Source organism: Streptomyces sp. NPDC058092 (genome assembly GCF_042884935.1).
Lineage (GTDB): Bacteria > Actinomycetota > Actinomycetes > Streptomycetales > Streptomycetaceae > Streptomyces.
Window position 1 is genome coordinate 371,889 of sequence record NZ_JBHVSY010000001.1, and the last position, 56,503, is coordinate 428,391.

Here is a 56,503-nt window from a genome sequence, read left to right on the forward strand (position 1 = left end):
GTTACCAAGGTGGTGGCAAGGAGGGCCACGGCGGCGGTGGCCATGGTGGTGGCAAGGAGTGCCACGGTGGCGGTGGCCATGGTGGTGGCAAGGAGGGCCACGAGGACGGTTACCAAGGTGGTGGCAAGGAGGGCCACGGCGGCGGTGGCGGTTACCAAGGTGGTGGGAAGGAGGGGCACGGCGGCGGTGGCGGTTACCAAGGTGGTGGCAAGGAGGGCCACGGCGGCGGTGGCCATGGTGGTGGCAAGGAGTGCCACGGTGGCGGTGGCCATGGTGGTGGCAAGGAGTGCCACGAGGGCGGTTACCAAGGTGGTGGCAAGGAGGGCCACGGCGGCGGTGGCGGTTACCAAGGTGGTGGGAAGGAGGGGCACGGCGGCGGTGGCGGTTACCAAGGTGGTGGCAAGGAGGGCCACGGCGGCGGTGGCCATGGTGGTGGCAAGGAGTGCCACGGTGGCGGTGGCCATGGTGGTGGCAAGGAGTGCCACGAGGGCGGTTACCAAGGTGGTGGCAAGGAGGGTGCCGGCTACCACGGTGGCGGTTACCAAGGTGGTGGGAAGGAGGGTGCCGGTTACCACGGTGGCGGCTACCAGGGCGGCAAGGGCCGCGAACAGCTGGCCAAAACGGGAACGAAGACGGAACTCGCCGTCATGGCCGGTTCAGCGCTTCTGCTCACCCTGGGTGGCTCGGCAATCGTCGTCATGAACAGGCGGCGTCTGCGCCCCACCATCTAGGCGGGCAGCTCAACTGGGTGCAGCAATCCAATCGGCCGACGACAGCCTCTCTGGAGCTGTGGTTGGCCGATTCGGCCGTCTTCGGGGGTACTCCGGCGACTCCACGAGCGGCGTTCCTCAACGGGCCTTTCAGAGCGCTCGGCCGCAGAGAGATCCGCCCGTCCGCAGCTGGACTCAGTAGTGGGGCTCAGCCCTGTCCGGCGGCCGTGGGGGACACGGACGCCGGGCGGTTCGGCCATGGCAGCACCGTCAACGCCGGCCACTGCCCCTGCCGGCGCGCGGCCTTCGCCTCGTACACCTTGCGGGGGGGGCACCGGGTTCGGCCGTACGACCAGGCCGAACACATCGGAGAGTCCGTGCGGTACACAGACCCGCCACCGGCCGTGGGCCTCCAGTCGTACGCCCAGGCAGCACGTCGTCGCCGCGAAGCTGTCGATCGCCGACTCGGTGGAGTCGTGCGGCGGGCACGGTGTGCCGTACTTCTCCTCGTACCAGAGATGCCCCCGCGCCTCGTTGCGGATGAGCGGCAAGCTGCTCATCGAGCGGGAGTCGACTGATCACCACTCCTGACTACCACGCGCCGCCCCCGCACGTCCCCATCCGTACACACGTCCGCCGACCTGCACGGCTCCCGTTCCGCCCCGTTGTAAGGCACCCTGACTCCCTGCCGCCCACCACCGCCCGCAGGGAGCCAGTGCACCGTTGTCCAGAGTTGAGATCGACCACGAACAGCACCATCTCGACATGCTTCACGCCCGCGTGGAGGCCCTTCGCGAGCACGCCGGGCATCAGCTGGCCGGTGTGCTGCGGGAGAGCGGCGGTACCCGGCAGGGGCGGCTGGAGCGGGAGAGCGCCGCCGCCCGGTACGCGGGGCAGGTCGCGCGGTACGACGCCGCCGAGAACGGGCTCTGCTTCGGGCGGCTCGACCTGCGCGACGGGGAACGGCACTACATCGGCCGGATCGGGCTGCCCGCCGAGTCCGCCGACGACGACCCGCTGCTGCTCGACTGGCGCGCCCCGGCGGCCCGCGCGTTCTACGTCGCCACGCCCGCGGCCCCGCACGGGGTGCGCAGGCGCCGCCACCTGACCACCCGGGGCCGGCGGGTCGTCCGGCTCGACGACGAGGTGCTCGACCGGGACGGTGTGCCGGACAGCGAGCTGACCGGCGAGGCGGCCCTGCTCGCCTCCCTCGACACCGGGCGCACCGGTCGCATGCACGACATCGTCGCCACCCTCCAGGCCGAGCAGGACGCGATCATCCGCTCCGGCCACCGCGGCGTCCTCGTGGTCCAGGGCGGCCCCGGCACCGGCAAGACGGCGGTCGCCCTGCACCGGGCCGCGTATCTGCTCTACACCCATCAGCAGCTGGCCTCCCGAGGCGTGCTGGTCGTCGGCCCCAACCCCACCTTCATCGGGTACATCGGCCAGGTGCTGCCCGGCCTCGGCGAGAACAGCGTGCTGCTGTCCACCGTCGGAGAGCTGTACCCGGGGATCCGCGCGGACCGCGCCGAGGCACCGGAGACCGCCGAGCTCAAGGGGCGTACGGAGATGGCGGCCGTCATCGCCGCGGCGGTCCGGGACCGGCAGGTGCCCACGGCGCCCGGGTACGGGATCGAGGTCGAGTTCGACGGGGACGTCGTCCGCCTCGACCACGAGGAGTGCGTACGCGCCGCAGACACCGCCCGCGCCACCCGGCTGCCGCACAACCTGGCCGCCCCCGTCTTCCGGCGCGAGATCGTGGACGCGCTCGCCCGGCGGTCCGTGGCAGCCACCCGCGATCTCGCCGACCGGCTGGAGGCGGACATCGCCGAGGTGCTCGCCGAGGCCGGTCTCGACCGTGCCGTACGCGCCGACCTGGACGCCCTGCCGGGGCTGCTCGGCGACGACGACTCGGCCACCGCGCGGGAACGCACCGAGGCGCAGGACATCGACGACGTCCGGCGCCTGCTCGCCGCCGACGCCGACGTACGGGCCGCGCTCGACGCCCTGTGGCCGCCCCTCACGCCGCGGCAGCTCCTCACCGACCTGTACGGACAGCGCGCACGCCTGGACTTCGCCGCGCCCGGACTCACCGACGCGGAAAGGGAGTTGCTGTTCCGTGCACCGGACGGCGACGGCGGCTGGAGCGCCGCCGACGTACCGCTGCTGGACGAGGCCGCCGAACTGCTCGGCCAGGACAACCGCGCGGCCGAGGCCGCCGTCGCCCGCGAGCGGGCCGAGGGCGTCGCGTACGCGCAGGGCGTCCTGGACCTCGCGGCGGGCGACGCGGAGGACGAGGAGGAGGGCGGCCTCGCCGGACTGGTCGACGCGCGGACCCTCGCCGACCGTCACGAGGAACGCACCACCCGCACCGTCGCCGAACGGGCCTTCGCCGACCGGAGCTGGGTCTTCGGGCACATCATCGTCGACGAGGCGCAGGAACTCTCCCAGATGGCCTGGCGGCTGCTGATGCGGCGCTGCCCGACCCGCTCCATGACCCTGGTCGGCGACGTGGCCCAGACCGGCGACGCGGCCGGGGCCTCCTCGTGGGCGTCCGCGCTCGCCCCGCACATCGGCGACCGGTGGCGGCAGGCGTCGCTCACCGTCAACTACCGGACCCCCGCCGAGATCATGGCGTCCACCACGGATGTGCTCGCCGCGCTCGGCCCCGGGCTCGAACCGCCCCGCTCGGTACGGGAGACAGGCGTCGCCCCCTGGCTGCTGCGCACCGACGACACCGCCCGCACCCTCGCCGAACTCGCCGCGAAGGAGGCGGCGGCACTGGACGAGGGCAGGCTCGCCGTGATCGTCCCCGACGCACGGCGCGACGAACTGGGGGCCGCGGTGGCCCGTGCGGTGCCGGGCGCGGCGTACGGGGACGAGCCCGACCTGGAGAACCGGGTCGTGGTCCTCGGCGTGCGGCAGGCCAAGGGGCTGGAATTCGACGCGGTACTGCTGGCCGACCCCGCGGCCGTCCTCGACCGTTCGGTGCGCGGCCTGAACGACCTGTACGTGGCCCTGACCCGGGCTACGCAACGCCTGGGCATCGTGCACGAGGGCCCGGCCCCCGAGGTACTGGCCAAGGCGGTGAGGGAGCGGGGGTGAAAGAGCGGGAGTGGCGGACCGGGGGTTGAGGGAGGGGGGTGACGGAACGGGAGGCGCGAGGGGGGCGGCGCGTCCTGCCGGACAGGCCTAGTTCAGCATCGCCCGCGCCGCCCGCGCCTTCCGCCGGATCGCTTCCGCCGCCTCGGGCTCGACCCTGTCGACCACCTCCGCGTACTCCTCCATCTCGGCCGCCCCGCGCAGGAACTGCCCGCTCTGTACGAGCAGTTGCGCCCGCTCGTACCGCAGCCGGGCCGGGTGCGAGGGCAGCAGCAGCGAGAGGTCCACCGCCCAGAGCGCCACGTCCGTCCGTTCCGGGCGGGTTGCCGCCCACGCCCTGATGTTGTTCAGGATCCGCAGCACGATCTCCAGCGGTCGCGCGGGCACCAGCATCGACTCGTCGAGGGGCTCCCCGGTCGCCCCCGCCACCAGCAGCTCCGCGTCCTGCCCGGTCATCGGGCGGCCGCCGTCGAACGGATCGGCCAGCACCCGCTCGGCCGGATCGCCGAACCCGACGACGAAATGGCCGGGCAGCGCCACCCCGTACACCGGAGCGCCCGCCCGCCGCGCCACCTCGATCCAGACCACGGACAGCAGGATCGGCAGCCCGCGCCGCCGCCGCAGCACCTCGTGCAGCAGCGACGACTCCAGCCGCTGGTAGTCCGCCGACGAGCCCGCGAAACCGCACCGCTCGCCGAGCAGTTCCGCCAGGGCCGAGGCCCAGGCCCGGCCGCCCCGCACCCCGTACGGGAGCCGGCCCGCCAGCTCGTCCAGTTCGATCTGCGCGGCGTCGGTCCCGTTCGCGTCCAGCGCCGGGTCGGCCACCGCGCCCAGCAGCAGGCAGAGCAGCGCGAGGTCCGGCCGCTCGGCGCGCGCCTCCTCGGCGAACTGCCGGTACAGCTCGTCCCGGCCGGGGTGCCCGGGCCGGTCGGGCTCGTGAGGACTCATCGCGCCTCCCCGCCCCGTCACGCCGACCGGAAGTGGTGATACCGGTGATGGACCGCGAACCCCATGCCCTCGTACAGCGCCCGCGCCCCGTCGTTGTCCGTCTCGACCTGGAGCCACGCCGCCGAGGCGCCCTCGTCCAGGGCCTTGCGGGCGAGGGCGGTCATCACGGCGGAGGCGAGCCCGCGCCGCCGGTGCGCCGGGTCCACCTCGACGGCCATGAACCCGGCCCACCGCCCGTCCACCACGCACCGCCCGATCGCGGCGGGCGCCGCGCCCTCGGTGTCACCGGGCACGGCGGCGAACCACACCGACGGGCCGCCGCGCAGCACCTGAAGGACGTGCGGCCCCGGCGTCTCGAAGCGCTGGTAGCGGGAGAGCCACGCCTCGTCGAGGTCCCGGCTCAGCCGCACCCGGGACACATCGGCGTCCAGGTCGCCGATCGGCGCCAGCGCGGCGACCCGTACCTCGGCCGTCACCTCGCGCCGCCACCCGCGCTCCTCCAACTCGGCGCAGAGCACTTCCTGGGTGCCCTCCGCGCCGGTCGCGGTCTGGATGTACGCGGGCAGCTCCCGCTCCCCGTACCACCGCCGGACGCGCCCGAGCGCCTCGTCGAGCGGCATGCCCGGATCGCCGAGCGGAAGCACGGAGTTGGCGCGCCGGGTGAAACCCCGGGCGGCGCGCAGCCGCCAGTCGCCCAGCGGCTCGCTCTCCACCGGCGGCCAGGCGCGGGCACAGACGGGCGCGAGCTCGTCGAAGGAGGCCGCGGGACCGCGCCGCCGGGCCGGGGCGGCGGGCACGACCTTGCCCGCCACCAGCGTCGATTCCGGGATGCGGACGGAATCCCCGCTCTTCGTTGTGATCGACAGCACACCGTTGTCCCACGATGTGAGAACACCAACCGTGTCAGTGAATTTAGCCCCTTGCGGGCCGTCCTGCGACGTACGCCGGACTGATACCCGTTTGCCCACGTCAGCGTGTGTAATTCGGACTTCGAGTTGTCCGCCGATGGTGAATTCCACAGCTCTCTCCGCCCCTCCTGTTCGGTTCGTGCCCGCGAACGGAGATACTAGGGGTGGGCATCGACGACGCCGCGCTCCCGCGCGAGAGCCAACGCCCTACCGAGGAGGAACGACAGCGTGACCTACGTCATCGCGCAGCCTTGTGTCGACGTGAAGGACAAGGCCTGCATCGAAGAGTGCCCCGTCGACTGCATCTATGAGGGCCAGCGGTCCTTGTACATCCACCCGGACGAATGCGTCGACTGTGGAGCCTGTGAGCCGGTGTGCCCGGTCGAGGCGATCTTCTACGAGGACGACACCCCGGAGGAGTGGAAGGACTACTACAAGGCGAACGTCGAGTTCTTCGACGACCTCGGGTCGCCCGGTGGTGCCTCCAAGCTGGGCCTGATCGAACGCGACCACCCGTTCATCGCCGCGCTGCCGCCGCAGAACCAGTAGTCAACGGCAGGCAGGTGCGCCGCCCCGGTCCCGTACGGCTCGCCACCGTACGGGACCGAGGCGTTTTTGCCGCCGGAGCGGCCCGAGCAGCCCTCGGAACCCCCGCACGAGAAAGCAGAGATCCGTGTCCGCAGTCTCCTCCCGTCTCCCGGTCTTCCCCTGGGACAAGCTCGCGCCCTACAAGTCGACGGCCGCCGCCCACCCGGACGGCATCGTGGACCTGTCCGTCGGCACGCCCGTCGACCCGGTGCCCGAGCTGATCCAGCAGGCGCTCGTCGCCGCCGCGGACAGCCCCGGCTATCCGACGGTGTGGGGGACCGCCGAGCTGCGCGACGCGATCACCGGCTGGGTGGAGCGGCGGCTCGGCGCGGTCTCCGTGGCGCACGAGAACGTCCTGCCGGTCGTCGGCTCCAAGGAGCTGGTGGCCTGGCTGCCGACCCAGCTCGGTCTCGGCGCGGGCGACAAGGTGGCTTACCCGCGCCTCGCCTACCCGACGTACGAGGTGGGCGCCCGGCTCTGTGGCGCCGAGCCCGTCGTCTACGACGACCCTGCCGAGCTGGACCCGGCCGGCCTGAAGCTGCTCTGGCTGAACTCGCCGTCCAACCCGACCGGCCGCGTCCTGTCCAAGGAGGAACTGACCCGGATCGTCGCCTGGGCGCGCGAGCACGGCGTGCTGGTCTTCAGCGACGAGTGCTACCTGGAGCTGGGCTGGGAGGCCGAACCCGTCTCCGTACTGCACCCGGACGTCTGCGGCGGTACGTACGAGGGAATCGTCGCCGTCCACTCACTCTCCAAGCGCTCCAACCTGGCCGGATACCGTGCGGCCTTCATCGCGGGCGACGCGGCCGTGCTCGGCGAGCTGCTGCTGATCCGCAAGCACGGCGGCATGATGACGCCCGCCCCGGTCCAGGCGGCGACGATCGCGGCGCTCGGCGACGACGAGCACGTCGCCGAGCAGCGGACCCGGTACGCGGATCGGCGCGCGGCCCTGCGCGCGGCGCTGGAGGCGCACGGCTTCCGCATCGAGCACAGCGAGGCGAGCCTGTACCTGTGGGCGACGCGCGACGAGCCGTGCTGGGAGACCGTGGCGTACCTGGCGGAACTCGGCATTCTGGTGGCGCCGGGCGACTTCTACGGGCCGGCCGGCGACCGCTTCGTACGCGTGGCGTTCACGGCGACGGACGAGCGGGTGGCCGCCGCGGTCAAGCGGCTGGCCTGACAGCAGGCATCACATGCGAGGGGCCTCGGGAGTGCGCACTCCCGAGGCCCCTCGCATGTGATGCGCCGGCCGGTGGCCGGTGCGGGTCAGCCGATCGGCAGGCCGTGGGTGGGCAGACCGCCCCGGGTCGCGGTACCGGCGGCGCCGCCGAGGACCTTGCCCGCGCTGCCCGCCGCACCGCCGGCCGCGTTCTGCACGGCGGGAGCGGCCTGGGCGCCGGCCTTGCCGACGGTCTTGCCCGCGGCCGGGAGGGTCGTCCCGACCACCTTGCCGCCGGTCTCGCCCGCCGCCTTGGTGCCCTGCTGCGACGCGCCGTCGACCGTCCTGCCGAGGCCGGTGCCGTCGACGGTGGTCAGACCGCCGAGCTCCGGGGGCTGCGGGAGCTCCGCGGCACCTGCGGCTCCGGCCGCACCGACCACGGGGGCTGCACCCGCGGCGATCAGCAGCGCGGCACGGGCGATCCGGCGGGTCAGGGGGAGGGACATGATGCTCCTTCGACGGAATGAGGAAGATGAGGAATCGGTCTGTCCGTTGATCGGACGCAACTGACAACCGTCCTAAGGGCGGGGGAGGTTGCGGTACGCCGAGGTAAAGAGTCAGCAATGCGTCACATAATCGACAACGGACGAACCCGGGCGGACGCCGCATTCGGGGAACGGCCGATGAACCGTCACTTCTCTTTGCGCGCAAGGAAATTGGCGGGCGGAGGAGGGGTGCCGGGAGGTGTTGCGTGCGTGGGTTTTCCGGAGGGCCCGGACAACACCTCCGGGTGACTCTTCGTACTGCTGAACGACTACGGCATGGAGCGGCCGCCGCGCCGGCCGACTACGGCGCGAGCCCTATGCGGACCTCGCCGGTGCCCGAGCCCTTGCCGTCCGCACCGTCCGTACCCACTGTCCGCCAGCCCTCCCCGGCCTTCCACACCCGGCCCGCGTAGGCGACCTCGTCCAGGTGGAGTGCCTCGGACCGCGCGACCGCCCAGTGCGCGAGCTCCCAGCCGCGCCGCGGCGCGTCGCCGCCCCCGGAGGCGCGGGCCGCCCGCACCGGCACCGAGACCGTGCGCGCCGCCGTCGCCGACGCACCGGCCGCACCCTTGCCGTCCCGCCGCGCCGACGGCCGCTCCGCGGGCAGCACGTCCTTGCCGAAGGCGCGCACCAGCTCGGCCCGCACCTTCGCCGCGTCGGCCTTCGCGGCCGTCGTCCGCGGCGGCGTGCAGTTCAGCGCGGCAGGCGTACGGCCGGTCAGCGCAGCCGCCAGCAGCGCCGCGTCCGGCTCGTGCTTCGCGTACGCCTGCGGGAAACCACTGCGCTGGACCCGCTGCGCGGCGACCGTCAGCGGCAGCCGTGAATAGCCGGGAACCTCGGCCAGGTTCCGGTAGAACTCCCCGGCGGAGTAGACCGGGTCCAGGATCTGCTTCTCGGTGCCCCAGCCCTGCGAGGGACGCTGCTGGAACAGCCCCAGCGAGTCCCGGTCGCCGTGCTCGATATTGCGCAGCCCCGACTCCTGCAACGCGGTCGCCAGCGCGATCGTGACCGCGCGCTCCGGCATCCCGCGCGAGGTGCCGACCGCGGAGATCGTCGCGGCGTTCGAAGCCTGCTCCGGGCTCAGCCGGTACGTACGGCCCTGGCCGGCCGAACCGTCGGCGGACTCCACGGTGCACCCTTCGGTGACCCGGCTGCCGGATACGTACTGCACGGTCAGATAGCCGCCCAGCGCGGCGAGCACGCCAAAGGCGGCCGCGACGCGGAAGAGGCGGGAGCGGCCGGTGTGTCGGCGGGCGGGGGAGACGTTCCGGGGCACGGGGCCACCGTACTGGAGTGCCCGGCCGGGGCCGAGGGCCCGTCCCTCGGGGACGGTTCCGTTCGTCTAGGGTCGGTTGTATGCCCGAAAGCACGCTTGATCTCACCCTGGACGGCCCCGCGCTCACCGCCCGGCTCGTCGACTTCCCGTCGGTCAGCGGTCAGGAGAAGGACCTCGCCGACGCGATCGAGTCGGCGCTGCGGACCCTGCCGCACCTGACCGTCGACCGGCACGGCAACAACGTCGTCGCGCGGACGAACCTAGGCCGGGCCGAGCGGGTCGTACTCGCCGGACACATCGACACCGTGCCGATCGCCGACAACGTGCCGTCCCGGCTCGACGACGACGGCGTGCTGTGGGGCTGCGGCACCTCCGACATGAAGTCGGGCGTCGCCGTGCAGCTGAGGATCGCCGCGACCGTGCCCGAGCCCAACCGCGACCTCACCTTCGTCTTCTACGACAACGAAGAGGTCGCCGCGCACCTCAACGGACTCGGCCACGTCGCCGCCGCCCACCCCGACTGGCTGGCGGGTGACTTCGCCGTACTCCTGGAGGGCTCCGACGCCCAGGTCGAGGGCGGCTGCCAGGGCACCCTGCGGGTCTTCCTGCGCACCGAGGGGGAGCGGGCCCACTCCGCACGCGGCTGGATGGGGTCCAACGCCATCCACGCCGCCGCCCCGATCCTGGCCCGCCTCGCCGCGTACGAACCGCGCCGCCCGGTCGTCGACGGGCTCGAATACCACGAGGGCCTCAACGCGGTACGGATCGAGGGCGGCGTCGCCAACAACGTCATCCCCGACGCCTGCACCGTCGTCGTCAACTACCGGTACGCCCCCGACCGCACCGCCGAAGAGGCGCTCGCCCACGTCCACGAGGTCTTCGCGGACTGCGGCGTCGCCGAATTCACCGTCGACGACCACTCGGGCGCGGCCATGCCCGGCCTCTCCCACCCGGCGGCCAAGGCGTTCATGGCGGCGGTCGGCGGCACCGCCCGGCCCAAGTTCGGCTGGACCGACGTCTCCCGCTTCAGCTCCCTCGGCGTCCCCGCGGTGAACTACGGACCCGGCGACCCGCTCCTCGCGCACAAGCGCAACGAGCACGTGGCCGTCGACCGGATCACCCACTGCGAGGAACGGCTCCGCTCCTGGCTCACCAGCTGACCCACGGCATTCCCCTCCCCGTAACCTCCATGGATCTACCCTGACCTGACACAGATGGTCATCGGTGATGGTCATCGATCGTCGGAGGGAGCAGGTCATGGGCAACCCCGAGGGAGCGCACGTCCCCGAGGAGCAGCGGCAGGGGCCGGTGCTCCGCCGCAGGGACCAGGTACAGCCCGGCACCACCGACCAGCGGCTGCTGGACACCGAGGGCGATTCCGAGTGGGTGCACACCGACCCGTGGCGGGTGATGCGCATCCAGTCGGAGTTCGTCGAAGGGTTCGGCGCCCTCGCCGAGCTGCCGAGCGCCATCAGCGTCTTCGGCTCGGCCCGCACCCCGGCCGGCGGGCCGGACTACGAGGCCGGTGTACGGATCGGCAAGGCCCTGGTCGAGGCCGGCTTCGCGGTGATCACCGGAGGCGGCCCCGGAGCCATGGAGGCGGCGAACAAGGGGGCGCGGGAGGCGAAGGGCATCTCGGTCGGACTCGGCATCGAGCTGCCCTTCGAGTCCGGCCTCAACCCGCACGTCGACATCGGCGTCAACTTCCGCTACTTCTTCGTCCGCAAGACGATGTTCGTGAAGTACGCACAAGGCTTTGTCGTCCTGCCGGGCGGCCTCGGCACCCTGGACGAACTCTTCGAGGCCCTCACCCTCGTCCAGACGGGCAAGGTCACCCGCTTCCCGATCGTGCTGTTCGGTACCGCGTACTGGAGCGGTCTCGTGGACTGGCTGCGGGACACGGTGGTGGCACAGGGCAAGGCGTCCGAACACGACCTGCTGCTGTTCCACGTCACGGATGACGTGGACGAGGCGGTCAACCTCGTCACGAAGGAGGTCGGCCGGGTCGGCCACTAGGGCCGGGGGCTCCGCACGGGCATTCTCACGTCCCTCCGGCGATCGAGGAGCGGTGTCCGGGGCGGAGCCCCGATCGTTCAGGCCAGCCCGCGCCGCGCGACCGCCGGCTCCCGGTGGCCGGCGATGGACGCGACCATGTCCAGCACCTGCCGCGTCTCCGCCACCTCGTGCACCCGGTACACCCGCGCCCCCAGCCACGCCGACACGGCCGTCGTCGCGAGCGTTCCGAGCACCCGTTCCTTCACCGGCCGGTCGAGCGTCTCGCCGACGAAGTCCTTGTTGGACAGCGATACGAGGACGGGCCAGCCGGTCTCCGTCATCTCGTCGAGCCGGCGCGTCGCCTCCAGGGAATGCCGGGTGTTCTTCCCGAAGTCGTGACCGGGGTCGATCATGATCCCGTCCGGCCGCACCCCGAGCCCGACCGCCCGCTCGGCCAGCCCCGCCGTCACGCGCAGGATGTCCGCCATCACGTCGTCGTACGCGACCCGGTGCGGCCGGGTCCGCGGCTCGGCGCCGCCCGTGTGCGTGCACACCAGACCGGCGCCGTACCGCGCGGCGACTTCCGCGAGCTTCGGGTCGACGCCGCCCCACGCGTCGTTCAGCACGTCCGCGCCGGCCTCGCAGACCGCCTCGCCGACGTCGTGGCGCCAGGTGTCGACGCTGATCACCACATCCGGGTGGCGACGCCGCACCTCCGCGACGAACCCCACCGTGCGACGGGCCTCCTCCTCGGCGGTCACCTCTTCACCGGGGCCCGCCTTCACACCCCCGATGTCGACGATCGCCGCGCCGTCCGCGATCGCCTGCTCGACCCGGGCGAGCGCGGGCTCGTCCCGGAAGGTCGCGCCCTGGTCGTAGAAGGAGTCCGGGGTACGGTTCACGATCGCCATGATCACCGGCTCGTGCGCACCGAATTCACGCCGCCCGAGCCTGAGCGCACCGCTTCGCATCCCGTGTATCTCCTCTGGTAGATCGCCCGTGGGTCGCCTGCGACCCTAACTGTCGGTACCGCATGGCACGATCGGACTCGGACAGGTTTCCGCTCTTGGGGAGATGCGCGTGTTCTGGTTCTTGCTGCTGGCGATGGTGGTGGTCGTGGCCGCGGTCACCCTCGCGGTGGTCGGCGGAGGGAAGAGCGCCATCCTGCAGGACGTGGCGCCCGAGCAGCTGACCGACCCGCTGCCCGCGACGCGTCCGGTCGGTCGCGCGGATGTCGAGGCGGTGCGGCTGCCGGTGACCGTACGCGGCTACCGCATGACGGATGTCGACGAGGTGCTCGGCAGGCTCGGCGCCGAGCTCGCCGAGCGGGACGCGCGGATCGCGGAGCTGGAGTCGGCGCTGGCCGGGGCGCAGGCGACCGCGGTCGGCGGCCCCGATCTCCTCAAGCGGCCCGAGGACCGGCCGCAGCCGACCACGGAGCGCCCCGAGGACCGCCCGAAGGCACCGTGGGAGGCGCCGGGCCAGGACCCGCGGCAGGAACCCCGGCAGGACCCTGGACAGGGCCCCTGGCAGGACACCCGGCCCGATCCGCAGCGGGACCCCTGGCAGGCGCCGCAGCGGGACCTCAGGCAGGGCCCCCGGCCCGATCCGCGGCAAACCCCGACCCAGCGACCCGGAGAGGAGCCCCGGCGATGAGCGGCGGCGCACAAACGGCCCCGGACGGCGGACTGCGCTGCCCATGGGGGCTCTCCACCGAGGACTACCTCGCGTATCACGACACCGAATGGGGCAAGTCCGTCCACGGCGACGACGCCCTGTTCGAACGGCTCTGCCTGGAGGCGTTCCAGTCGGGCCTCTCCTGGCTGACGATCCTGCGCCGCCGCGAGGGCTTCCGCTCCGCCTTCGCCGGGTTCGAGATCCCCGCCGTGGCGGAGTTCACCGACGCCGACAAGGAGCGGCTCCTCGCCGACGCCGGGATCATCCGCAACCGGGCGAAGATCGAGGCGACCCTCGCCAACGCCAAGGTCCTGGCCGACTGGCGCCCGGGCGAGCTGGACGACCTGATCTGGTCCTATGCCCCCGACCCGGCCGGCCGCCCGGCCCCGCGCACCGTCGAAGACGTCGCCGCGGTCACTCCGGAGTCCACGGCGCTGGCCAAGGACCTCAAGAAGCGCGGGCTGCGGTTCGTCGGACCCACGACGGCCTACGCCCTGATGCAGGCCTGCGGCCTGGTCGACGACCATCTGGCCGACTGCGTGGCGCGCGGGGCGGGGGCGTAGACCCGGTCGGGAGCGGCTACCGCCCGAGGTACTTCGGCTTCTCCTTGTTCAGGAACGCCTGCACCGCGATCGTGTGGTCCTCGGACGCACCCGCCTTCGTCTGGAGTTCGCCCTCCTTCTCCAGCGCCTCGCTCAGGGTGTGAGCGGCGCCGTAGGCCAGGGACTCCTTGAGCGCGGCGTACGCCACCGTGGGACCGGACGCCAGGGCGCGGGCCACACCGGCGGCCTCGGCGGCCAGGTCGGCGGCGGGCACCAGCTTGTTCACGATGCCCAGCTCGTGGGCGTCCCGCGCGGAGATCGACCGCGGGAAGAGCAGCAGATCGGCGGCGCGGCTCTGCCCGATCAGGCGGGGCAGCGTCCAGGAGACGCCCGAGTCGGCGGTCAGGGCGACCCCGGCGAAGGACGTGTTGAACGAGGCGGTGTCGGCGACCACCCGGTAGTCACAGGCCAGCGCGAACCCGAAACCGGCACCGGCCGCGACACCGTTCACCCCGGCGACCACCGGCTTGGGCATCTCGGTGATGGCCCGCACGATCGGGTTGTAGTGCTCCTGCACGGTGCTCAGCGCATTGCCGCCGCCGGATTCACGGGCCTCGGCGAGCTTGCCGACGTGCTCCTTCAGATCCTGGCCGACGCAGAAGGCGCGCCCGGTCGCGGTGAGCAGAACGGCCCGTACGGCGGTGTCGGCCGCCGCGGACTTCAGCGCGTCACGGAGCGCCACCTTGGCCTCGGTGTTCATGGCGTTCATCGCGTCGGGACGGTTGATCGTGATCGTCGCGAGTCCGTCGCTCACTTCATGGAGCACGCTGTCCGCTATCTGGTCGGCCATTTCGCTGTCCCCTCTGCACCTCGGGCAATGCCTGTCCAGGCAAGCATGGCCGACTCGGGCCGGGGCGAACATGTGACCTGCGTCTAACAATTGTGCTCCGATGGAGGGGTGCGGGGGGCGGAGTATCGCAGCTCGATCGCCGAATTGGGTGGTTTTGAGAGAGCGCGTTGCGCAAGCGATGCCGACCGATGTTGGTCATCGGGGTCTGTGATGCGGGATAATGGCCATGAAGCAATGTGTTCGATGCCGGTGACACAGCGCCTGTCATGGGGCCGCCGGTTGCGATGAGCTGGTTTCAGGAAGGGGAACGAGCATGGCGGCCATGAAGCCGCGGACGGGCGACGGCCCGCTCGAGGTGACAAAGGAGGGGCGGGGCATCGTCATGCGCGTTCCGCTCGAAGGCGGCGGTCGGCTTGTCGTGGAGCTGACTCCGGACGAGGCCGATGCACTCGGCGATGCCCTCAAGAAGGTCGTCGGCTGAGCAGAGGCGCCCACACTTCTTCACTGCCCCGGCACGGTGACCGTGCCGGGGCAGTGATGTGTCCGCAGCCGGTGCGCCCGGGGAACCGGACCCGTGGATCACGCCCGTCCGGCGATTGAGGACACCCCCCGGTTCGCCCGGGCAGGGGCAGGCCTCTTGACTCCGTTCCCGGGGGCGTCAGCCCCTCCGCACCGCACACAGCAAGCCGTCGCCCACCGGCAGCAGCGTCGCCATCAGCTCCTGGCTCTCCCGTACCGCCCGCAGCAGCTCCCGCAGCCGCAGCACCTCCGCAGGCTGCGCCGCGGAGTCGACCGTACGGCCGTCCGCGAAGACTCCCTCGAAGCACACCAGACCGCCGGGCCGCAGCAGACGCAACGATTCAGCGAGACAGTCCAGGCTCTCCAGCCGGTCGCCGTCGCAGAACACCAGGTCGTATCCGCCGTCCGCGAGCCGCGGCAGTACGTCCAGGGCGCGGCCGGGAATGAAGCGGGCCCGATTGGCGGCGAACCCCGCGGCCCGGAACGCCGCACGGGCGAACTGCTGGCGCTCGGGCTCGGGGTCGACCGTGGTCAGCACCCCGTCGGGCCGCATGCCGTGCAGGAGATAGAGCCCGGACACGCCGGTCCCGGTGCCGATTTCGGCCACCGCTTTGGCGTCCGTCGTGGCAGCGAGCAAGCGCAGCGCGGCGCCGGTACCTGGCGACACCGAGCGAAGCCCTGCCTCCCGCGCCCGGTCCCGGGCCCAGTGCAATGGTTCGTCCTCGGCGACAAAGGCGTCGGCGAACGCCCAGCTCGTCTGCCGGTTGGCGGTAATGACCCTCTCCTGTCCCCGTAGTTGGCGCAACGGTGACTGTATCCGCTGTACCCGGGAACCCGCAGATGGGACCGGGCGTTATGCAAGGGCAGGGGAAAGCGCATGGAATCGGCCCGCGGATCGGGTCCGGAGGCCATGGGCCGGAGGTTCCCGGGGTGCTCCCCGGCCCCAGCAGGAAAAAGGCTTATCCGGAGCTAACGGGCGAGGTGGCTATGGTAGGGGCTCCGCTGGACACCACCAGAGCCGATAGGGGAGGTGCGGCTGCGCCTGTGGATCGGAGAGGAGTGCTGTGGCGCTTCCTCAGGTCGGCGGGTGAGCCGAAATCCGTGACCAACATCGCTGACCGTTCTTCCAACGATTCCGCACCGACCGCGACCTTCGCCTCTGATGCGGACTCCCAGGCGTGGACGCCGCCCTCATGGGAAGAGATCGTCAGCACGCACAGCGGCCGTGTCTACCGACTCGCCTACCGGCTGACGGGCAACCAGCACGATGCGGAGGACCTCACGCAGGAGGTCTTCGTCCGCGTGTTCCGGTCGCTGTCCACCTATACGCCGGGCACCTTCGAGGGCTGGCTGCACCGCATCACGACCAACCTGTTCCTGGACATGGTCCGTCGTAAGCAGCGGATCCGCTTCGACTCCCTCGGTGACGACGCCGCCGAGCGGCTGCCGAGCCGTGAGCCGTCCCCGCAGCAGGTCTTCAACGACACGCATTTCGACGCGGACGTGCAGCAGGCGCTGGACACCCTCGCGCCCGAATTCCGTGCCGCCGTCGTGCTCTGTGACATCGAGGGCCTCTCGTACGAGGAGATCGCAGCGACGCTGGGCGTGAAGCTCGGCACCGTGCGCAGCCGTATCCACCGAGGTCGCTCGCACCTGCGCAAGGCGCTGCAGCACCGTTCGCCCGAGGCCCGTGCCGAGCAGCGCTCGCTGGCGGGCGCGATCCTGGCAGGGGAGGGCGGAACGGCGTGAGTGGCACAAGCCCGACCCCCGCGGAGCAGCATCTGGGGGACCGGCTCGCCGCGCTTGTCGACGGCGAGTTGAAACACGATGCCCGTGAGCGGGTGCTCGCCCACCTCGCGACCTGCGCCAAGTGCAAGGCCGAGGCAGCCGCACAGCGGCGCCTGAAGAGCGTCTTCGCACAGTCCGCCCCGCCTTCGCCGTCCGAGGGGTTCCTCGCCCGGCTGCAGGGCCTTCCCGGGGGGCCGGGGGGCGACGACGACAGCCAGGGAAGACCGTTCGGCGGCTCCGGGCGTTTCGCCGACGGGCTTTTCCCGATGATCCAGCAGCCCGGCAGCCGCACCGATTCGCCGGGGAATTCACCGCTGGGGAGTTTCGGCTTCGCTCCGGTCCCGCACGGCTCGACCGCCGTACTGCCGGGTGGGCCGTCCTCCCGGTCGGGCTTCCGGATCCATGAGGTGGGCCGCGAGCCGGACCGGTCGCCGTGGCGCGGGCGGAGGTTCGCCTTCGCCGCGGCCAGCGCCGTATCGCTGGCGGCCATCGCCCTGGGCGGTGCGCTGCCGACGGGCGCGGGTTCCAACACCCCGGTCCGCGCCGCGGGCGCCGGAAACGCGGTGACCCCGCTCGACGTCGCTTCGCGCAGCGAGAGCAGCAGCTCGGTGAGCCGTCGCAACGGTGGCAGCCAGGGCGCGCTCGCCGCAACGGAGGCGGGCGACCGCTCGATCGCCGCCGCCCCGCCGTCCGTGCCGGAGGTCACACCGGCAGCGCCTTCCACGGCCCCCGCACTGCTCTCCTCCGGAACCCTCGTGCCCGGAACCCTGGCATCCGGAACCCTCGCGGGGAACACCTTCGGAGTTCAGGGCCTGACCAATGTGTCCGCGTCACCGCTGATACGTCCGACCAGCACGTCCCCGCTCTTCGCACGGGTGCTCGGGCGGCTCGCCTCGCAGCCCCCCGCCCCCTCCGCGCCGCCGTCCTGGGCGCCGCCGGCCTCGGCCCTCCCTACCCCCGCCGACCGTGGTCTGCCGCTTTCCTCCCGGCGCTGACCGCAGGTCTGCGCAGACATTCGCAAACCTGGTTGAATTCCGGGAGCAGTTCCGGGAAGGACGCCCCTGCGGGGGCGTGCAGAGGCCAGTTGCGGCAGTTGCGGGGAGAACATGGAAGACGGGAAGTCCACCGGGCCGAAGGCGAAATGGTGGAGTCGGCCCGCGCCGGGACGCACCACCCGCACAGCGCCGGACGAGCCGTCCCCCGTGCAGGACACGGCACCCACGGCCGATACGACAGATGAGACGGCCGTGACAGACATGACGGAAGCGCCTACGCCCGAGCCCATGGAGTCCGTACCGGCCGCGCGGCCCGCGGCGCCGCTGCACCAGCCCGATGAGTACAGCACCCCGCCCTACGGCGGACCCGGCCCCTGGGCACCCGCACCACCTGTGCAGCGACCGGTCCCGACCCCCGCGCACGGCACCCCCGTACCCGCGCAGTACGCCGGGACGAACGGCGCAGGCATCCCCACCGGCCCCACAGCACCCGGCGCACCCACCCACCCCACCGCCCCCGGTTTCACACCCACGCCCACGCCCACGCCCATGCCCGCACCCCCTCCCTCGCTCCCGCAGCAGCAGTCGACGCAGTGGCTCCAGTACGACCCCTGGGGTGCACCCCGGCAGCCGCTGACGAACCCGGGCCCGCCGCTCGGGGCCGACACCGGCCGTAAGAAGAACCGCCGCGGCTCCCTCCTCATCGGCGCCGTGCTGCTCGCACTGGTGGCGGGAGGCATCGGCGGCGGCATCGGCGCCTACATCGAGCGCAACGGCGGCCTCACCCAGGTCGAGCTTCCGCAGACCAGCCGGAACAGCGGGGGCCGCGCCCCCGACAGCGTCGCGGGCATCGCCGCCAGCGCGCTGCCCAGCGTGGTCACCCTCCATGTCAGCGGCACCACCGGATCCGGCACCGGTACCGGCTTCGTGCTCGACAACTCCGGCCACATCCTCACCAACAACCACGTCGTCGCCCCGGCCGGGTCCTCCGGCGAGATCACCGTGACGTTCAGCGGTGGCGAGACCGCGCGCGCCGAGGTCGTCGGCAAGGACAGCGGCTACGACCTGGCCGTGGTCAAGGTCACCGGCGTCTCCGGCCTCAAGCCGCTGCCGCTGGGCAACTCCGACAATGTGCGGGTCGGCGACCCCGTGGTGGCCATCGGCGCCCCCTTCGACCTGTCCAACACCGTGACCTCCGGCATCATCAGCGCCAAGGACCGGCCGATCACCGCGGGCGGTGAGAAGGGCGACGGCAGCGACGTCAGCTACGTCGACGCGCTGCAGACCGATGCCCCGATCAACCCGGGCAACTCCGGCGGTCCGCTCGTCGACACCGATGCCCATGTCATAGGCATCAACAGCGCCATCCGTGCCGCCGACAGTGGTTCGAGCACCGAGGGCGGGCAGGCGGGGTCCATCGGTCTCGGCTTCGCCATCCCGATCAACCAGGGCAAGCGGGTCGCCGAGGAGCTGATCAACACCGGGAAGGCCACCCACCCGGTGATCGGCGTCACGCTCGACATGAAGTACACGGGGGACGGCGCCAAGGTCGGCACGAAGGGGGCGGCCGGCAAGCCCGCGGTGACGCCGGACGGACCCGGGGCCAAGGCCGGGATCAAGCCCGGGGACATCATCACCGAGGTCGACGGCCAGCGGGTGCACAGCGGTGAGGAGCTGATCGTGAAGATCCGCGCGCACCGGCCCGGCGACCGGCTGGACCTCGGTCTGACCCGAGGTGGTAAAGACCTGTCCATCTCTTTGACTCTCGGTTCGGCAACCGGCACGTGACGGCCACGGGACGCTACCGCGCGGACAGTTTCGGCGGGTACCGTGGGCCGGGTCCGGACCTCGACCGACACGGTCTCGGAGAACACGAGGAGCAACAGGGTGTTCAATGACATAGGCGCACTCGAGCTGGTGACGCTCGCGATCCTGGGTGTGCTGATCTTCGGCCCGGACAAGCTGCCCAAGGTCATCCAGGACGCCTCGCGCTTCATCCGCAAGATCCGTGAGTTCTCGGAGAGCGCCAAGGAGGACATCCGTACGGAGCTCGGTCCGGAGTTCAAGGACTTCGAGTTCGAGGACCTCAACCCCAAGACGTTCGTCCGCAAGCAGCTCATGGACGGCAATGACGATCTGGGGCTGAAGGAGATCCGCGAGAGCTTCGACCTGCGCAAGGACCTGGCCGAGGTCACCGACGCGGCGAACGGCCGGGAGAGCGCGGCCGTGGAGTCCGTGGAGTCCGTGGACTCCGGTGGTGGCGTGTCGAGCGGCTCGGCGATCACCGCCGCCAACGGCTCCGGCGGTGCTCCGGACCTGCTCAAGAAGCGTGCGCAGCCCGCGAAGGACGACCACCCGCCGTTCGACGCAGACGCCACCTGACGGCAGTCAATCCCGAGTCGCCCGGACGGTATGGCTATTCTCCATCTGTCCGGTTGTGAGGACGCCCGTGGGGGGCGGGCCGCTCCGGACCCAAGGGATCGAGGAGGCGGGCCGGGCATATGGAGACGACCAGTCGGGTGGGCGCGGAAGACGCGCCGGGCACAGTCGCCGCAGAAGGGGTGTCGGCGACCCGGGCTGTCGTCGACGGTTATCTGGCAGCTCCGTTTCCCTGGTACGCACTGGACGAGGCCTTCACCGGACCCCGTTGGCTGATGCAGGTCGGCACCGCTGCGGACGGCACCGTGCAGCACGGTTCCCTGGGGCACGGTGACGAACCGTCGGTACGGGCCGACGCGGGGACCGAGAAACAACGATTCGCCGTCGTCGTGACGGTGGGCAGCAGTCCGGTGCGGGGCAGCGGTGACGGTACGGGGGTGCTGGACGCGACCACGGTCTCCTCCGCGGCCTGGCTGGCCGGGTCCGGGCTGCTCGCCTATACATGGCCCCCGCAGCTGGACCACTCGCTGCGCGACGACTGGCTGGACCAGCAGACGGAGACGGCGTTCGAACTCGCCGACGATCTGGACGGCCCCGCGTGGTCGGCGCTGTCACTGCCCGTGGACGGCGCCCCCGTGCCGTTCCACTACCGCGAGTCCGAGTTCGGCTGGGTGCTGGCGGGGTCGGCGCACGACGGGGTGCACATCGGGGCGTACGGGCGGGGGATGAGCGCGTACGGGCTGGGTTTCTCGGTCGTCGGCGACATCGCGACGTACGCGTAGCGAGGGGGGACGGCGGTGACCGGCCGAGGCTGGTTGCCGCGTTGACCTCAATCACCGATCGGGCTCGAACCCGAAGGTGACCTCGATCGCCCACCGGGCTTGAAAGCGACCTCGATCACCGACCGGGCTCGGTTTCGCCGGACGCGCCTGACACATCACGCCCGTCCGGCGATCGAGAGCAGTCCCCGACGCTTCAGAACTTGTTGCGCGGGGTGATTCCCAGCGACATGCCCGACAGGCCGCGCTGACGGCCCCCCAGCTTGTCCGCGATGGTGCGCAGCGCCTTGCCGGCCGGAGAGTCGGGGTCGGACAGGACGACCGGCTTGCCCTCGTCGCCGCCCTCGCGCAGCCGTACGTCGATCGGGATGGAACCGAGCACCGGCACCTCCGCGCCGGTCGTCCTCGTCAGTCCCTCGGCGACCCTCTGGCCGCCCCCGGTGCCGAACACATCGACCATCTCGTCGCAGTGCGGGCACGGCAGGCCCGACATGTTCTCGACGACACCGACGATCTTCTGGTGGGTCTGCACGGCGATCGAGCCGGCCCGCTCGGCCACCTCGGCGGCCGCCTGCTGCGGGGTCGTGACGACCAGGATCTCGGCGTTCGGCACGAGCTGCGCCACCGAGATCGCGATGTCACCGGTGCCCGGCGGCAGGTCGAGCAGCAGGACATCCAGATCGCCCCAGTACACATCGGCGAGGAACTGCTGGAGCGCTCGGTGCAGCATCGGTCCGCGCCACACCACCGGGGCGTTGCCCGGGGTGAACATGCCGATGGAGATGACCTTCACGCCGTGCGCCGACGGCGGCATGATCATGTTCTCGACCTGGGTCGGCTTGCCGTCCGCGCCGAGCATCCGGGGCACGCTGTGCCCGTAGATGTCCGCGTCCACGACACCGACCTTGAGGCCGTCGGCCGCCATCGAGGCCGCCAGGTTCACGGTGACCGACGACTTGCCGACGCCGCCCTTGCCGGACGCGACCGCGTAGACCCGGGTCAGCGAGCCGGGCTTGGCGAACGGCACCTCGCGCTCCGCCGTGCCGCCGCGCAGCGAGGCCGTGAGTTCCTTGCGCTGTTCGTCGCTCATCACATCGAGCGTGACGTCGACGCGGCTGACGCCTTCGACCTTCTCCACCGCTTCGGTCACGTTCTTGGTGATCGTCTCGCGCATCGGGCAGCCGGAGACCGTGAGATAGACCGTGACAGCGACTGCACCGTCAGCGTCGATCTCGACCGACTTCACCATGCCGAGCTCGGTGATCGGACGGTGGATCTCGGGGTCGTTCACTGTCGCCAGTGCCTCAAGCACCGCGTCTTCCGTAGCCATACCGACGATGTTACGGCGCCCGGCGCTACGCGCGAGTAGCCCCCGTCAGCGGTCTTCGTCACTCTCGGCCGGGAACAGGACACGGCGGTCGTCCAGCTCCCTCACGAGGTCTTCGAGTTCGGAGCGGATCCAGTCGCGGGTGGCGACCTCGCCGAGGCCCATCCGCAGGGAGGCGATCTCCCGGGTGAGGTACTCGGTGTCCGCGATGGAGCGCTCGTTCTGCTTGCGGTCCTGCTCGTAGGTGACCCGGTCGCGGTCGGCCTGCCGGTTCTGCGCGAGCAGGATCAGCGGGGCCGCGTACGAGGCCTGGAGCGACAGGATCAGCGTCAGGAAGATGAACGGGTACCCGTCGAACCGCCACTCCACGGGCGCGAAGGCGTTCCACACCACCCAGATGATGATGACCAGTGTCATCCAGGCGATGAAGCGCCAGGTGCCCAGGAACCGGGCGATCCGTTCGGAGAGCCGGCCGAACGACTCGGGGTCGTATTCGGGCAGCAGCCGCCGCCGCGGGGCCTTCGGCTGGTCCAGCCGGGAACGGGGCGGGCGCGCGATGCCCGAGGCACCCGTGGACGCCCCTTTCGCGCGGTCCTCACCGGCCACGGGCGGCCTCCTCCTCACCGTGGAAGTCCGTCTCCCGCCAGTCCTCGGGCAGCAGGTGGTCGAGCACGTCGTCGACGGTCACCGCGCCGAGCAGTGAGCCGCTCTCGTCCACCACCGGCGCCGAGACCAGGTTGTACGCGGCCAGATAGCTCGTCACGGACGTCAGCGGGGTGTCCGGTGCGAGGGGGATGAGATCGCTGTCGACGATCGAGCTGACCAGGGCGTACGGCGGATCGCGCAGCAGCCGCTGGAAGTGCGCGGTGCCCAGGTACTTGCCGGTCGGTGTCTCGTCCGGCGAGCGGCACACGTACACCTGGGCGGCGAGCGCCGGGGACAGGTCCGCCTGCCGGACCCGCGCGAGCGCGTCGGCGACCGTCGCGTCCGGGCGCAGAATGATCGGCTCGGTGGTCATCAGACCGCCCGCGGTCCGTTCCTCGTACGACATGAGGCGCCGCACATCCGCCGCGTCGTCCGGACGCATCAGGGTGAGCAGCCGTTCCTTGTCCGCCTCGGGGAGTTCGGACAGCAGGTCGGCCGCGTCGTCGGGGTCCATGGCCTCCAGGACATCGGCGGCGCGCTCCTCCTTGAGCTTGCCGATGATCTCCACCTGGTCGTCCTCGGGGAGCTCCTCCAGGACGTCGGCGAGCCGGTCGTCGTCGAGCGCCGCGGCGACCTCGGCCCGCCGCTTCGGCGAGAGATGGTGCAGCGCGTTGGCCACGTCCGTCGGGCGCAGCCGCTCGAACGTGGCGACCAGGGACTCGGCGCCTTGCCCGCGCTCCTCCAGCGAGAACCCGCTGACGGCCGACCACTCCACCGTCAGCGTCTCGCCCTTGCGCCGGAGCGCGCCGCCCTTGCCCTTGCGTACGAAGTACTTGTCGATCTCCCAGTCGCGGCGGGCCGGGAGCTGCTGGATGGCGACATCGAGGACGGTGACCTCCTCTCCGGTCTCCACGAGGCGTACGCGCCGGTCGAGGAACTCGCCGAGCACCAGGCGTTCGGTGGGCCGCTGTTCGAAGCGCCGCATGTTGACCACACCGGTGGTGATGACCTGACCGGACTCGATCCCCGTGACCCGGGTGATCGGGAGGAAGATCCGGCGGCGGCTGAGCATTTCGACGACCAGGCCGAGCAGCCGGGGCGGCCGGCCGCCGACCCGCAACATCGCGACCAGGTCGCGGACGCGGCCCACCTGATCGCCGTTGGGGTCGAAGACCGGGACGCCGGCGAGATGCGAGACGAAGATCCGGGGGGCGCCTGCAGCCATGGTGCGCCTCCTTCTTCCGTGTACGACTTCTCTGCCCGGTCCGTTTGACAGCTAATTAACCGTTATGACGGGATCAGGCTAGCCCGTACCGCTCCGCGTTGCCCCGGTGGACCCGTCCGTACGGCTCTCTGCCGGACGGCGTGTACGGCACAGGTACGCTGCCGTCTGCCACCCCCGCCCCGCAGATGAGAGGCAGTGCGCCTGTGACCTCTTCCGTCCCGCCCGTCCGGATCCGTCGCCGCCGGACCGCCCTCGCCGTTGTGCTCTGCGCTGGGCTGACCGCCGCCCTCGCGGCGTGCGGGGGCGAGGATCCGGACCAGGGGACCAACGGCGTCGGCAAGCTCACCGCCACGGACATCGAGAAGAAGGCGCGGGCCGCCGCGGCCTCCGCCGACGCGGTGCGGCTCGCCGGGACGCTGGTCAGCAAGGGCGGCACGTACAAGCTCAATATGCAGCTCAGGGAGAAGGGCGGCACCGGCTCCGTCACCTCGAAGGACAGCACCTTCGAGCTGCTGCGGATCGGTGACGAGCTCTATATGAAGGCGGACTCCGGGTTCTGGAGCCACGACGAGAAGTCCGGCGAGAAGTCCGGCGCCGGCAGCGACGCGGGCGGAGCGGCCGCGGACAAGCTCGAGGACAAGTACGTGAAGGTGCCCGAGGACGACCCCACGTACAAGCAGCTGCGCGGCTTCACGGACAAGAAGACCCTGCTCGACGGGCTGCTCGCCCTGCACGGCACCCTCAACAAGGGCGACCGGGAGAAGGTCGGAGCGACCCGGACCGTGCAGATCACGGGCGGCAAGGGCGAGGGCGGCTCGCTCGACGTCTCGCTGGAGGGCACCCCGTATCCCCTGCGCTTCGCGCGCGGCGGCGGCGGGGGGATCGTGACGCTGTCGGACTGGGGCAGGGACTTCCCGCTGGAGGCCCCGGCGAAGGGCGACACGGTCGACTACGGACAGCAGCTGCCCAAGACGTCCTCCTGAGAGCAGCCCGCACGAGCAGCCCGCACGAGCAGCCCGCACGAGCCGCGCCGCACGAGCCGCGCCGCACGAGCCGCGCCGCACGAGCCGCGGGACGCACGAGCCGCGGATTGCATGAGCCGCGTCCCGCACGCGCCGCGGATTGCATGAGCCGCGTCCCGCACGCGCCGCGGATTGCACGAGCCGGGGCGCCGCCCGGTGGATCGGAGGCGCACCGCTCCAGGCCGGTGGATCGGGGGTGCTCCGCCCCGTCAGCCCTTGCGGCCCCGCTTCAGCAGTCGCGGCAGCCCGGCCGGCACCGGCCGGCGTGTGGTCGCGGACGTCGGGAGCGGCGGTGCCGCCAGTGAGCCGTCCGGCAGCTCCGTACGGAACTCGCCGGGGGTCAGCCGCAGCACCCGGCACTCGCGCGCCCACCGCTCCGTCATCTGCTCGGCGTCCGGCGCGTTCAGCCGCTTGCCCTTGAGCTCGGCGACCGCGGCCTCCCACTCCTCGGAGTGCGGCGCGAGCTCCGACACGGCGGCCGTCCAGGAGATCAGCCGGCCCCCCTTGTCCTTGCTGCGCACGGTCACCTCGGCGGCGGACCCGTCCGCGAGACCGGCCGGGAGCGGCTGCTCACCGGGGCCGTCGCCGACCAGATCCGCCGCACCCTCGTGCCATACGTGCCACAGGGCCCGCGCGGGGCCGGTGCCCCGCACCCAGATGAGGCCGGACTTCTTCGTGGCCTCCTCGACCAGGGCCCGGCCCAGCGGCGCGTCAGCGGCAGCAGCAGTCATGCCTGAACTCTATTAGAGCCAGCCGTTGCGCTTGAGCGTGCGGTGGATGGAGAAGCAGACCACTCCGATGACGCCCATCACCATCGGGTAGCCGTACGTCCAGCGGAGCTCCGGCATGTGCTTGAAGTTCATGCCGTACACGCCGCAGATCATCGTCGGTACGGCGACGATGGCCGCCCAGGACGTGATCTTGCGCATGTCCTCGTTCTGCGCGACGGTCGCCTGCGCCAGGTTGGCCTGGAGGATCGAGTTCAGCAGTTCGTCGAAGCCGATGACCTCTTCGTGCACCCGCGCCAGGTGGTCGGCGACGTCACGGAAGTACTTCTGGATGTCGGGGTCGATCAGCCGCATCGGCCGCTCGCTCAGCAGCTGCATCGGCCGCAGCAGCGGTGATACGGCCCGCTTGAACTCCAGGACCTCACGCTTGAGCTGGTAGATCCGCCCCGCGTCCGAGCCGCGCGGGCTGCCCTTCGCGGGAGTGGAGAAGACCTCGATCTCCACCTCGTCGATGTCCTCCTGGACGGCGCCCGCCACCGCGATGTAGCCGTCGACCACGTGGTCGGCGATGGAGTGCAGGACCGCGGAGGGCCCCTTGGCCAGCAGCTCGGGGTCGTCCTGCAGCCGGTGCCGCAGCGCGCGCAGCGAGCCGTGGCCGCCGTGCCGCACGGTGATGACGAAGTCCCGGCCGGTGAAGCACATCACCTCGCCGGTCTCCACGACCTCGCTGGTCGCGGTGAGTTCGGCGTGCTCGACGTAGTGGATGGTCTTGAAGACGGTGAACAGCGTGTCGTCGTACCGCTCCAGCTTCGGCCGCTGGTGGGCGTGGACGGCGTCCTCGACGGCGAGCGGGTGGAGACCGAACTCCCGGGCGATACCGGCGAATTCCTCCTCGGTCGGCTCGTGCAGGCCGATCCAGGCGAAGCCGCCCTCCTCCCGCACCTCGAGCATCGCCTCGTGCGGCGTGCGGCAGGAGCCGGTCTCCACGCGCCGTCCGTCGCGGTAGACCGCGCAGTCGACGACCGCGCTGGAGGCGGACGGGTCACGGGTGGTGTCGTAACTGTTGTGCAGGGCGTTGCTCTTGCGCAGGGACGGGCGCACGGCGGCGCGCAGGTCGCGGATCATCGACATGGCTGGCTCCTTCACGGAGGGCCGTCGTCGGGCACGTGGAACAGCCCGGAATGGGGACGTGGGCTCACGTCCGCAAAGCGGGCGGCACCGCGGCGGCGCGATGACGGCGTTCGCTACAGACAGGCAAATTCGCTACAGACAGGCAAAGGGGGGTGCTCTTCCGCCGTGCGCAATGCCTTGGGCCTTGACCGAGAAGGCTTCAGATCACCGAAGAGAGGTGAGATACGGAAGAGCGGTTGGTACTGCACGGTCGACTTCGATCCATGGCAGCCCCACCTCCTCCAGTCGGTCCCCCGTGGGGGATGACGTGTCGTCGAGACTGAGAGCAACGCTTCTGCGTGCTGCCCCGACCAGCGGCCAAGACTATCAGCCGACTGAGGGCCAATCCTTTACTTTGCCCGTTCCATACGCGTCCTATGCTCGCGGGATGGGAGAAATTCTTGCTCTGGTCGAGGCCCGGCTGCTCACGGCCCTCGGCGAACCCGACGCGCGCGCAGCGGTGACGTTCCTCGGAACGGACCGCATCGAGGTGCTCCGCTTCGTCGACGGTGACGTGGTGCGCTACGCCACGCTCGGCATGTCCGCACAGCCGATGGCCGACCCGACCGCGACCCTCGCGGACCCGGTGAAGGGGCCGCGCGCCGAGCTGATCCTCTCCGTGCGCGCCGGACTCGCCGACACCGACAAGGTGCTGCGCCCGCTGGCCGTGCTGGCGGCCTCCCCGCAGGTCGAGGGGGTGATCGTGGCCCCCGGTGCCTCGCTGGAGGTGGGCGAACCGCTGTGGCCCGGGGCGCCGTTCAGCTCCGTACTGGTCGCCGAGCCGGGCGGGCTGGTCGAGGACCTGGAGCTGGATGAGCCTGCGCCGCGCAGCGGCTCCGTGAGGGGCGGTGGCCGGGAGACGGGCGGGCCCATGGAGCCGGTGCGGTTCCTGCCGCTGCTGCCGATGACGCACAACGAGGCCGCGTGGAAGCGGGTCCGGGGCGCGCAGGAGCTCCAGGAGCGGTGGCTGTCGCACGGCACGGATCTGCGAGATCCGCTGCGCGGCTCCGTGGACCTGGACTGAGACGTACGTCATTGCGGGCCGGGCATACGGGAAGCCCCGCCGCGCGGCCAGGAGGGGGGAGCCGCGGGCGGGGCAGAACCGGGTTGACGCGGCGGTCAGTTGGCGAAGACGGTGACACCGTCCTCGGTGGCGTGCTTCGGTTCCAGCTCCTCCGCTTCGTGGCTCAGCGCCGTACGCCGGATCCCGACGACGACCGCACCGACCACGGCCGCGATCGCGGCGACCACGAACGGGATGTGGATGTTGCTCCACTCCTCGATCTTCGGGGCGAGGTACGGGGCGGCGGCAGCGGCGAACCAGCGGACGAAGTTGTAGCCCGCGCTCGCCACCGGGCGCGGCGCGTCCGACACCCCGAGCGCCAGCTCCGTGTAGACGGTGTTGTTCATGCCGATGAAGGCGCCGGAGACGATCGTGCAGACGACGGCGGCGGTGTGGTTGCCGTATCCCAGGATCACCAGGTCGGCGGCGAGCAGCACCAGCGAGGCGCCGAGCACCTTCAGTGATCCGAAGCGTTTCTGCAGCCGCGGGGCGACGAGCACCGAGAAGACCGCGAGCAGCAGCCCCCAGGCGAAGAAGACGGCGCCCGACTTGTACGGCGTCATGTTCAGTACGAACGGCGTGAACGCCAGGATCGTGAAGAACGCGTAGTTGTAGAAGAACGCCGAGGTCGCGACGGAGGCCAGGCCCCCGTGGCCGAGCGCCTTGATCGGGTCGAGCAGCGAGGTCTTCTCGGCGGGCTTGGGCTGTTCCTTCAGGAACAGCGTGATGCAGATGAAGCCGATCGCCATCAGCGCGGCCGTGCCGAAGAACGGGTAGCGCCAGCTGGCGTCGCCGAGCAGGGCGCCGAGCAGCGGTCCGCAGGCCATGCCGAGGCCGAGCGCCGACTCGTACAGCAGGATCGCCGCCGCGCTGCCGCCGGCCGCGGCACCGACGATCACGGCGAGTGCGGTCGATACGAAGAGCGCGTTGCCCAGACCCCAGCCGGCCCGGAAGCCGACGAGTTCGGCGACGGACGACGAGGTGCCGGAGAGCGCGGCGAAGACGACGACGAGCGCGAGGCCGGTCAGCAGCGTCTTGCGGCCGCCGATCCGGCTGGACACGAAGCCGGTGACGAGCATCGCGACGGCGGTGATCAGGAAGTACGAGGTGAAGAGCAGCGACACCTGGCTCGGCGTCGCCTCCAGGCCCTTGGCGATGGACGGCAGAATCGGGTCCACCAGGCCGATTCCCATGAACGCGACAACAGAGGCGCCCGCCGTGGCCCAGACGGCCTTCGGCTGGCGCAGGATGCTGCCCGCTCCCTGATCGAACGGATCCTCTCCTTGCATGGGCTTCTCGCTCTCCACTAGGTCGTTGCGTTATACACAGAATAAGTTAGAGGGTCTAATGGATGCAAGCTGCATCTAAACGCGCAGGTGGGGGCCACGCTGCGGACGGGTGATCATCCTTGACGCGACGACGGTCGAGGAGGACCGTTGGGCGCTATGAGGGGCGAACCCAGTTGCCCGAAGTGTGGAGGCCGGGTCAGGGCGCCCGGTCTCTTTGCCGACACCTGGCAGTGCTCCGTGCACGGCAGCGTGCAACCGCTGCAGCCGGCCATCCCGCCCAGCGTCGAGGCGCTGGGGGTGGTGGTGCGCCGGGCCGAGGTGCCGGTGTGGATGCCCTGGCCGCTGCCGGTGGGCTGGCTGTTCACCGGTGTGGCGAGCGCGGGTGACGACCGCAGCGGCGGTCGCGCCACCGTCGTCGCCTGCTCCGGTCCCGGTCCGGTCGGCGGCATCGGCGAGCTGCTGCTCGTCACCGAGGAGCTCGGCGTCGGACTCGGGGCGCGCTACGCGGGCGTCGACGGCCCCGACCCCGGCCCGCATCTGGACGTCGACGGCCCGCCGGACGTCAAGATGCTCGCCGCCGGCCGCCCCACCCCGCTCTGGCACGTCAAGGGAGCGCCGGAGGACCGCGCGGTCTTCGTGGGCGAGGCGCGCGGGCTGTGGCTCTGGGCGATCGTCTGGCCCGAGCAGTCCGGACTCCTGATGTACGACGAGCTGGTGCTCGCCGATCTGCGCGAGGCCGGGGGAGAGATGGACCTGGTGCCGTGCGGGGCGCTCACCCCTCGCCTGATCAACTGAGACCGACCGGATCGGGGCGCGACGCGGGACCTGGCGCCCGAGGGCCATCGGGCCCGGCCGGGCACCGCTCGAATGCCGGTTATCCTGGGACGTCCCCCCTGTCCGGCCCCGAGCACTGGAGTACGCGTCGTGCGCATCGACCTGCACACCCACTCCACCGCTTCGGACGGCACGGACCGCCCCGCCGAGCTGGTGCGCAACGCCGCGGCCGCGGGCCTCGACGTCGTCGCCCTCACCGATCACGACACCGTGCGCGGCCACGCCGAGGCGATCGCCGCCCTCCCCGAGGGGCTCACCCTCGTCACCGGCGCCGAGCTCTCCTGCCGGATCGACGGTGTGAGCCTGCACATGCTGGCGTACCTCTTCGACCCCGACGAGCCCGAGCTGGCCCGCGAACGCGAGTTGGTACGGGACGACCGGGTGCCGCGCGCCCGGACGATGGTGGGCAAGCTCCAGGCGCTCGGTGTCCCGATCGACTGGGAGCAGGTCGCGAGGATCGCCGGGGACGGATCGGTCGGCCGGCCGCACATCGCCGCCGCGCTCGTCGAGCTCGGCGTCGTCGGGACGGTGTCCGACGCCTTCACGCCCGCATGGCTCGCCAACGGCGGACGCGCGTATGCCGAGAAGCACGAACTCGACCCCTTCGACGCGATCCGGCTGGTCAAGGCCGCCGGTGGCGTCACCGTCTTCGCCCACCCGCTCGCCGTGAAGCGCGGTGAGGTGGTGCCGGAGTCGTCGATCGCCCGGCTCGCCGCGGCGGGCCTCGACGGCATCGAGGTGGACCACATGGACCACGACGAGATGACCAGGGCCAGGCTGCGCGGGCTCGCCCGGGAGCTGGGGCTGCTGACGACCGGGTCCAGCGACTACCACGGCAGCCACAAGACCGTCGGGCTCGGCGAGTACACCACCGACCCCGAGATCTACGGCGAGATCACCCGGCGCGCCACGGGAGCCTTCCCGGTGCCGGGCGCCGGTGGACCCCGCCCCGCGTAACGACGACGCAGTCGTGACCACGCACACGTGACCACGTACGCGTAGGTCCGCGTCGCGGCCGGGGCGTGAGGCCCTGGACCGTTCCGCCCCGCGGCCGCACGCGTAACGCCACTCGTTCCATCCGCGCGTCCCGCGCCCCCACCTCCACGTTCCACTTCCGCGTTTCACTTCCGCGCACCCGGCCGCCAGGCCGCCGTCATGGCTTCGGGGTGCGCTCCTTCAGGCCACATCCCGCTCTCTTCTCGCAAGGCTCACTGTGTTCGACGTCGCTGTCTTCGGATCCCTTTTTCTCACGCTTTTTGTGATTATGGATCCGCCCGGGATCACTCCGATCTTTCTCGCCCTCACCGCCGGCCGACCCGCCAAGATGCAGCGCAGGATGGCGCTGCAGGCCGTGGCCGTCGCCTTCGGTGTGATCGCCGTCTTCGGTGTGCTCGGCCAGCAGATCCTCGACTATCTGCATGTCTCCGTGCCCGCCCTGATGATCGCGGGCGGACTCCTGCTGCTGCTGATCGCGCTCGATCTGCTCACCGGCAAGACCGACGAGCCGACGCAGACGAAGGACGTCAATGTGGCGCTCGTACCGCTCGGCATGCCGTTGCTCGCCGGGCCCGGTGCGATCGTGTCGGTGATCCTCGCGGTGCAGCATGCCGACAGTGTGGGAAGCCAGCTCGCGGTCTGGTCGGCGATCATCGCCATGCACATCGTGCTCTGGCTGGCCATGCGCTACTCGCTGCTGATCATCCGGGTCATCAAGGACGGCGGTGTGGTGCTGGTGACCAGGCTCGCCGGAATGATGCTCTCCGCCATCGCAGTGCAGCAGATCATCAACGGCGTCACCCAGGTCATCCAGAACGCCTGACGGCGCCGGCGGACACCACAGCGCCCCCGTACGGAAGACTTCCGTGCGGGGGCGCTTCGTCTTTGAGCGTCGTTATGCGTTACGAAGCCGAGGTTTCGGCCGGGCGGATATAGATGCGCTGGCCTATGGCTGCGGCCTGCTGCACGATCCGGTTGACGGAGGCGGCGTCCACGACGGTGCTGTCCACGGCGGTACCGTCGACATCGTCGAGTCGCATGATCTCGAAGCGCACAAGGCTTCCCTTCGTCTGATCCTCCTGCTGGAGAACTACTGGGAGGACGGGTGACCCGTCCACAAGGATGAGAGCGCCCGACACCGCTGTCCTGCGCTCCACGAGATGTACAACGGCTTGCCCACTGCAAACATTCCCTACGCTAAGGAAATTTTTTGGATGTCTAAGTATCAGCAGATCACCGAGCAGGCGTCGACGAGGTCCACGACGAGGTCCACGATGAGGCTTACGACGAGGCCCGAATGAACGAGGCAGAGATCCGCGAGCGGCTGGACCGCACCAACGAGCTGCTCCAGCGCGTGCTCGCCGAGGTGTCGAAGACCCCCTCGACCCATGCGATCTTCGTGGACGCCGGCTATGTGTACGCCGCGGCCGGACTGCTCGTCACCGGCACCGAGGACCGTCGCTCCTTCGACCTCGACGCGGAGGGACTGATCGAGGCCTTCATCGACAAGGCCCGCACGATCTTCGCGGACAGCAGACTGCTGCGCGTCTACTGGTACGACGGAGCCAGGCGGCGCATTCACACCGTCGAGCAGCAGTCCATCGCCGAACTCCCCGACGTCAAGGTCAGACTCGGCAACCTCAACGCCAACAACCAGCAGAAGGGCGTCGATTCACTGATCCGCACCGACCTCGAATCGCTCGCCCGGCACCGCGCCATCAGCGACGCGGCACTGGTCGGCGGCGACGAGGACCTGGTGTCCGCGGTCGAGGCGGCGCAGGGGTACGGGGCCCGGGTGCACCTGTGGGGCATCGAGGCGGGGGAGGGGCGCAACCAGGCCGAACCGCTGCTCTGGGAGGTCGACAGCCAGCGCACCTTCGACCTGGACTTCTGCCGCCCGTACGTCACCAGACGCCCCGTCACCACCTACGAGGAGGACACCCCCGCGCCCTCGCGCGAAGATGTCCGCTTCGTCGGTGCGCAGATCGCCGCGGCCTGGCTGGCCGCCCGGGGCCGGGACTCCCTTGCCGATCTGCTGCCCGGACATCCGTACCTGCCGGGCTCGGTCGACCAGGACCTGCTGGTCGAGGCCGAACGGCTGTTGCAGCACTCGCTGCGCGGCCACGCGCATCTGCGGCGGGCCCTGCGCGACGGCTTCTGGCAGCACCTCCAGGCGCAGTACTGAGCCCGCTCGCGCCTGTCGGCTACAGGCTGTTCCAGAAGGCGGCGAGCGCGGCCGCCGTCTCCTCGGGGCGGTCCGTGTTGGGGGAGTGCTCGGCGCCCGCGATCCGGGTACGGCGCGCCCCCAGCCGCTGTGCCATCTCGTCGAGGAGCGGTACCGGCCAGGTGTCGTCGCGCTCGCCGGAGAGCACATGGACGGGCAGTGGTACGGCGGCGAGTTCGGCCACCCGGTCCGGCTCGGTCGCCAACTGGCGGCCGGTGGCGATCAGCTGGGCGGGCCGGTGGCGCAGCCAGCGCCGGCCCAGGGCCTCGCCGTCGGTCGCCGCTTCCTCGGGCGGGTCGAGCGCGCGCATCGCCTCCCACACCTCGGCCATGGTCAGCGCCGTGAGCGCATCGCTGAGCACCTTCACCTTGAGCTGCTGGGCCTCGGAGACCTGGGCGGGGCCGGACGACATGAGGGTCAGCGAACGGAACGGTGCGGCGTCGAGCAGCACGGCGGCGCGGGCGATCTGCCCGCCGAGCGAGTGCCCGACCAGATGTACGGTGCCGTCGTCGGGGGCGCCGAGCGCGGCAACCTGCGCGAGCACGTCACGGGCCAACTCGCCCTGTGCGTACGTCTCCTGACGGTCCGTGCCGTCGGATTCGTACTGCCCGCGACCGTCCACGGCGACGGTGCGGTACCCGGCTGCCGAGAGTGGTTCGAGGAGTGCGATGAAGTCCTCCTTGCTGCCCGTGTACCCGGGCAGCAGGAGGGCGGTGCCACGCGACACGGTGCTCGGCGAGGCGTCCAGTACGGCGAAGTTCCCGCGCGCGGTGCGGAGCTGGCGGGCGTGGGCGCAGGGGGGCGGGGTGAAGGTGTGCGGCCGACTCATGGGACGAGGTTATGCCGTGAAACGCCGGACGGGCTCGAGGATGACCTCGAGCCCGTCCGGCGAAAACAAGCCCCTGGGGGTCTCCCCGTGCCATTGAGGCTGTGGGGGGAGGACGAGGAGCGGGTCCGGGGCGGAGCCCCGGCTCAACGGGCGTTGCGCACTCAGCCCTCGGCCTTGACGGCAGTCGCACGCGGCGCCCGCCGCCTCCGCGGCTTCGCCTCGCCCTCGGCGGCCGGGGCCTGGGCCACGGCCTCCGTCTTCGGCTTGGCGGCCGCACGGGTGCGGCGGCGCGGCTTGGTCTCCGGGGTGGGCTCGGAGATCGGCGCGATCTGGAAGTCGACCTCGTCCTCGACCGGCTTGACGACGCGGGTACGGCGGCGCGGCTTCGTCACCGTCTTCGCCTCGGGCATCGGATCGGCGATGGGGGCGATCTGGAAGTCGACCTCCTCCACCACCGGCTTCACCACGGCGGTGCGGGCGCGGCGGCGGCGCGGCTTGGCCTCGGTCGCGGGCTCAACCTTGATCTCGGCCTCGGCCTTGACCTCGGTCTTCGTCGCCACGGCAGCGGCCGGAGCCTCCACCGTACTCACCGCGGCCTCGGCCGCGACGTCCGCGGCACCGACGCGGGTACGGCGACGGCGGCGCGGCGTACGCGGCTCCGACGCGGCGTCCTCGGCCACCTCGGTGGACGGTGCGGGAACCGTGGCGGTGGTCTCCTCGACGGCGGAGCCGCCCCGCGTACGACGGCGCTGACGCGGCGTCCGCGGCGCACGCTCCTCGCGGACCGCGGGCGCCGACGACGCGGCGGACTTGCGGCCGCGGCCGCCCGTCTCGCCGAGGTCCTCGACCTCCTCGGCCCGCAGACCCGCGCGGGTCCGCTCGGTGCGCGGCAGGACACCCTTGGTGCCGGCCGGGATGTCGAGCTCCTCGAAGAGGTGCGGCGACGTGGAGTACGTCTCGACCGGGTCGGGGAACTTCAGGTCGAGCGCCTTGTTGATCAGCTGCCAGCGCGGGATGTCGTCCCAGTCGACCAGCGTGATCGCGATGCCCTTGGCGCCCGCACGGCCGGTCCGGCCGATGCGGTGGAGGTACGTCTTCTCGTCCTCCGGCGACTGATAGTTGATGACGTGGGTCACGCCCTCGACATCGATACCGCGGGCCGCGACGTCGGTGCAGACGAGCACGTCCACCTTGCCGTTGCGGAACGCGCGCAGCGCCTGCTCACGCGCGCCCTGGCCCAGGTCGCCGTGGACCGCGCCGGACGCGAAACCGCGCTTCTCCAGCTGCTCGGCGATGTCGGCGGCCGTGCGCTTCGTACGGCAGAAGATCATCGCGAGTCCGCGGCCGTTGGCCTGCAGTATGCGGGAGACCAGCTCGGGCTTGTCCATCGAGTGGGCCCGGAAGACGTGCTGCGAGGTGTTCGCGACGGTCGCGCCCTCACCGTCGGGCGACGTGGCGCGGATGTGCGTCGGCTGCGACATGTAGCGGCGCGCGAGGCCGATGACGGCGCCCGGCATGGTCGCCGAGAACAGCATCGTCTGGCGCTTCGGCGGAAGCATGGTGATGATCTTCTCGACATCGGGCAGGAAGCCCAGGTCGAGCATCTCGTCGGCCTCGTCGAGCACGAGCGAGCGGACGTGCGAGAGGTCGAGCTTGCGCTGTCCGGCCAGGTCGAGCAGGCGGCCCGGGGTGCCGACGATCACATCGACGCCCTTCTTCAGGGCCTCGACCTGCGGCTCGTACGCACGGCCGCCGTAGATGGCGAGAACGCGGACGTTACGCACCTTGCCGGCGGTCAGCAGATCGTTGGTGACCTGCTGGCAGAGCTCGCGGGTGGGGACGACGACCAGCGCCTGCGGCGCCTCGGTCAGCTGCTCGGGCTGGGCCCGGCCCGCCTCGACGTCCGCGGGGACGGTGACGCGCTCCAGCAGCGGCAGGCCGAAACCGAGGGTCTTGCCGGTGCCGGTCTTGGCCTGGCCGATGACATCGGAACCGGAGAGCGCGACGGGGAGCGTCATCTCCTGGATGGGGAACGGGGACACAATGCCGACGGCCTCAAGGGCCTCGGCCGTCTCGGGAAGAATCCCGAGGTCTCGGAACGTAGTCAGGGTGCTGCCTCTTCTGTGAGACGCGGTCCGAGGCGAACGCTGGGGGTCGTACCGTGCCGGGGTTGGTCATCCGGCCGTGGATGGGCCGGGTGGCGCGGGACCACTGCCGTCGCTCGAGCGCTCGTGCCGCTGAGGGGGCCCCTCAGCTGCGGTCGTACATGGCGTACGCCCCGCGTGGAGGGCTGTCGGGTCGGAGCCGATCGGGCCACCGACCGGGCATCCTCATTCAATTACGCGCTACCGATACTCCAAAATACTCAGTAGCCGCAATACCACTGTACCCCGGATTCGCGCATGTGTGTTGGGCGAATTCATCGGAACAGTGTGAGGGCACGGGCTGACCAGGCCCTTCCGTACCCTGCCCGGGGGGCTATTCTGCGCTGCATGGAGACGCCTGACAACGCCAATGAAGCCCCCGTGCTCACCGGAATCGCCGCCCAGGACTGGGCCACCGCATCCGTGGAGCCGCAGTACCGGGCAGCGGTCGTGGACCTGCTCGGAGCACTCGCGTACGGGGAGCTGGCGGCCTTCGAGCGGCTCGCCGAGGACGCCAAACTCGCGCCGACGCTGGCCGACAAGGCGGAGCTGGCAAAGATGGCCTCCGCCGAATTCCATCACTTCGAGCGGCTGACGGACCGGCTGGCCGCGATCGATGTGGAACCGACGGGCGCGATGGAGCCGTTCGCCAAGGCGCTCGACGACTTCCACCGCCAGACCGCGCCGTCGGACTGGCTGGAGGGCCTGGTCAAGGCGTACGTCGGCGACTCGATCGCCAGTGACTTCTACCGCGAGGTCGCCGCCCGGCTCGACTCGGACACCCGCTCCCTCGTCCTCGCCGTGCTCGACGACACCGGACACGGCAACTTCGCCGTGGAGAAGGTGCGCGCAGCGATCGAGGCCGACCCGCGGGTCGGCGGCCGGCTCGCGCTGTGGGCGCGGCGGCTGATGGGCGAGGCGCTCTCGCAGGCCCAGCGGGTGGTGGCCGACCGCGACGCGCTGTCGACGATGCTCGTCGGGGGTGTGGCGGACGGATTCGACCTGGCGGAGGTCGGGCGGATGTTCTCGCGGATCACCGAGGCGCACACCAAGCGGATGGCCGCGCTGGGACTGGCGGCGTAGCCGGGTTCACCCGGGCCGTCCGGTTTCTCCGTCCTCACGGGCGGGCCCCGGACGGTCTCAGGCCGCCGCTGAGCGGCTCAGGTGGCGGCTGCGGGGGCGGACCAGCAACGAGAGCGTCACGGCGCCGACCAGCGCCGCGCCGATCAGCGTGGCCACGACGTGGCCCGGGCCCAGCACCGAGTGCATGAGAAAAGCACCGAACAGGGCTCCCAGAGCGCCGGTGGTGAGGACGGCACGGCGGGACGGAAGCCGGTCCGGCAGCGAGCGGAGCGCCACCCAGGCGAGGGCGAGTCCGAGCACGACGGAGCCGAGAGGTTCCAGGATCACAGATGATCACCTCGCGTGTTGCGGGGCGGGTAGACCGGTCGTTAGCGGTACTACCCGAGGGGTGCGGAACGCAACCCTCCTCGGACAGGGTTCGCACAGGAATCGCCCGGCCGACGCAAACCCGCCCGACGGAAACGGCCGACGGAACCCACCGGAACGGAAAGCGGCCCGGTGGGGGTTCCCACCGGGCCGCTCGCACGACCACTGCGTCGAGCGTGTCGCCTACAGCGCGCCGAAGCCCACGCGCCGCGTGCTGGGCTCGCCGATCTCCACGTACGCGATCCGGTCGGCCGGCACCAGGACCTTGCGGCCCTTCTCGTCCGTGAGGCTGAGCAGCTGCGCCTTACCGGTGAGCGCCTCGGCGACCGTGCTCTCGACCTCTTCGGCGGAAAGCCCGCTCTCCAGAACGATCTCCCGGGGCGTGTGCTGCACCCCGATCTTGACCTCCACGGCTATGTCCCTCCGACGGTCAGTCCCTGCGCGGTGAACCGCGCCGTACGCAGCACACATTAGCCCGCTGAGGGGAGCCGCCAGGGGCCGGTGGGCAACGCCCGCAGCGAACACGGGGCGCCGGGTGCGCCCGGCGCCCTCCGTCAGTGCTGATCGATGCCGTGCAGCGGGAAGCCCGCGATGCCCCGCCAGGCCAGTGAGGTGAGCAGCTGCACCGCGGTGTCGCGCGGGATCGCGGACCGGCTGGAGAGCCAGTAGCGGGCGACGACCTGGGAGACACCGCCCAGACCGACCGCGAGCAGCATGGACTCGTCCTTGGACAGTCCCGTGTCACCGGCGATGACGTCGGAGATCGCCTCCGCGCACTGCAGCGAGACCCGGTCGACGCGCTCGCGCACCGCGGGCTCGTTGGTCAGGTCCGACTCGAAGACCAGCCGGAAGGCGCCGCCCTCGTCCTCGACGTACGCGAAGTACGCGTCCATCGTCGCGGCGACGCGCAGCTTGTTGTCGGTCGTCGACGCCAGTGCCGTACGGACCGCCTGGAGCAGCGACTCGCAGTGCTGGTCGAGCAGGGCCAGATAGAGCTCCAGCTTGCCCGGGAAGTGCTGGTAGAGCACCGGCTTGCTGACCCCGGCGCGTTCCGCGATGTCGTCCATCGCGGCGGAGTGGTACCCCTGCGCCACGAATACTTCCTGCGCGGCGCCCAGCAGCTGGTTGCGTCGGGCGCGGCGAGGCAGTCGAGTGCCTCGCGGGCGCGCCGCCTCGGTCTGCTCGATGGCTGTCACGCCGCCTCCCAAATTTGTGATCGGACACAGCTTTTCCGTGCACGCTGCGCCACACAGCCATCGTACTTTCGGGTAACCCGGGTACGCGCAGCGCGGACGCAGAATTTCACGGACCGGACGGCTGCGGTAGCCGCAGATTCGTCGACCGGTGGGGCAAAGCGGGGCGTACTAGCGGTAATCGTCTTCATCCTGTGCGACAACACGAGCCTGCTCGGCCGCATCCGCCACATTGGCATGGTCGCGGTCGATGTGCGTGAGCGGATCGTCGCGCCGCTGCTGGAGATCGGTCCGCTGCTCGGCGGCGTCCGCCCGGGGCGTCTCCTCGTCCGGTTCGTCCGGCTGGATGTCCTCGAAGGTCTCCGGGTCACTGGGGTCGACCGACATGGTGACTCCCTTCCTTCCTTCGAGCCTAGGAGCTAGCCCCTCAAGGCGCTATGCGATCTGTGACCGTGAACACATGAACCACGGTGTGATCGTCTCGTAACATTGCCGCATGTCTTCGACCGAACTGCCGGGAGTCCGCGCCGCCGCCGCAGTGGCCCCGACGGTGAGCGCCGTCAGGGCTGCGGAGGGGGAGGAGCTGCGCTCCGTCGCGCTGCCCGGGCTGACGCTGGCCGTCCGGTCCCGGCCGCCGGAGCGTACCGGGCTGCCGCGCGCGCTCTACGTCCACGGGCTCGGTGGCTCCTCGCGGAACTGGTCGGCGCTGATGCCGCTGCTCCAGGACGTGGTGGACGGCGAGGCGGTCGACCTGCCCGGTTTTGGTGATTCGCCGCCGCCGGACGACGGCAACTACTCGGTCACCGGTCACGCCCGCGCCGTGATCCGGTTCCTCGACGCGGCGGAGCGCGGGCCCGTCCATCTGTTCGGCAATTCGCTGGGCGGTGCCGTGGCCACCCGGGTTGCCGCGGTCCGCCCCGACCTGGTGCGCACCCTCACTCTGATCTCACCCGCGCTCCCCGAGATCCGGGTGCAGCGGTCGGCCGCGCCGACCGCACTGCTCGCCGTTCCGGGCGTCGCGTCGCTGTTCGCCCGGATGACCAGGGACTGGACCGCGGAGGAGCGCACGCGCGGCGTCATGGCACTCTGTTACGGCGATCCGGCGCGCGTCTCGGAGTCCGGCTTCCGTGAAGCGGTGGCCGAAATGGAGCACCGGCTGGAACTGCCGTACTTCTGGGACGCGATGGCCCGCTCGGCGCGTGGCATCGTCGACGCGTACACGCTCGGCGGTCAGCACGGACTGTGGCGCCAGGCCGAGCGGGTGCTCGCACCGACCCAGCTCGTGTACGGCGGACGGGACCAGCTCGTCTCGTACCGGATGGCACGCAGGGCGTCCGCGGCGTTCCGTGACTCGCGGCTGCTGACACTGCCCGACGCGGGGCACGTGGCGATGATGGAGTACCCGGAGGCGGTCGCCCAGGCGTTCCGGGAACTGCTCGACGAACGCGGCAGGAGCTGATCCGGGGCGTGGGACGACATAGCCGAACAGGCCCCAAACCCGCGGGCCCCGATATCGAGGCGGCTCTCGCGAACGAGGGCGGCGGTCGCGAAAGCGTCCCCCCGGGGCCCGGCAGCGGGCGGCGCCGACGGGCGGCCGACACACCGGCCGGGGCCGACGGGCACACCCCGTTCCAGCAGACCGGCCACGTCCGCGGTGGTCACCCCGAGCAGCGTGAGCCCGGCGGCGGCTGGGGGACCGGGCCGCAGCAGACGGTGCCCCGGCGTCAACCACTGGTCGGCACCCGGCCGCTGATACCCGAGCCGCGGCGCGAGTTCGTCGAGGCGTTCGACGCGTCACCCGCTCCGCCCGCGCCTCGTGGGCCTGCTGTCCCGTCGGCCCGGCCGGCCGATCCGTACAGCTCGGTCGGCGAGTGGCCCGAGCAGCCGTCGCGCGGCGGCGCCGCCGCGCCGGCGCCCACCGGGAAAGGCCGGGACGGCAAGGGCACCCGGGGCCGTACGTTCACGGGCGTAGCGGCTGCCGCGGTGACCACCGTGCTCGCGGTGGTCGTGGCCGGGCAGGTCGCCCACGACAGCGGCGGGACCAGCGCCGCGCAGCCCACGGGCGTCGACCGGGACGGCACCGACGGCGCCTCCCGCTCGGACGGCCGGCCCGTCCCGAAGGCGGCGCAGGCCAAGCCCCTTTCGTACGCGGAGAAGATGGCCAAGGCCTATCCGCTCTCCCCGGAACTCCACGGGTCCGGAAAGTTCGAGGCGGTTCCGGGGGCGGCGAAGGCCCCGGGCAGGGGGCACAGGTACCGCTACCGGATCGATGTCGAGAAGGGCCTCGGCCTCGACGCCGCGCTCTTCGCCCGGGCCGTCCAGGAAACGCTCAACGACGACCGCAGCTGGGCGCACGCCGGCGCCATGACGTTCGAGCGGATCTCCTCCGGCGACCCCGATTTCGTGATCACCCTGGCCAGTCCCGGGACCACCGGCGACTGGTGCCGGAAGTCGGGTCTGGACACGACCGAGGACAACGTCTCGTGCGACTCCGCGGCGACCGAGCGCGTGATGATCAATGCCTACCGCTGGGCACAGGGGTCGTCGACGTTCGGCCCGGACGAACTCTTCGCCTACCGCCAGATGCTGATCAACCATGAGGTCGGTCACCGGCTGGGTCACGACCATGTGAGTTGCCGCACGCCGGGAGCGCTCGCTCCGGTGATGCAGCAGCAGACGAAATCCCTGGACATCGATGGGATCAAGTGCCGCCCCAACGCCTGGGTGCATCCCGGCAGTTGAATCGAAAAGGGAAGAGCCTGCGGGTGTGTCGGGCCGTCGCCTGAATCGGGGCGGGCTCCGCCGCCGGCTGCCGGACCCGGACGATCACGCCCGCAGGCCGTCCGCATGATGAGATCGCTGTCTCATTCTGCGTTGACATCCCCTGGGCGGTGATCCATATTTCTCGGCATGTCACGCAGCCCCGTCACCTTCGAGCGCGCCGCCATAGAGCTGGCGCTCATCGGTGTGACCGGGCACAGCGTCGCCGACATTCACTGTTGCTGACGCCTGCCCGAGCGCGCGTCGGCCCTCTGCCCGAGCCCTGAACCGGCCCGGACGGTTCCTCCTGACCGCCGTGCCCGGGCGCACTCCGTCCGCAGGCGCGGCGGTTTCGGTGTCAGTGTGTTCCGGTCTTTTTCTCCACGTAGTGACCGGCCGGGCTGTGTGCACTCGCTCTCGTTGCTGCCTGCACGGAAATTCTCTCCGTCCATTTCTTCAGGCAGTACTCCGAGAGGTCACCTTCCGATGCGTCAACCGTCCGTCATATCGCGCCGCGTGGCAGCGGCCACCGCAGTACTCGTCGTTGCTGCGGGTGCCGCGGCCTGCGGGCCCAAGGACAGCCAGGACAGCGACGGCAACTCCGGCGCGGCGGGCAAGCCAGGGAAGGGCGGCACACTCACCGTCCTCAACAGCAAACCGCAGGAGGACTTCGACCCCGCGCGGCTCTACACCTCCGGCGGCGGCAACGTCCCGTCCCTCGTCTTCCGTACGCTCACCACCCGCAACCGGGAGGACGGCGCGGCCGGTGCGAAGGTCGTCCCCGACCTGGCGACCGACCTGGGCACGCCCAGCAAGAACGCCACCGTGTGGACGTACACCCTCAAGGACGGCCTGAAGTACGAGGACGGCACCGCGATCACGAGTGCCGACATCAAGTACGGCATCGAGCGCTCCTTCGCCGCCGAACTCTCCGGCGGTGCGCCCTACCTGCGTGACTGGCTGATCGGCGGGGCCGACTACCAGGGCCCGTACAAGGACAAGAAGGGCCTCGACTCGATCGAGACGCCCGACGCGAAGACGATCGTCTTCCACCTCGACAAGCCGGAGGGCGAATTCCCCTTCCTGGCCACGCAGACGCAGACGACCCCGGTGCCGAAGGCCAAGGACACCGGCACCAAGTACGAGGAGCACCCGATCTCCTCGGGGCCGTACAAGGTCGTCAAGAACGAGGGCGACGGCGAGCGCCTCGTCCTGGAGCGCAACCCGCACTGGTCGGCCGCCACCGACGAGGAGCGCAAGGCCTACCCCGACCGGATCGACGTGCGCTCCGGGCTCGACTCCGCCGTCATCAACCAGCGCCTGTCCGCATCGCAGGGCACCGACGCGGCCGCCGTCACCACCGACACCAACCTGGGCCCGGCCGAACTCGCCAAGGTGACCGGCGACAAGAAGCTCGCCGCCCGCGTCGGCACCGGCCACTTCGGTTACACGAACTACATCGCCTTCAACCCGAAGGTGAAGCCGTTCGACAACCCGAAGGTGCGCCAGGCGATCTCGTACGCCGTCGACCGCTCCTCCGTGGTCAACGCGGCCGGCGGTTCCTCGCTCGCCGAGCCCGCCACCACCTTCCTGCCCGACCAGAAGGCCTTCGGGTACACCCCGTACGACCACTTCCCGGCCGGGAAGTCCGGCAACGCGGCCAAGGCGAAGGAACTGCTGAAGGAGGCCGGCTACCCCAAGGGGCTGACCGTCACCCTCACGCACTCCAACGACAAGGACTTCGCCACGAGCCCGGAGATCGCCACCGCGCTCCAGGAGGCGCTGAAGAAGGCCGGCATCACCGTCAAGCTCCAGGGCCTGGAGAGCAACGACTACTCCGACACGGTCTACAACGTGAAGAGCGAGCCCGGCTTCTTCCTCGGCGGCTGGGGCGCCGACTGGCCGTCCGGCGAGCCGTTCTTCGCACCGATCTTCGACGGACGCCAGATCGTCAAGTCCGGCTACAACTTCAACTCCGCCCAGCTGAACGACCCCGCGGTCAACAAGGAGATCGACGAGATCAACAAGCTGACCGACCTGGGCGCCGCCGCGAAGCGCTGGGGCGCACTCGACAAGAAGGTCGGTGAGCAGGCCCTGACCGTGCCGCTGTTCCACCCGGTCTACAAGCGCCTGTACGGCGAGTCCGTCAAGAACGTCGTGATCAGCGACTGGACCGGTGTGCTCGACATCTCCCAGGTCGCGGTCAAGTAACCATGGCCGAAGCTCTACTGGCCGAGGAGGCGGGGGCCGTCACGGTCCCCGCCTCCGGGGGCCATCCGTTCTGGCGGCGGCTGCGCGCCCGGCGCGCGGCGCTCGTGGCGGCCGTCGTCGTCGCCCTGCTGGTCCTGGTCGCGCTCGCGGCACCGCTGCTGGCGGGCATCGAGGGCCAGGACCCCACGACGTACCACCCGGATCTCGTCGACTCCGCCACCGGCGGGGTTCCGCTCGGCTCCCTCGGCGGGATCAGCGCCGAGCACTGGCTCGGCGTCGAACCGCTCACCGGCCGCGACCTGTTCGCGCGGGTGGTTTACGGGGCACGGGTCTCGCTCGGCGTCGCGCTCGCCGCCACCCTGCTCCAGGTGATCACCGGGGTCGGCATCGGCCTCGCGGCCGGGCTCGGCAACCGCTTCGTCGACCAGGCGCTCAGCCGGGTCACCGATGTCGTGGTCGCGCTGCCCGTCATGGTGATCGCGCTCGGCGCGCTCGCCGTCGTACCCACCAGCTTTCCGCGCCCCGTCCTGATCGCCGTGATCATCGGCCTGGTCGGCTGGTCCGGCATCTCGAAGATCGTGCGTGCCCGGACACTCGCGCTGAAATCGCTCGACCATGTCTCCGCGGCCCGGCTGAGCGGCTGGGGTTCCTGGCAGATCGCCAGGCGCGAACTGCTGCCCGCACTGGCCGCGCCCGTCATCACGTACGCCGTGCTGCTCTTCCCCGCCGACATCGTCGTCGAAGCGGCGCTGTCGTTCCTCGGCGTCGGCATCAAGCCGCCCACGCCGTCCTGGGGACAGATGCTCAGCGACGCCGACACCTGGTACCAGGCGGCGCCCACCTATCTGCTGATCCCCGCCCTGCTGCTCTTCGTCACCGTGCTGGCGCTGACGGTCCTCGGTGAGGGCGTACGCACCGCACTCGACCCGCGCGCCGCATCCCGGCTGCGGATCGGCACCGGCCGGAAGAAGGAGGCCGGCGCATGAGGTGGTTCCTGCTCAGGCGCCTCGGCGGGGCGCTCTTCGTGCTGCTCGCGCTCAGCATCGTCGTCTACGCGGCCTTCTACGTCGCCCCCGGCAACGTCGCGCAGATCGCCTGCGGTCCGCGCTGCTCCCCCGCGCAGGTGGCCCAGGTCAGCGAACAGCTGCACCTGGGCGACCCGTTGTACACGCAGTACGCGCACTTCCTCCAGGGGCTCTTCGTCGGCCGCGACTACTCGACCGGTACCGGGGTGCTGCACTGCCAGGCCCCCTGCCTGGGACTCTCGTACCAGAGCGACCAGCAGGTCACCGAGCTGATCCTGGCCAAACTCCCGGCCACCGCCTCGCTCGCCCTCGGCGCCTTCGTGCTGTGGATGCTGCTCGGCGTCGGCACCGGGCTGCTCTCGGTGTGGCGGCGCGGCCGGCTGACCGAGCGCGTGCTCACCGGGATCACGCTGGCCGGCATGGCCACTCCGGTCTTCGTCATCGGGCTGCTGCTGATCATCATCCTGGTCACGGCGCTCCAGATCCTGCCCTTCCCGGATTACGTGCCCCTCACCGAGGACCCGGAACAGTGGGCGTGGAACCTGCTGCTGCCCTGGATCTCGCTGGCGCTGGTGTCCGCGGCCCCGTACGCCCGGATGACCCGGGCCTCGATGCTGGAGACGCTGGCCGAGGACCATGTGCGCACCTTCAGGGCGTACGGGGTCAGTGAGCGGGCGCTCGTCGGACGGCACGCGCTGCGTGGTGCGCTGGCGCCGGTGATCGCGCTCGGCGCACTGGACATCGGCTCGATGTTCGGCGGAGCCGTGCTCACCGAATCGCTCTTCGGGATTCCGGGGGTCGGCCGCGAACTCGTCGACGCCGTGAAGCACGTGGACCTTCCGGTGGTCGTCGGTCTGGTGCTCGTCACCGGGTTCTTCGTCGTCCTTGCCAATGCCGTCGCGGATGTCCTCCAGGCGATGGCCGACCGACGGGTGGTGCTGGCATGAGCCTGGTCGAAGTCTCCGATCTTTCGATCTCGTTCGGCGACGTGCGGGCGGTGGAGAAGCTGTCGTTCTCGCTGGAGGCCGGTGGCGCGCTGGGCGTGGTCGGTGAGTCGGGCTCCGGCAAGAGCGCGTCGGCGTACGCCCTGCTCGGACTGCACCGGGGGACCGGGGCGCGGGTCGGCGGCTCGATCCGGGTCGCCGGGGTGGACGTGAACGCGGCGGACGACGCGGAACTGCGGGGGCTGCGAGGTGCGAAGGCCGCGATGGTGTTCCAGGACCCGCTGTCCTCGCTGGACCCGTACTACGCGGTGGGCGACCAGATCGCCCAGGTGTACCGGGTCCACAACCGGGCTTCCCGGCGGGTGGCGCGGGCCCGGGCCGTCGAGGTGCTGGACCGGGTCGGGATTCCCGACGCGGTACGGCGTTCCCGGTCCCGGCCGCACGAGTTCTCCGGCGGGATGCGGCAGCGGGCGCTGATCGCGATGGCCCTGGCCTGCGAGCCCCAGCTGCTGATCGCCGACGAGCCGACGACCGCCCTGGACGTCACCGTCCAGGCCCAGATCCTGGACCTGCTGCACCATCTGCGGCACGAGACGGGTATGGGGCTGCTGCTGGTCACGCACGACGTGGGTGTGGCGGCCGAATCGGTCGACGAGGTGCTGGTCATGCAGTCGGGGCGGGCGGTGGAACGGGGGCCGGTGGGCGAGGTGCTCGTGGCGCCGCGCGAGCCGTACACGCGGGCGCTGCTGGCGGCGGTGCCGCGCATTCCGGCCCGCACGGCGGCCTCGGACGGGAAGCCGGCAGCGGCAGGGGGCGGGGCGTCCGTCGAGGGCGCGGCTCACGACGGGAGCGAGCCGCTCGTCGAAGCCGCCGACGTCCGGCAGGTGTTCGGCCGGGGCACGTCCGCACTCGCCGCCGTCGACGGTGTCTCCCTCACCGTCCGCCGCGGCGAAACGCTCGGCATCGTCGGCGAGAGTGGCAGCGGCAAGACCACCCTCGGGCGGATGCTCGTCGGACTGCTGGAGCCCACCTCCGGGCGGCTCACCCGCCGGGCCCGGGTACAGATGGTCTTCCAGGACCCCGTCTCCTCCCTCAACCCGCGCCGCTCGATCGGCGAATCGGTGGCCGACCCGCTGCGGGCGTCCGGGGAGCGCGACGAGGCCGTGATCCGGGCGCGGGTACGGGATCTGCTGAAGCGGGTCGGGCTCGCCCCCGAGCAGTACGACCGCTACCCGCACGAGTTCAGCGGCGGACAGCGCCAGCGTGTCGGGATCGCCCGGGCGCTGGCCGCCGAGCCGGAACTGATCGTCTGCGACGAGGCCGTCTCGGCGCTCGACGTCACGACCCAGGCCCAGGTGACCGCCCTGCTGGCGCAGTTGCAGCGGGAGCTGGGGCTGGCCCTGGTCTTCATCGCGCACGATCTCGCCGTCGTACGGCAGGTCAGCGACCGGGTCGCCGTCATGCGACGGGGCCGGATCGTCGAGGAGGGCGATGTGGACCAGGTGTACGGAGACCCCCAGGACCCGTACACCAGGCAGCTCCTGGCGGCCGTACCCGCGCTCGATCCGGCGCTCGCGGCGGTGCGCCGCGCAGCCCGCAAGGAGTTGGCCGCTGCCTGACTCTGCGTGATAGGCCGCTCCCATAGCGCGACAGAACGCCATCGGGGCGGGAAAGTTACGACGGTTCACCCCTTTCGGTGGTGCGACGGACAACCGTCCGTCGCACCACCGGCGTATCCGCTTACGGTCGTCCCGCTGTGAGTCGCCATTCCAGCGGCGGCCGCCCACAAGGGAGATCGGGGGTGTACTCGTGCGGATCGGACTCCTCACCGACGGTGGTTATCCGTATGCGACCGGTGAGTCCAGGCTCTGGTGCGACCGTCTGGTGCGCGGACTCGCGCAGCACGAGTTCGATCTCTTCGCGCTCAGCCGCTCCGCCGAGCAGGAGGAGCAGGGCTGGGTCCCGCTCCCGACGCAGGTCAGCCGAGTGCGGACGGCGCCGCTGTGGACGGCCGACGAGGACATCCCGGGCACCCGCGCCCCCAAGGGCCTGCTCGCCCGGATGATGACGGGCGGCGGCGGACGCTCGTACGGGCGGCGCGAACGACGGCGCTTCACGGCGCACCTCACCGCTCTCGCGACCTCGGTCTGTGCGGCGGGTGCGGCGGGGGCGACGGGTGAGATGCGCGCGGCGGGGGCGGTGCCTGCGACGGACGAGGGCGAAGGCGCGAGCGGGTGTGCGGTTCCCTGTGAACGGAGTGAAGAAGGGCGTGCGGGGCTCACGGCTGTCGGTGCGGCGGACGCGCAGTTCACGGAGGGGCTGTACGGGCTCGCCGAACTGGCCCGCGAACACGGGGGACTTCCCGCGGCGCTCCGCTCCGAAACCGCCGTACGCGTACTCGAAGCCGCCTGCCGCGCCCCGGGCACCGGGCGCACCGTCCAGACGGCCACCGTCCCCGACCTCCTCGCCTTCGCCCGGGAGCTCGGCCGGGCGCTGCGCCCGCTCTCCCTCGACTGGTACGACGAGGAGAGCCTCGGCGCGGTCGACCTCTGCCACGCCACGTCCGGCGGCGCCGCCGCTCTGCCGGGTCTGCTGGCCAAACGCTTCTTCGGGGTCCCGCTGCTGGTCACCGAGCACGGCGTGCGACTGCGGGCGCACTACCTCGCCGCCACCGACACGCCTCTGAGCGCGCCGGTACGCGCCCTGCTCGCCGGCTTCCACGGACGGCTCGCCACCGAGGTGTACCGGCAGGCCGCAGTCCTCACGCCCGGTGACACGCACGCCCGCCGCTGGCAGGAACGGTGCGGTGCCGAGCGCGAGAAGCTGCGCACCATCTACCCCGGCATGGAATCGGACCGGTTCACGGCGCTGGGGGAGAGCGGCGACAGCGGTCCCGACGACAGCCTGGTCTGGGTCGGCCGGATCGGGCCCGCCAAGGACCTGATCGCGCTGCTGCACGCCTTCGCGGAGGTACGGAAGGCCGAACCGGACGCCCGGCTGCGGATCATCGGCGCGGCGGCGCAGGGTCCGGAGGGGGCCACGTATCTCGCGCACTGCCGGGCGCTCGCCGCCCAGTTGTTCCCCGACGAGGCCACGGACGCGCACGCCGTCGGCGACAACCCGGTCTCCTTCGAGGAGATCGGCGGGGCCGAGGTGCCGGGTCTGCCGGAGGCCTATGGGGCGGGCGGGGTCGTCGTCCTGTCCAGCGTGGTCGAGGGCTTCCCCATCGGTCTCGTCGAGGCGATGTTCTGCGGACGGGCGACGGTGTCGACGGACGTCGGCGCGGTGGTCGAAGTCATCGGCGGCACCGGGCTCGTGGTGCCCCCGCGCAACCCGAAGGCGCTCGCCGACGCCTGCCTCGCGCTACTGCGCGACCCCGAGCGCCGTGCGCGGCTCGGCGCGGCGGCGCGCGCCCGCGCGCTGGAACTCTTCAGCGTCGAACAGAACCTCGCGGCATATCGCGGCATCTACCTGGAGCTGATCTCGCACGCCCCGGTGCGCAGGGAGGCCGACGCGGTGGATGCCGACGGCGAACCGCGCCCCTTCGCCACCCCGCCGGAGGCGCATGTCCTGGGCCCGTGGACGGCCTCGGGCGTCGGCGCGGCACGGCCGGTCGACGGCACACCCGGCTGGGCCGCCGAGCCCCCGGCCGTCTGCTCGGGCTCGCGGGGAGCGGGTGGCGGCGATGCGTGAACAGGGAACGGACCGGCCGGGCCGCAGTGGCGGGGCGGAACGGTCCGACGCAGTCGGAGACGATCACGGAGGAGAGACGATGGGCCGCCCGACCGAGGTGTCCGACGCACCCGCTCCACCGTCCACCGGCGGGAGCCGGGACTTTTGCTCCCGGGCCCTGGTCTCCGGGAGTTTCCTCTCCGGGACCGCTGTAGAGGAAGTCGCCGCTGGGGACACCGCCGCGGAGGACACCGCCGCAGAGGTAACCGCCGTAAAGGTATCCGCAGTAGAGGAAGTCGCTACGGAACAGGCCGAGCCGGCCACCACGGAACGGGCCGGAACGGGCCAAGCCCCCGAGGAGCGAGCCGTCAAGGAGCAAGCTCCCAAGGAGCGGGCCGCCAAGGACCGAGCCCCCGAGGAGCAGGCCGCCAAGGACCGAGCCCCCGAGGAGCAGGCCGCCACAGGGAGCGCCGCCGAAGCGCGGGCCGCCGCGCCCCGGGCCCCCGAGATCGCGCGCGCCGCTCCGACGCGCAAGCTCAACGCCTCGCGCCGCGGCCCCGCCGACCCCGTGAGATCACTGATGCACCGCCACCGCGAGCTGTGCGAGCGCGCCGTCGATCCGCTGGAGATCGCCGCCGGGCTCGAAGCCCATGGCGTCACCGACCGCGCCGCCGCCCGCTACCGGCACCGCGATGTCTTCTCGCTCGCCGAGGAACTCTTCGCCCGGGTACCCGCCGTGGCGGGGGAGCCCGATACAGGTCTCCGCGCGCCGGAGCGTGACACCGGGACACGCGCCGCCTGGTCGCTCCGCGCACTGGTGCCGGGCGCCGCCTGCATCGCGACCGCAGGCGCTCTGAGGCTCACCGAGGGGACACTCGGCGGTCAGGGACGGCTCGCGATCGCTCTCACCGGAGCGCTTGTCGCGCTCGTCGGCCTCTCCCTCAGCCTGCGCAGCGGCCCCCTGCACGCCGTGGGCGGCTCCTCGTGGACCGCCCATGTGTACGGCTGCTGGCTCCTCGGTCATGTCCTGTACGGCGACGCGCTGCTCGACCAAGTGCTCAGCGGCGGCCCCGAAGGCTCCTGGACGGTCACCCCCGCACCGCTGCTGGGGCTGGCGCTCTCCGTCGCCCCGGCCGCCTGGTGCGCGCACCTCTTCTCCGTACGCGCACACCGCAAACTGATCGCAAGCCGCGCACTGGAGGAGTTCGCCGCGGGTGTGCGCCCCCTGCTGTTCGGAGCCGTCGCGCTCCACCTGGGCGCCCTCGCCGGACTGCTCCACCTCGCGCACCTGGGATACGGGGGCGGCGGCCCCTTCGTGGGGGCGGCCGCGCTCGGTGTGCTGCTCCTGCTGGCCCGGCTGCTGGCCGTGCACGGCTTCCCCGAACCCGCGACCGTCGGACTTGCCGCCGCCTGCGCCGTCGAAGCGCTGGCACCCGCCCTGGTCCTGACCGGGCGGCTGCCCGGCCTGCACTTCCTCGCCCGCCCCGTCGACGCCCTGGTCATGGCGGCAGGCACCGGAGCCGTACCCGCCCTCGCCTGTGGCGCGGCCGCGCTCGGGCTGCTGATCACCGCCGCCGTCGTCCTGTCCAGGGCATCCGCCCACACCCGAGCGCAGTCCGACGACGAAACCCGTAGCAACGGGTAACCGAAGCCGCACCACCGCTCCCCGTAAGCCCCCCGCATAAGAACCCCCGTATAAGAACCCCCGCATAAGAACCACCCACATGCCCCGCGGAGCCGACGCCGCGGGTCCCTTCCCCCGTACCGCACCACACGTCACTTCCTCAAGGAGACACCGGACATGACCCCCCAATTCCCCGCACCGGCAGCCCGCCGTCGGCACCGAGGGGGCGCGCGATGAGGGTGCTGCTGCTCGGAGCCAATGGATTCCTCGGCCGGTTCGTGGCCGACCGCCTGCTCGCCGACCCCGCCGTGCATCTCACGGCGCTCGGCCGCGGCGACGACGCCGACGTGCGGTTCGACCTCGCCGGCGGCAGCCCCGGCGCGCTGACCCGCTTCCTGGACGCCGTCCACCCCGGCGTCATCGTCAACTGCGCGGGCGCCACCCGCGGCGGGGCCCGCGATCTGACCCGCCACAACACCGTCGCCGTCGCCACCGTCTGCGAGGCGATGCGACGCAGCGGCTGTACGGCCCGGCTCGTCCAGGTCGGCTGTTCGTCGGAGTACGGGCCCTCGCAGCCCGGCTCATCGACCGCGGAGGACGCGATTCCGCGCCCCGGCGGCCCGTACGGCGTCAGCAAGCTCGCCGCCACCGAACTCGTCCTCGGTTCCGGCCTCGACGCGGTCGTGCTGCGGGTCTTCTCCCCGGTCGGCCCCGGCACCCCGGCCGGTTCCCCGCTCGGCAGGCTCGCCGAGGCGATGCGCCGGGCCATGCAGTCCGGTGACGGCGAACTGAAGCTCAGCGGCCTCGGCGTGCAGCGCGACTTCGTCGACGTACGCGATGTCGCGCGAGCCGTGCACGCCGCCTCGCTGTCCGCGGCGCAGGGCGTCGTCAACATCGGCACCGGCCGCGCCGTGCGGCTCCGGGACGCGGCCGCCGTCCTCGCCAGGGTCGCCGGATACGCGGGCGCACTCCACGAGCTCGACGCGCCCCCGCCCCGGCTGCCCATCGGTGCCCCGCGGTCCTCGCCCGAGTCGGTCATCGAGCACCTCTCGGCGACGCCGTCCCCCTACCCGGACGGCTGCGGCGCCTGGCAGCAGGCCGACGTCCGCACCGCCAGGGACCGGCTCGGCTGGCGCCCCCGGATCAATCTGGAGGAGTCCCTGGCCGACATCTGGATGGAGGCGGCGTGCCGTATCTGACCTCCACCGGCACCGCCCGCCGGACCGGCGGCGCCGAACAGCTCGGCTTCGGTGTCCCCGGTTACGCCCATCCGCTGCTCGCCCCCACCGAATGGGCCGAGCTCACCCGCCCCGGCACCCCGCTGCACTGGGCGGTCCTCAACATCGACGACGGCCCGGGTGCCCGCCCCGACCCGCACTGTCTGGAGGCCGCGGGCCGGCTCCGCAATGCCCGGGAACGGGCCGTGCACGGCGAGACCCCGCAGGACTCCGCCCGGGCCGCAGGCGGCCGGCTGCTCGGCCATCTCGATCTGGCCTTCGGCAGCCGCCTCTTCGGAGAGCTGATCGCCGACGCGCAGTCCTTCCTCGACTGGTACCGCGTCGACGGCTTCTATCTCGGCCGGTGCCCGGCCGGCCGTGCCGAACTCCCGGCCGTCCGCCGTCTCACCAGCACACTCGCCGCGCTCCTCGAACACGACGAAGGCGGGGAGGGGCACGGGCCGCTGGTGCTGGGGCTGGGCACCCATCCGCATCCGGGTTACGCCGAGGCCGCCGACCAGCTGGTCACCTTCTCCGGCCCCTGGACCGACTACCGCTGGGCACAGGTGGCGGAGTGGACCGCCGCCTATCCGCCGGAGCGGTTCGCGCACTTCGTCCACGGCGTTCCGCGCACCCATCTCGAAGAGGCCATGCGCATCGCCCGCTGGCAGGGCGCGGGCACGATCTTCTTCACGGACCGGGACGGACAGCGCGGACAGCACGGGCGGGACGGACGGCACGGACAAACCGACCCATTCGCAGCGCTGCCCGGGTACTGGGACGAAATCGTCTCGCGGATCGGACCGGGTATCTCGGAATGAGAAGGGGCGTGGCAGTGTTACGGCAAGAACAACCGTACGTAGCCGAAGTACGTAGAAACCGACCACCTGCATTGTTGAGGTTCCTGTGTCGCTGCCACCCCTGGTCGAGCCAGCTGCTGAGCTCACCGTCGACGAGGTCCGCAGGTACTCCCGCCACCTGATCATCCCGGATGTGGGGATGGACGGGCAGAAGCGGCTGAAGAACGCGAAGGTGCTCTGTGTCGGCGCCGGCGGTCTCGGTTCGCCGGCCCTGATGTACCTGGCCGCCGCCGGTGTCGGCACACTCGGCATCGTGGAGTTCGACGAGGTCGACGAGTCGAACCTGCAGCGCCAGATCATCCACAGCCAGGCCGACATCGGCCGTTCCAAGGCCGAGTCCGCCAAGGACTCGGTGCTGGGCATCAACCCGTACGTGAACGTGGTCCTTCACGAGGAGCGGCTCGAAGCCGACAACGTGATGGACATCTTCGCCCAGTACGACCTGATCGTGGACGGCACGGACAACTTCGCCACCCGCTATCTGGTCAACGACGCGGCCGTACTGCTGAACAAGCCGTACATCTGGGGCTCGATCTACCGGTTCGACGGCCAGGCGTCCGTCTTCTGGTCCGAGCACGGTCCCTGCTACCGCTGCCTCTACCCGGAGCCGCCCCCGCCGGGCATGGTTCCCTCGTGCGCCGAGGGCGGCGTGCTCGGGGTGCTCTGCGCCTCCGTCGGCTCCATCCAGGTCACCGAGGCCATCAAGCTGCTCGCCGGTATCGGCGACCCGCTGGTCGGCCGGCTGATGATCTACGACGCCCTCGAGATGCAGTACCGCCAGGTCAAGGTCCGCAAGGACCCCGACTGCGCGGTCTGCGGCAAGAACCCGACCGTCACCGAGCTCATCGACTACGAGGCCTTCTGCGGCGTCGTGTCCGAGGAGGCCCAGGAGGCGGCGCTCGGCTCCACGATCACTCCGAAGCAGCTCAAGGAGTGGATCGACGCGGACGAGAAGATCGAGATCATCGACGTCCGTGAGCCGAACGAGTTCGAGATCGTCTCGATCCCCGGCGCCCGGCTGATCCCGAAGAACGAGTTCCTGATGGGCAACGCCCTCCAGGACCTCCCGCAGGACAAGCGCATCGTCCTGCACTGCAAGACCGGTGTCCGCAGCGCCGAGGTTCTCGCGGTCCTCAAGTCGGCGGGCTTCGCCGACGCGGTGCACGTGGGCGGCGGCGTGATCGGCTGGGTCAACCAGATCGAGCCCGAGAAGCCGGTGTACTGAGCCTGTGTGTACCGAGCTGTTGTACTGAGTACGAACGCTTCCAAGGGGCCGGTCCGCGTGCTGCGGACCGGCCCCTTCGGCGTCCCCCGGGGTCTCAGGCCCCCGGGATCCGCCCGGATCCGCGTCGTGAGCAGGTCTTGCCGTCCGCCGGGACCTTGCCGTCGAGGAAGTACGCGTCCACGGTCGACGTCACGCACGCGCTCTCACCGTACGAGCCGTGCCCCTCGCCCTTGTTGGTGAGCATGACGCCGACGCCCTTGCCCAGTTCGTCCGCCATCTTCCGCGCACCCTCGTAGGGCGTCGCAGGGTCGCCGGTCGTGCCGACGACCAGGATCGGACCGGCGCCCGGAGCGCTCGCCTCCGGGTTGTCGTGCTCACCCTTCACCGGCCACTGCGCACACCAGCCGGCCGTGTCCCACGCCAGGAACGGTCCGAACACCGGGGACAGCTGCCGGAATTCGGGCAGCATGGCCCGGACCTCGGCCGCCGTCGGCCGGAGCTTGCTGTCCGCGCAGGAGATGGCGCGCTGCGAGTGGCTCTGGGTGTCGTAGTGGCCCTTCTCGTTCCGGCCGTTGTACGCGTCGGCCATCTGCAGCAGCATCGTGCCGGTGCCCCTCTTCTCGGCCTCGTCCAGCGCCTGGGTCAGATACGGCCAGTTGCTCTTGGAGTAGAGCGGCATGACGATGCCGGTGATGGCCAGAGACTGGTTGAGCTCACGGCCCGAGGCGGTCGGCAGCGGCTTCTTGTCGATCCGTTCCAGCAGTCGGGCGATGCGTTCCGTGCCCGCCTCAGGGTCCTGGCCGTGGTCCTTGAGGTAGTTCTCCAGCGCACGCTGGAATCCCGTCGCCTGGTTGCGGGCGTGCCCGATCGCGTCCGCGGTCGGGTCGACGACGGCGTCCAGGACGGTGCGGCCCACCTTCTCCGGGAAGAGGTGCGCGTAGGTGCCGCCCAGCTCCGTGCCGTACGACATGCCGAAATAGGTGAGTTTCTTGTCGCCGAGCACCTCGCGGATCAGGTCCATGTCCCGGGCGGCGTTCGTCGTACCGACGTACGGCAGGACCTTGCCGGAGCGGCGCTCGCAGCCGGCACCGAAGTCCGCGCCGTCCTTCATGAACGCGGCCTCCTCCGCCGTCGAGTCCGGAGTCATGTCGACCCTCCGGTAGGCGCCCTCCGCCTCCTTGTCGGTACGGCAGTTCACCCCCGCGCTGGCCGCGACCCCGCGTGGGTCGAAGCTCGCCAGGTCGTAGCGGGCGTTGAGCTTCTCGTACGAACCGGCGGCGCGCGGCAGTTTCGAGACCCCCGAACCGCCGGGGCCGCCGAAGTTGAACAGCATCGAGCCGAGCCGCCGGCCCTTGTCCCGGGCCTTCTTGCGGATCAGCGCGATCCGGATCGTGTCGCCGTCCGGCTTCGCGTAGTCCAGCGGCACCTCCGCGGTCGCGCACCGCCAGCCGGCACCGGGAGCGCTGCCGCCCGCGGGGGCCTTGCAGCTGTTCCAGTCCGGCCGCTGGGAGGTGAGCGCGGCGGGCAGGGCGGGTGTGCCGGGCTGCCCGCCCGCCGTGGCGGACGACTTGCCGGGCGAGGACGCCGCACCGCGGTCCGTCCTGTCGGCCGGTTTGTCGTCCGTACCACTGTCACAGCCGACGAGCAGTCCCGTCAGCAGTACTGCGGTGCCGGCCAGAGCCCCGGCGCGTGCGTGTCCTGCCACGTGTACGTCCTCCCCATGTACCTGTACGTACTACGTACAGAAAGTGCGCCCATGCCAGGGCCTGTCCGGCGGATCACAGCCGGGGTCTACTTGCAGACGGTCCCGGCCGCCGGAACCCTGCCGTCCAGCAGATAGCCGCCCACGGCCTTCTGCACACAGGCGTTGCCACTGTTGTACGCGCCATGCCCCTGGCCCTTGTACGTCAGCCGCACACCGACACCCTTGCCCAGCGCGTCGGCCATCGCCTTCGCGCCCGCGTACGGGGTCGCCGGGTCGCCGGTGTTGCCGATGACGAGGACGGGGGCCGCGCCCGGGGCGCTGACGTCCGGGGTCTTCCAGGCGCCCGCCACCGGCCAGCCGGT

54 protein-coding genes and 2 pseudogenes (1 of these 56 running past the window's edge) are annotated in these 56,503 nt (G+C 71.3%); 32 read left to right on the plus strand and 24 right to left on the minus strand.

The annotated features are described in order from the left end of the window. Positions 1-485: hypothetical protein (locus tag ACFVV1_RS01780; protein ID WP_389982902.1), on the minus strand; the 485-nt coding region annotated here is incomplete at its 3' end. Positions 486-918: 433 nt separating this feature from the next. Then, positions 919-1,252: pseudogene (locus ACFVV1_RS01785) on the minus strand (nucleotidyltransferase family protein); the annotation flags it as partial. Positions 1,253-1,433: 181 nt separating this feature from the next. On the opposite strand from ACFVV1_RS01785, the gene ACFVV1_RS01790 reads away from it, so the two are divergent. Beyond that, on the plus strand, positions 1,434-3,815 hold the full coding sequence (locus ACFVV1_RS01790; protein WP_389982905.1) for a HelD family protein: 2,382 nt from the start codon (positions 1,434-1,436) through the stop codon (positions 3,813-3,815). 87 nt (positions 3,816-3,902) lie between these two features. Here ACFVV1_RS01790 and ACFVV1_RS01795 read toward each other — a convergent pair whose 3' ends face one another. Continuing rightward, positions 3,903-4,760, minus strand: a complete 858-nt coding sequence (locus tag ACFVV1_RS01795) for a tetratricopeptide repeat protein (protein ID WP_389982908.1) — start codon at positions 4,758-4,760, stop codon at positions 3,903-3,905. A 17-nt stretch (positions 4,761-4,777) separates the two neighbouring features. Continuing rightward, on the minus strand, positions 4,778-5,779 hold the full coding sequence (locus ACFVV1_RS01800; RefSeq protein ID WP_389982911.1) for a GNAT family N-acetyltransferase: 1,002 nt from the start codon (positions 5,777-5,779) through the stop codon (positions 4,778-4,780). Between the two features lie 117 nt (positions 5,780-5,896). Here ACFVV1_RS01800 and fdxA point away from each other — a divergent pair, with 117 nt between their 5' ends. Beyond that, positions 5,897-6,217, plus strand: coding sequence for a ferredoxin (fdxA, locus tag ACFVV1_RS01805; RefSeq protein WP_037688837.1), 321 nt, complete (start codon positions 5,897-5,899; stop codon positions 6,215-6,217). A 124-nt stretch (positions 6,218-6,341) separates the two neighbouring features. Continuing rightward, the gene (locus ACFVV1_RS01810; protein WP_389982913.1) at positions 6,342-7,436 is read left to right on the plus strand and encodes a bifunctional succinyldiaminopimelate transaminase/glutamate-prephenate aminotransferase; all 1,095 of its coding nucleotides are present in this window, start codon (positions 6,342-6,344) and stop codon (positions 7,434-7,436) included. Between the two features lie 86 nt (positions 7,437-7,522). On the opposite strand, the gene ACFVV1_RS01815 is transcribed toward ACFVV1_RS01810, so the two are convergent. Further along, complete coding sequence (locus ACFVV1_RS01815) at positions 7,523-7,921, minus strand: ATP-binding protein (protein ID WP_389982916.1); 399 nt, start codon at positions 7,919-7,921, stop codon at positions 7,523-7,525. A 340-nt stretch (positions 7,922-8,261) separates the two neighbouring features. Beyond that, complete coding sequence (locus tag ACFVV1_RS01820) at positions 8,262-9,236, minus strand: hypothetical protein (protein ID WP_389982919.1); 975 nt, start codon at positions 9,234-9,236, stop codon at positions 8,262-8,264. An 80-nt stretch (positions 9,237-9,316) separates the two neighbouring features. Here ACFVV1_RS01820 and dapE point away from each other — a divergent pair, with 80 nt between their 5' ends. Further along, complete coding sequence (gene dapE / locus ACFVV1_RS01825) at positions 9,317-10,396, plus strand: succinyl-diaminopimelate desuccinylase (protein WP_389982922.1); 1,080 nt, start codon at positions 9,317-9,319, stop codon at positions 10,394-10,396. A gap of 97 nt (positions 10,397-10,493) precedes the next feature. Continuing rightward, positions 10,494-11,252, plus strand: a complete 759-nt coding sequence (locus tag ACFVV1_RS01830; protein ID WP_389982925.1) for a TIGR00730 family Rossman fold protein — start codon at positions 10,494-10,496, stop codon at positions 11,250-11,252. A gap of 77 nt (positions 11,253-11,329) precedes the next feature. Here the strand turns inward: ACFVV1_RS01830 and folP are convergent, their stop codons facing one another. Beyond that, on the minus strand, positions 11,330-12,202 hold the full coding sequence (gene folP, locus ACFVV1_RS01835) for a dihydropteroate synthase (RefSeq protein WP_389982928.1): 873 nt from the start codon (positions 12,200-12,202) through the stop codon (positions 11,330-11,332). A gap of 109 nt (positions 12,203-12,311) precedes the next feature. Between folP and ACFVV1_RS01840 the strand changes: the two are divergent. Together ACFVV1_RS01840 and ACFVV1_RS01845 are read left to right on the plus strand one after the other, a co-directional pair. Further along, positions 12,312-12,666, plus strand: a pseudogene (locus tag ACFVV1_RS01840) (DivIVA domain-containing protein); the annotation flags it as partial. Positions 12,667-12,883: 217 nt separating this feature from the next. Continuing rightward, a complete protein-coding gene (locus ACFVV1_RS01845; protein ID WP_389982931.1) occupies positions 12,884-13,471 on the plus strand; it encodes a DNA-3-methyladenine glycosylase I in 588 nt (195 codons plus the stop codon). 16 nt (positions 13,472-13,487) lie between these two features. Here ACFVV1_RS01845 and ACFVV1_RS01850 read toward each other — a convergent pair whose 3' ends face one another. Further along, complete coding sequence (locus ACFVV1_RS01850) at positions 13,488-14,300, minus strand: enoyl-CoA hydratase/isomerase family protein (RefSeq protein ID WP_389982935.1); 813 nt, start codon at positions 14,298-14,300, stop codon at positions 13,488-13,490. A 313-nt stretch (positions 14,301-14,613) separates the two neighbouring features. Here ACFVV1_RS01850 and ACFVV1_RS01855 point away from each other — a divergent pair, with 313 nt between their 5' ends. After that, positions 14,614-14,781, plus strand: coding sequence for a DUF3117 domain-containing protein (locus ACFVV1_RS01855; RefSeq protein WP_003966491.1), 168 nt, complete (start codon positions 14,614-14,616; stop codon positions 14,779-14,781). A gap of 177 nt (positions 14,782-14,958) precedes the next feature. Here the strand turns inward: ACFVV1_RS01855 and ACFVV1_RS01860 are convergent, their stop codons facing one another. Then, complete coding sequence (locus ACFVV1_RS01860; protein WP_389982938.1) at positions 14,959-15,624, minus strand: O-methyltransferase; 666 nt, start codon at positions 15,622-15,624, stop codon at positions 14,959-14,961. Positions 15,625-15,806: 182 nt separating this feature from the next. Here ACFVV1_RS01860 and sigE point away from each other — a divergent pair, with 182 nt between their 5' ends. The 5 genes from sigE (at position 15,807) to ACFVV1_RS01885 (ending at position 20,763) form a co-directional block, all read left to right on the plus strand. Further along, the gene (gene sigE / locus ACFVV1_RS01865; protein ID WP_389982941.1) at positions 15,807-16,568 is read left to right on the plus strand and encodes an RNA polymerase sigma factor SigE; all 762 of its coding nucleotides are present in this window, start codon (positions 15,807-15,809) and stop codon (positions 16,566-16,568) included. Then, positions 16,565-17,602 (plus strand): zf-HC2 domain-containing protein, encoded by a 1,038-nt coding sequence (locus ACFVV1_RS01870; RefSeq protein ID WP_389982944.1) that lies wholly within the window; start codon positions 16,565-16,567, stop codon positions 17,600-17,602. The genes sigE and ACFVV1_RS01870 overlap by 4 nt, the downstream gene beginning before the upstream one ends. Before the next feature lie 111 nt (positions 17,603-17,713). Next, entirely contained in the window at positions 17,714-19,390 is a 1,677-nt protein-coding gene (locus ACFVV1_RS01875) for a trypsin-like peptidase domain-containing protein (RefSeq protein WP_389982947.1), read from the plus strand. 99 nt (positions 19,391-19,489) lie between these two features. Next, positions 19,490-19,984 (plus strand): sec-independent translocase, encoded by a 495-nt coding sequence (locus ACFVV1_RS01880; protein WP_389982950.1) that lies wholly within the window; start codon positions 19,490-19,492, stop codon positions 19,982-19,984. A gap of 119 nt (positions 19,985-20,103) precedes the next feature. Further along, a complete protein-coding gene (locus ACFVV1_RS01885; RefSeq protein WP_389982953.1) occupies positions 20,104-20,763 on the plus strand; it encodes a hypothetical protein in 660 nt (219 codons plus the stop codon). Between the two features lie 193 nt (positions 20,764-20,956). On the opposite strand, the gene ACFVV1_RS01890 is transcribed toward ACFVV1_RS01885, so the two are convergent. From ACFVV1_RS01890 to ACFVV1_RS01900, 3 genes are read right to left on the minus strand one after another with little or no spacing between them, the layout of a single operon-like run. Further along, positions 20,957-22,090, minus strand: a complete 1,134-nt coding sequence (locus ACFVV1_RS01890; RefSeq protein ID WP_389982956.1) for an Mrp/NBP35 family ATP-binding protein — start codon at positions 22,088-22,090, stop codon at positions 20,957-20,959. Between the two features lie 45 nt (positions 22,091-22,135). Next, complete coding sequence (locus tag ACFVV1_RS01895; protein ID WP_389982959.1) at positions 22,136-22,693, minus strand: DUF1003 domain-containing protein; 558 nt, start codon at positions 22,691-22,693, stop codon at positions 22,136-22,138. Further along, on the minus strand, positions 22,683-23,957 hold the full coding sequence (locus ACFVV1_RS01900) for a magnesium transporter MgtE N-terminal domain-containing protein (protein WP_389982962.1): 1,275 nt from the start codon (positions 23,955-23,957) through the stop codon (positions 22,683-22,685). Before ACFVV1_RS01900 ends, ACFVV1_RS01895 begins: the two co-directional genes overlap by 11 nt. A gap of 203 nt (positions 23,958-24,160) precedes the next feature. Here ACFVV1_RS01900 and ACFVV1_RS01905 point away from each other — a divergent pair, with 203 nt between their 5' ends. Beyond that, on the plus strand, positions 24,161-24,940 hold the full coding sequence (locus ACFVV1_RS01905; RefSeq protein WP_389982965.1) for a hypothetical protein: 780 nt from the start codon (positions 24,161-24,163) through the stop codon (positions 24,938-24,940). A 248-nt stretch (positions 24,941-25,188) separates the two neighbouring features. Here the strand turns inward: ACFVV1_RS01905 and ACFVV1_RS01910 are convergent, their stop codons facing one another. Together ACFVV1_RS01910 and ACFVV1_RS01915 are read right to left on the minus strand one after the other, a co-directional pair. After that, complete coding sequence (locus tag ACFVV1_RS01910; protein WP_389982968.1) at positions 25,189-25,710, minus strand: hypothetical protein; 522 nt, start codon at positions 25,708-25,710, stop codon at positions 25,189-25,191. A gap of 12 nt (positions 25,711-25,722) precedes the next feature. Continuing rightward, a complete protein-coding gene (locus tag ACFVV1_RS01915; protein WP_389982971.1) occupies positions 25,723-26,838 on the minus strand; it encodes a magnesium and cobalt transport protein CorA in 1,116 nt (371 codons plus the stop codon). A gap of 427 nt (positions 26,839-27,265) precedes the next feature. Here ACFVV1_RS01915 and ACFVV1_RS01920 point away from each other — a divergent pair, with 427 nt between their 5' ends. After that, positions 27,266-27,901: a suppressor of fused domain protein gene (locus tag ACFVV1_RS01920; protein ID WP_389982974.1), complete on the plus strand. Its 636-nt coding sequence runs from the start codon at positions 27,266-27,268 to the stop codon at positions 27,899-27,901. Positions 27,902-27,996: 95 nt separating this feature from the next. Here the strand turns inward: ACFVV1_RS01920 and ACFVV1_RS01925 are convergent, their stop codons facing one another. Next, a complete protein-coding gene (locus ACFVV1_RS01925; RefSeq protein WP_389982977.1) occupies positions 27,997-29,229 on the minus strand; it encodes an MFS transporter in 1,233 nt (410 codons plus the stop codon). A 156-nt stretch (positions 29,230-29,385) separates the two neighbouring features. On the opposite strand from ACFVV1_RS01925, the gene ACFVV1_RS01930 reads away from it, so the two are divergent. The 3 genes from ACFVV1_RS01930 (at position 29,386) to ACFVV1_RS01940 (ending at position 31,882) form a co-directional block, all read left to right on the plus strand. Next, complete coding sequence (locus ACFVV1_RS01930) at positions 29,386-30,024, plus strand: DUF6758 family protein (RefSeq protein ID WP_389982979.1); 639 nt, start codon at positions 29,386-29,388, stop codon at positions 30,022-30,024. 129 nt (positions 30,025-30,153) lie between these two features. Further along, positions 30,154-31,020, plus strand: a complete 867-nt coding sequence (locus tag ACFVV1_RS01935; protein WP_389982982.1) for a PHP domain-containing protein — start codon at positions 30,154-30,156, stop codon at positions 31,018-31,020. A 256-nt stretch (positions 31,021-31,276) separates the two neighbouring features. Beyond that, positions 31,277-31,882, plus strand: a complete 606-nt coding sequence (locus ACFVV1_RS01940) for a MarC family protein (protein WP_266748380.1) — start codon at positions 31,277-31,279, stop codon at positions 31,880-31,882. A 79-nt stretch (positions 31,883-31,961) separates the two neighbouring features. Here the strand turns inward: ACFVV1_RS01940 and ACFVV1_RS01945 are convergent, their stop codons facing one another. Next, complete coding sequence (locus tag ACFVV1_RS01945) at positions 31,962-32,114, minus strand: hypothetical protein (RefSeq protein ID WP_177328023.1); 153 nt, start codon at positions 32,112-32,114, stop codon at positions 31,962-31,964. A gap of 242 nt (positions 32,115-32,356) precedes the next feature. On the opposite strand from ACFVV1_RS01945, the gene ACFVV1_RS01950 reads away from it, so the two are divergent. Further along, positions 32,357-33,244 (plus strand): NYN domain-containing protein, encoded by an 888-nt coding sequence (locus tag ACFVV1_RS01950; RefSeq protein ID WP_389982985.1) that lies wholly within the window; start codon positions 32,357-32,359, stop codon positions 33,242-33,244. A 19-nt stretch (positions 33,245-33,263) separates the two neighbouring features. On the opposite strand, the gene ACFVV1_RS01955 is transcribed toward ACFVV1_RS01950, so the two are convergent. Then, positions 33,264-34,112 carry an alpha/beta fold hydrolase gene (locus ACFVV1_RS01955; protein WP_389982988.1) on the minus strand — a complete coding sequence of 283 codons (849 nt, stop codon included), beginning with the start codon at positions 34,110-34,112 and terminating at the stop codon, positions 33,264-33,266. A gap of 161 nt (positions 34,113-34,273) precedes the next feature. Beyond that, on the minus strand, positions 34,274-36,130 hold the full coding sequence (locus tag ACFVV1_RS01960; protein WP_389982991.1) for a DEAD/DEAH box helicase: 1,857 nt from the start codon (positions 36,128-36,130) through the stop codon (positions 34,274-34,276). Between the two features lie 474 nt (positions 36,131-36,604). Between ACFVV1_RS01960 and ACFVV1_RS01965 the strand changes: the two genes are divergently transcribed. Continuing rightward, positions 36,605-37,339 carry a ferritin-like fold-containing protein gene (locus ACFVV1_RS01965; RefSeq protein ID WP_389982994.1) on the plus strand — a complete coding sequence of 245 codons (735 nt, stop codon included), beginning with the start codon at positions 36,605-36,607 and terminating at the stop codon, positions 37,337-37,339. A 57-nt stretch (positions 37,340-37,396) separates the two neighbouring features. Here the strand turns inward: ACFVV1_RS01965 and ACFVV1_RS01970 are convergent, their stop codons facing one another. The 4 genes from ACFVV1_RS01970 to ACFVV1_RS01985 all read right to left on the minus strand — a co-directional run bounded on the left by ACFVV1_RS01970 (position 37,397) and on the right by ACFVV1_RS01985 (position 39,285). After that, on the minus strand, positions 37,397-37,666 hold the full coding sequence (locus ACFVV1_RS01970; RefSeq protein ID WP_389982997.1) for a hypothetical protein: 270 nt from the start codon (positions 37,664-37,666) through the stop codon (positions 37,397-37,399). A gap of 222 nt (positions 37,667-37,888) precedes the next feature. Beyond that, positions 37,889-38,116: a DUF3107 domain-containing protein gene (locus ACFVV1_RS01975; RefSeq protein WP_218105578.1), complete on the minus strand. Its 228-nt coding sequence runs from the start codon at positions 38,114-38,116 to the stop codon at positions 37,889-37,891. Positions 38,117-38,259: 143 nt separating this feature from the next. Continuing rightward, positions 38,260-38,901, minus strand: coding sequence for a TetR/AcrR family transcriptional regulator (locus tag ACFVV1_RS01980; RefSeq protein ID WP_018105511.1), 642 nt, complete (start codon positions 38,899-38,901; stop codon positions 38,260-38,262). Between the two features lie 168 nt (positions 38,902-39,069). Further along, entirely contained in the window at positions 39,070-39,285 is a 216-nt protein-coding gene (locus tag ACFVV1_RS01985; RefSeq protein WP_389983000.1) for a hypothetical protein, read from the minus strand. A 109-nt stretch (positions 39,286-39,394) separates the two neighbouring features. On the opposite strand from ACFVV1_RS01985, the gene ACFVV1_RS01990 reads away from it, so the two are divergent. The 12 genes from ACFVV1_RS01990 to moeZ all read left to right on the plus strand — a co-directional run bounded on the left by ACFVV1_RS01990 (position 39,395) and on the right by moeZ (position 54,436). Then, complete coding sequence (locus ACFVV1_RS01990; protein ID WP_389983003.1) at positions 39,395-40,357, plus strand: alpha/beta hydrolase; 963 nt, start codon at positions 39,395-39,397, stop codon at positions 40,355-40,357. An 8-nt stretch (positions 40,358-40,365) separates the two neighbouring features. Further along, the gene (locus tag ACFVV1_RS01995) at positions 40,366-41,640 is read left to right on the plus strand and encodes a DUF3152 domain-containing protein (RefSeq protein ID WP_389983006.1); all 1,275 of its coding nucleotides are present in this window, start codon (positions 40,366-40,368) and stop codon (positions 41,638-41,640) included. 168 nt (positions 41,641-41,808) lie between these two features. Then, complete coding sequence (locus tag ACFVV1_RS02000; RefSeq protein WP_323135872.1) at positions 41,809-41,904, plus strand: Ms4533A family Cys-rich leader peptide; 96 nt, start codon at positions 41,809-41,811, stop codon at positions 41,902-41,904. Between the two features lie 240 nt (positions 41,905-42,144). After that, positions 42,145-43,869: an ABC transporter substrate-binding protein gene (locus ACFVV1_RS02005; RefSeq protein WP_389983009.1), complete on the plus strand. Its 1,725-nt coding sequence runs from the start codon at positions 42,145-42,147 to the stop codon at positions 43,867-43,869. A gap of 2 nt (positions 43,870-43,871) precedes the next feature. After that, complete coding sequence (locus ACFVV1_RS02010; RefSeq protein ID WP_389983012.1) at positions 43,872-44,855, plus strand: ABC transporter permease; 984 nt, start codon at positions 43,872-43,874, stop codon at positions 44,853-44,855. Then, positions 44,852-45,841 (plus strand): ABC transporter permease, encoded by a 990-nt coding sequence (locus ACFVV1_RS02015; RefSeq protein WP_389983015.1) that lies wholly within the window; start codon positions 44,852-44,854, stop codon positions 45,839-45,841. Before ACFVV1_RS02010 ends, ACFVV1_RS02015 begins: the two co-directional genes overlap by 4 nt. Further along, complete coding sequence (locus ACFVV1_RS02020) at positions 45,838-47,457, plus strand: dipeptide ABC transporter ATP-binding protein (protein ID WP_389983017.1); 1,620 nt, start codon at positions 45,838-45,840, stop codon at positions 47,455-47,457. Before ACFVV1_RS02015 ends, ACFVV1_RS02020 begins: the two co-directional genes overlap by 4 nt. Positions 47,458-47,647: 190 nt before the next feature. Further along, positions 47,648-49,531, plus strand: coding sequence for a DUF3492 domain-containing protein (locus ACFVV1_RS02025; RefSeq protein ID WP_389983020.1), 1,884 nt, complete (start codon positions 47,648-47,650; stop codon positions 49,529-49,531). A 559-nt stretch (positions 49,532-50,090) separates the two neighbouring features. Beyond that, entirely contained in the window at positions 50,091-51,155 is a 1,065-nt protein-coding gene (locus ACFVV1_RS02030; protein ID WP_389983900.1) for a hypothetical protein, read from the plus strand. A 212-nt stretch (positions 51,156-51,367) separates the two neighbouring features. Continuing rightward, positions 51,368-52,333 carry an NAD-dependent epimerase/dehydratase family protein gene (locus ACFVV1_RS02035; protein WP_389983023.1) on the plus strand — a complete coding sequence of 322 codons (966 nt, stop codon included), beginning with the start codon at positions 51,368-51,370 and terminating at the stop codon, positions 52,331-52,333. After that, the gene (locus tag ACFVV1_RS02040) at positions 52,321-53,172 is read left to right on the plus strand and encodes a phage tail protein (protein ID WP_389983026.1); all 852 of its coding nucleotides are present in this window, start codon (positions 52,321-52,323) and stop codon (positions 53,170-53,172) included. Before ACFVV1_RS02035 ends, ACFVV1_RS02040 begins: the two co-directional genes overlap by 13 nt. A gap of 85 nt (positions 53,173-53,257) precedes the next feature. Beyond that, complete coding sequence (gene moeZ, locus ACFVV1_RS02045; protein ID WP_389983029.1) at positions 53,258-54,436, plus strand: adenylyltransferase/sulfurtransferase MoeZ; 1,179 nt, start codon at positions 53,258-53,260, stop codon at positions 54,434-54,436. A 94-nt stretch (positions 54,437-54,530) separates the two neighbouring features. Here the strand turns inward: moeZ and ACFVV1_RS02050 are convergent, their stop codons facing one another. Both ACFVV1_RS02050 and ACFVV1_RS02055 read right to left on the minus strand, forming a co-directional pair. Next, entirely contained in the window at positions 54,531-56,141 is a 1,611-nt protein-coding gene (locus ACFVV1_RS02050; protein ID WP_389983032.1) for an alpha/beta hydrolase, read from the minus strand. A gap of 86 nt (positions 56,142-56,227) precedes the next feature. Beyond that, on the minus strand, positions 56,228-56,503 hold the final stretch of the coding sequence (locus ACFVV1_RS02055; RefSeq protein ID WP_389983034.1) for an alpha/beta hydrolase. The gene runs 1,332 nt beyond the window's last position; only the last 276 of its 1,608 coding nucleotides appear in the window; the start codon falls outside the window, past its right edge; the stop codon is at positions 56,228-56,230.

Excerpts from the sequence above, each read along its gene's own strand:
- ACFVV1_RS01795 (WP_389982908.1), bottom strand. The coding sequence starts at position 4,760 with ATGAGTCCTCACGAGCCCGACCGGCCCGGGCACCCCGGCCGGGACGAG.
- ACFVV1_RS01815 (WP_389982916.1), bottom strand. The coding sequence starts at position 7,921 with ATGTCCCTCCCCCTGACCCGCCGGATCGCCCGTGCCGCGCTGCTGATC.
- dapE (WP_389982922.1), top strand. The coding sequence starts at position 9,317 with ATGCCCGAAAGCACGCTTGATCTCACCCTGGACGGCCCCGCGCTCACC.
- ACFVV1_RS01830 (WP_389982925.1), top strand. The coding sequence starts at position 10,494 with ATGGGCAACCCCGAGGGAGCGCACGTCCCCGAGGAGCAGCGGCAGGGG.
- folP (WP_389982928.1), bottom strand. The coding sequence starts at position 12,202 with ATGCGAAGCGGTGCGCTCAGGCTCGGGCGGCGTGAATTCGGTGCGCAC.
- ACFVV1_RS01845 (WP_389982931.1), top strand. The coding sequence starts at position 12,884 with ATGAGCGGCGGCGCACAAACGGCCCCGGACGGCGGACTGCGCTGCCCA.
- ACFVV1_RS01850 (WP_389982935.1), bottom strand. The coding sequence starts at position 14,300 with ATGGCCGACCAGATAGCGGACAGCGTGCTCCATGAAGTGAGCGACGGA.
- ACFVV1_RS01855 (WP_003966491.1), top strand. The coding sequence starts at position 14,614 with ATGGCGGCCATGAAGCCGCGGACGGGCGACGGCCCGCTCGAGGTGACA.
- sigE (WP_389982941.1), top strand. The coding sequence starts at position 15,807 with ATGGTAGGGGCTCCGCTGGACACCACCAGAGCCGATAGGGGAGGTGCG.
- ACFVV1_RS01875 (WP_389982947.1), top strand. The coding sequence starts at position 17,714 with ATGGAAGACGGGAAGTCCACCGGGCCGAAGGCGAAATGGTGGAGTCGG.
- ACFVV1_RS01885 (WP_389982953.1), top strand. The coding sequence starts at position 20,104 with ATGGAGACGACCAGTCGGGTGGGCGCGGAAGACGCGCCGGGCACAGTC.
- ACFVV1_RS01890 (WP_389982956.1), bottom strand. The coding sequence starts at position 22,090 with ATGGCTACGGAAGACGCGGTGCTTGAGGCACTGGCGACAGTGAACGAC.
- ACFVV1_RS01900 (WP_389982962.1), bottom strand. The coding sequence starts at position 23,957 with ATGGCTGCAGGCGCCCCCCGGATCTTCGTCTCGCATCTCGCCGGCGTC.
- ACFVV1_RS01910 (WP_389982968.1), bottom strand. The coding sequence starts at position 25,710 with ATGACTGCTGCTGCCGCTGACGCGCCGCTGGGCCGGGCCCTGGTCGAG.
- ACFVV1_RS01915 (WP_389982971.1), bottom strand. The coding sequence starts at position 26,838 with ATGTCGATGATCCGCGACCTGCGCGCCGCCGTGCGCCCGTCCCTGCGC.
- ACFVV1_RS01920 (WP_389982974.1), top strand. The coding sequence starts at position 27,266 with ATGGGAGAAATTCTTGCTCTGGTCGAGGCCCGGCTGCTCACGGCCCTC.
- ACFVV1_RS01925 (WP_389982977.1), bottom strand. The coding sequence starts at position 29,229 with ATGCAAGGAGAGGATCCGTTCGATCAGGGAGCGGGCAGCATCCTGCGC.
- ACFVV1_RS01930 (WP_389982979.1), top strand. The coding sequence starts at position 29,386 with ATGAGGGGCGAACCCAGTTGCCCGAAGTGTGGAGGCCGGGTCAGGGCG.
- ACFVV1_RS01950 (WP_389982985.1), top strand. The coding sequence starts at position 32,357 with ATGAACGAGGCAGAGATCCGCGAGCGGCTGGACCGCACCAACGAGCTG.
- ACFVV1_RS01955 (WP_389982988.1), bottom strand. The coding sequence starts at position 34,112 with ATGAGTCGGCCGCACACCTTCACCCCGCCCCCCTGCGCCCACGCCCGC.
- ACFVV1_RS01960 (WP_389982991.1), bottom strand. The coding sequence starts at position 36,130 with ATGACGCTCCCCGTCGCGCTCTCCGGTTCCGATGTCATCGGCCAGGCC.
- ACFVV1_RS01965 (WP_389982994.1), top strand. The coding sequence starts at position 36,605 with ATGGAGACGCCTGACAACGCCAATGAAGCCCCCGTGCTCACCGGAATC.
- ACFVV1_RS01985 (WP_389983000.1), bottom strand. The coding sequence starts at position 39,285 with ATGTCGGTCGACCCCAGTGACCCGGAGACCTTCGAGGACATCCAGCCG.
- ACFVV1_RS01990 (WP_389983003.1), top strand. The coding sequence starts at position 39,395 with ATGTCTTCGACCGAACTGCCGGGAGTCCGCGCCGCCGCCGCAGTGGCC.
- ACFVV1_RS02000 (WP_323135872.1), top strand. The coding sequence starts at position 41,809 with ATGTCACGCAGCCCCGTCACCTTCGAGCGCGCCGCCATAGAGCTGGCG.
- ACFVV1_RS02005 (WP_389983009.1), top strand. The coding sequence starts at position 42,145 with ATGCGTCAACCGTCCGTCATATCGCGCCGCGTGGCAGCGGCCACCGCA.
- ACFVV1_RS02010 (WP_389983012.1), top strand. The coding sequence starts at position 43,872 with ATGGCCGAAGCTCTACTGGCCGAGGAGGCGGGGGCCGTCACGGTCCCC.
- ACFVV1_RS02015 (WP_389983015.1), top strand. The coding sequence starts at position 44,852 with ATGAGGTGGTTCCTGCTCAGGCGCCTCGGCGGGGCGCTCTTCGTGCTG.
- ACFVV1_RS02020 (WP_389983017.1), top strand. The coding sequence starts at position 45,838 with ATGAGCCTGGTCGAAGTCTCCGATCTTTCGATCTCGTTCGGCGACGTG.
- ACFVV1_RS02030 (WP_389983900.1), top strand. The coding sequence starts at position 50,091 with ATGCACCGCCACCGCGAGCTGTGCGAGCGCGCCGTCGATCCGCTGGAG.
- ACFVV1_RS02035 (WP_389983023.1), top strand. The coding sequence starts at position 51,368 with ATGAGGGTGCTGCTGCTCGGAGCCAATGGATTCCTCGGCCGGTTCGTG.